The sequence below is a fragment of the Erythrobacter longus genome (assembly GCF_000715015.1).
In the GTDB taxonomy this organism is placed as follows: Bacteria; Pseudomonadota; Alphaproteobacteria; order Sphingomonadales; family Sphingomonadaceae; genus Erythrobacter; species Erythrobacter longus.
On sequence record NZ_JMIW01000002.1, the window covers coordinates 113,103 to 169,924 of the forward strand.

General features: G+C 57.6%; 57 protein-coding genes (2 of these 57 cut by a window edge). 34 read left to right on the forward strand and 23 right to left on the reverse strand.

From position 1 onward, the window contains the following. From EH31_RS06490 to coxB, 10 genes are all read right to left on the reverse strand, one after another. On the reverse strand, positions 1-748 hold the 5' portion of the coding sequence (locus EH31_RS06490) for a class I SAM-dependent methyltransferase (protein ID WP_034959268.1). Its footprint begins 161 nt before the window's first position; the window shows 748 of its 909 coding nt (coding positions 1-748); it begins with the start codon at positions 746-748; its stop codon lies off the left edge, out of view. Then, the gene (gene thrC, locus EH31_RS06495) at positions 748-2,163 is read right to left on the reverse strand and encodes a threonine synthase (protein ID WP_034959270.1); all 1,416 of its coding nucleotides are present in this window, start codon (positions 2,161-2,163) and stop codon (positions 748-750) included. The genes EH31_RS06490 and thrC overlap by 1 nt, the downstream gene beginning before the upstream one ends. 143 nt (positions 2,164-2,306) lie before the next feature. Continuing rightward, the gene (locus EH31_RS06500) at positions 2,307-2,879 is read right to left on the reverse strand and encodes an SURF1 family cytochrome oxidase biogenesis protein (protein ID WP_034959271.1); all 573 of its coding nucleotides are present in this window, start codon (positions 2,877-2,879) and stop codon (positions 2,307-2,309) included. Continuing rightward, the gene (locus EH31_RS06505) at positions 2,876-3,256 is read right to left on the reverse strand and encodes a DUF983 domain-containing protein (RefSeq protein WP_081853269.1); all 381 of its coding nucleotides are present in this window, start codon (positions 3,254-3,256) and stop codon (positions 2,876-2,878) included. Before EH31_RS06505 ends, EH31_RS06500 begins: the two co-directional genes overlap by 4 nt. Then, complete coding sequence (locus EH31_RS06510) at positions 3,256-4,137, reverse strand: cytochrome c oxidase subunit 3 (RefSeq protein ID WP_034959272.1); 882 nt, start codon at positions 4,135-4,137, stop codon at positions 3,256-3,258. Before EH31_RS06510 ends, EH31_RS06505 begins: the two co-directional genes overlap by 1 nt. A 30-nt stretch (positions 4,138-4,167) precedes the next feature. Then, on the reverse strand, positions 4,168-4,734 hold the full coding sequence (locus EH31_RS06515; protein ID WP_051699050.1) for a cytochrome c oxidase assembly protein: 567 nt from the start codon (positions 4,732-4,734) through the stop codon (positions 4,168-4,170). A gap of 61 nt (positions 4,735-4,795) precedes the next feature. Continuing rightward, positions 4,796-4,921, reverse strand: coding sequence for a hypothetical protein (locus tag EH31_RS18055; RefSeq protein WP_034959275.1), 126 nt, complete (start codon positions 4,919-4,921; stop codon positions 4,796-4,798). Beyond that, positions 4,918-5,871 carry a heme o synthase gene (locus EH31_RS06525; protein WP_034959276.1) on the reverse strand — a complete coding sequence of 318 codons (954 nt, stop codon included), beginning with the start codon at positions 5,869-5,871 and terminating at the stop codon, positions 4,918-4,920. The genes EH31_RS18055 and EH31_RS06525 overlap by 4 nt, the downstream gene beginning before the upstream one ends. Before the next feature lie 131 nt (positions 5,872-6,002). Further along, the gene (gene ctaD, locus EH31_RS06530) at positions 6,003-7,718 is read right to left on the reverse strand and encodes a cytochrome c oxidase subunit I (protein ID WP_034959277.1); all 1,716 of its coding nucleotides are present in this window, start codon (positions 7,716-7,718) and stop codon (positions 6,003-6,005) included. Between the two features lie 51 nt (positions 7,719-7,769). After that, positions 7,770-8,810 carry a cytochrome c oxidase subunit II gene (gene coxB, locus EH31_RS06535; RefSeq protein WP_051699031.1) on the reverse strand — a complete coding sequence of 347 codons (1,041 nt, stop codon included), beginning with the start codon at positions 8,808-8,810 and terminating at the stop codon, positions 7,770-7,772. Between the two features lie 258 nt (positions 8,811-9,068). Here coxB and pyrE point away from each other — a divergent pair, with 258 nt between their 5' ends. From pyrE to EH31_RS06585, 9 genes are all read left to right on the forward strand, one after another. Continuing rightward, the gene (gene pyrE, locus EH31_RS06540; RefSeq protein ID WP_034959278.1) at positions 9,069-9,674 is read left to right on the forward strand and encodes an orotate phosphoribosyltransferase; all 606 of its coding nucleotides are present in this window, start codon (positions 9,069-9,071) and stop codon (positions 9,672-9,674) included. 8 nt (positions 9,675-9,682) lie between these two features. Next, positions 9,683-10,444: a pyridoxine 5'-phosphate synthase gene (locus tag EH31_RS06545; protein WP_034959280.1), complete on the forward strand. Its 762-nt coding sequence runs from the start codon at positions 9,683-9,685 to the stop codon at positions 10,442-10,444. Between the two features lie 3 nt (positions 10,445-10,447). Next, entirely contained in the window at positions 10,448-10,732 is a 285-nt protein-coding gene (locus tag EH31_RS06550; RefSeq protein ID WP_034959281.1) for a hypothetical protein, read from the forward strand. Between the two features lie 262 nt (positions 10,733-10,994). Beyond that, on the forward strand, positions 10,995-11,417 hold the full coding sequence (gene acpS, locus EH31_RS06560; protein ID WP_034959283.1) for a holo-ACP synthase: 423 nt from the start codon (positions 10,995-10,997) through the stop codon (positions 11,415-11,417). Positions 11,418-11,477: 60 nt separating this feature from the next. Continuing rightward, a complete protein-coding gene (gene lepB / locus EH31_RS06565; RefSeq protein WP_051699032.1) occupies positions 11,478-12,395 on the forward strand; it encodes a signal peptidase I in 918 nt (305 codons plus the stop codon). A 23-nt stretch (positions 12,396-12,418) separates the two neighbouring features. Further along, the gene (locus EH31_RS06570; RefSeq protein WP_034959284.1) at positions 12,419-13,582 is read left to right on the forward strand and encodes a DUF3089 domain-containing protein; all 1,164 of its coding nucleotides are present in this window, start codon (positions 12,419-12,421) and stop codon (positions 13,580-13,582) included. After that, the gene (gene ruvX / locus EH31_RS06575; RefSeq protein WP_034959285.1) at positions 13,579-14,049 is read left to right on the forward strand and encodes a Holliday junction resolvase RuvX; all 471 of its coding nucleotides are present in this window, start codon (positions 13,579-13,581) and stop codon (positions 14,047-14,049) included. Before EH31_RS06570 ends, ruvX begins: the two co-directional genes overlap by 4 nt. A gap of 56 nt (positions 14,050-14,105) precedes the next feature. Beyond that, positions 14,106-14,633, forward strand: coding sequence for a PaaI family thioesterase (locus EH31_RS06580; RefSeq protein WP_051699033.1), 528 nt, complete (start codon positions 14,106-14,108; stop codon positions 14,631-14,633). Then, positions 14,626-15,018, forward strand: a complete 393-nt coding sequence (locus EH31_RS06585; protein ID WP_034959287.1) for a PaaI family thioesterase — start codon at positions 14,626-14,628, stop codon at positions 15,016-15,018. The genes EH31_RS06580 and EH31_RS06585 overlap by 8 nt, the downstream gene beginning before the upstream one ends. A gap of 19 nt (positions 15,019-15,037) precedes the next feature. Here the strand turns inward: EH31_RS06585 and EH31_RS06590 are convergent, their stop codons facing one another. Genes EH31_RS06590 through EH31_RS06605 form a run of 4 tightly spaced genes read right to left on the reverse strand, consistent with a single transcriptional unit; the run spans position 15,038 to position 19,460 of the window. Then, a complete protein-coding gene (locus tag EH31_RS06590; RefSeq protein ID WP_034959289.1) occupies positions 15,038-17,185 on the reverse strand; it encodes a transglycosylase domain-containing protein in 2,148 nt (715 codons plus the stop codon). Positions 17,186-17,236: 51 nt separating this feature from the next. Then, positions 17,237-17,734, reverse strand: a complete 498-nt coding sequence (locus EH31_RS06595; protein ID WP_034959290.1) for a hypothetical protein — start codon at positions 17,732-17,734, stop codon at positions 17,237-17,239. A 5-nt stretch (positions 17,735-17,739) separates the two neighbouring features. Beyond that, positions 17,740-18,729, reverse strand: coding sequence for a cobaltochelatase subunit CobS (gene cobS, locus EH31_RS06600; protein WP_034959291.1), 990 nt, complete (start codon positions 18,727-18,729; stop codon positions 17,740-17,742). A gap of 47 nt (positions 18,730-18,776) precedes the next feature. Beyond that, the gene (locus EH31_RS06605; RefSeq protein WP_034959293.1) at positions 18,777-19,460 is read right to left on the reverse strand and encodes a cupin domain-containing protein; all 684 of its coding nucleotides are present in this window, start codon (positions 19,458-19,460) and stop codon (positions 18,777-18,779) included. 95 nt (positions 19,461-19,555) lie between these two features. On the opposite strand from EH31_RS06605, the gene EH31_RS06610 reads away from it, so the two are divergent. Continuing rightward, a complete protein-coding gene (locus EH31_RS06610; protein ID WP_034959294.1) occupies positions 19,556-20,416 on the forward strand; it encodes an oxygenase MpaB family protein in 861 nt (286 codons plus the stop codon). Next, positions 20,417-20,785 carry a DUF1428 domain-containing protein gene (locus EH31_RS06615; RefSeq protein ID WP_034959295.1) on the forward strand — a complete coding sequence of 123 codons (369 nt, stop codon included), beginning with the start codon at positions 20,417-20,419 and terminating at the stop codon, positions 20,783-20,785. Here the strand turns inward: EH31_RS06615 and EH31_RS06620 are convergent. Then, positions 20,782-21,363: a DUF998 domain-containing protein gene (locus tag EH31_RS06620; RefSeq protein ID WP_152553491.1), complete on the reverse strand. Its 582-nt coding sequence runs from the start codon at positions 21,361-21,363 to the stop codon at positions 20,782-20,784. The two genes, EH31_RS06615 and EH31_RS06620, sit on opposite strands and share 4 nt — an antisense overlap. 54 nt (positions 21,364-21,417) lie before the next feature. Beyond that, entirely contained in the window at positions 21,418-22,011 is a 594-nt protein-coding gene (locus tag EH31_RS06625) for a J domain-containing protein (protein WP_034959482.1), read from the reverse strand. A gap of 75 nt (positions 22,012-22,086) precedes the next feature. On the opposite strand from EH31_RS06625, the gene EH31_RS06630 reads away from it, so the two are divergent. The 4 genes from EH31_RS06630 to EH31_RS06645 all read left to right on the forward strand — a co-directional run bounded on the left by EH31_RS06630 (position 22,087) and on the right by EH31_RS06645 (position 24,848). Then, positions 22,087-22,359: a BolA family protein gene (locus EH31_RS06630; RefSeq protein ID WP_034959483.1), complete on the forward strand. Its 273-nt coding sequence runs from the start codon at positions 22,087-22,089 to the stop codon at positions 22,357-22,359. 10 nt (positions 22,360-22,369) lie between these two features. Then, complete coding sequence (locus EH31_RS06635) at positions 22,370-22,819, forward strand: NUDIX hydrolase (RefSeq protein WP_034959296.1); 450 nt, start codon at positions 22,370-22,372, stop codon at positions 22,817-22,819. Between the two features lie 305 nt (positions 22,820-23,124). Further along, on the forward strand, positions 23,125-23,955 hold the full coding sequence (locus tag EH31_RS06640; RefSeq protein WP_034959298.1) for an SDR family NAD(P)-dependent oxidoreductase: 831 nt from the start codon (positions 23,125-23,127) through the stop codon (positions 23,953-23,955). Continuing rightward, positions 23,952-24,848, forward strand: coding sequence for an alpha/beta fold hydrolase (locus EH31_RS06645; RefSeq protein ID WP_422110920.1), 897 nt, complete (start codon positions 23,952-23,954; stop codon positions 24,846-24,848). The genes EH31_RS06640 and EH31_RS06645 overlap by 4 nt, the downstream gene beginning before the upstream one ends. A 191-nt stretch (positions 24,849-25,039) precedes the next feature. On the opposite strand, the gene EH31_RS06650 is transcribed toward EH31_RS06645, so the two are convergent. Beyond that, positions 25,040-26,149, reverse strand: a complete 1,110-nt coding sequence (locus tag EH31_RS06650; protein ID WP_152553493.1) for a DUF2332 domain-containing protein — start codon at positions 26,147-26,149, stop codon at positions 25,040-25,042. A 77-nt stretch (positions 26,150-26,226) separates the two neighbouring features. Between EH31_RS06650 and hisG the strand changes: the two genes are divergently transcribed. The 9 genes from hisG to EH31_RS06695 all read left to right on the forward strand — a co-directional run bounded on the left by hisG (position 26,227) and on the right by EH31_RS06695 (position 37,475). Beyond that, complete coding sequence (gene hisG / locus EH31_RS06655; RefSeq protein ID WP_241765849.1) at positions 26,227-26,919, forward strand: ATP phosphoribosyltransferase; 693 nt, start codon at positions 26,227-26,229, stop codon at positions 26,917-26,919. Beyond that, positions 26,919-28,211, forward strand: coding sequence for a histidinol dehydrogenase (hisD, locus tag EH31_RS06660; RefSeq protein ID WP_034959301.1), 1,293 nt, complete (start codon positions 26,919-26,921; stop codon positions 28,209-28,211). The genes hisG and hisD overlap by 1 nt, the downstream gene beginning before the upstream one ends. Continuing rightward, complete coding sequence (nusB, locus tag EH31_RS06665) at positions 28,208-28,678, forward strand: transcription antitermination factor NusB (RefSeq protein ID WP_034959302.1); 471 nt, start codon at positions 28,208-28,210, stop codon at positions 28,676-28,678. Before hisD ends, nusB begins: the two co-directional genes overlap by 4 nt. Positions 28,679-28,780: 102 nt before the next feature. Next, entirely contained in the window at positions 28,781-29,638 is an 858-nt protein-coding gene (gene thiL, locus EH31_RS06670; protein WP_034959303.1) for a thiamine-phosphate kinase, read from the forward strand. Positions 29,639-29,806: 168 nt separating this feature from the next. After that, a complete protein-coding gene (locus EH31_RS06675) occupies positions 29,807-31,915 on the forward strand; it encodes a sodium-translocating pyrophosphatase (RefSeq protein ID WP_034959304.1) in 2,109 nt (702 codons plus the stop codon). Positions 31,916-32,166: 251 nt separating this feature from the next. Next, positions 32,167-34,224: an alpha/beta hydrolase family protein gene (locus EH31_RS06680; protein WP_034959305.1), complete on the forward strand. Its 2,058-nt coding sequence runs from the start codon at positions 32,167-32,169 to the stop codon at positions 34,222-34,224. A 224-nt stretch (positions 34,225-34,448) separates the two neighbouring features. Further along, positions 34,449-35,606: a GNAT family N-acetyltransferase gene (locus tag EH31_RS06685; protein WP_081853271.1), complete on the forward strand. Its 1,158-nt coding sequence runs from the start codon at positions 34,449-34,451 to the stop codon at positions 35,604-35,606. A gap of 3 nt (positions 35,607-35,609) precedes the next feature. Continuing rightward, on the forward strand, positions 35,610-36,506 hold the full coding sequence (locus EH31_RS06690) for a cupin-like domain-containing protein (RefSeq protein WP_034959306.1): 897 nt from the start codon (positions 35,610-35,612) through the stop codon (positions 36,504-36,506). 33 nt (positions 36,507-36,539) lie between these two features. Continuing rightward, positions 36,540-37,475: an acyl-CoA thioesterase gene (locus EH31_RS06695; RefSeq protein ID WP_034959307.1), complete on the forward strand. Its 936-nt coding sequence runs from the start codon at positions 36,540-36,542 to the stop codon at positions 37,473-37,475. Positions 37,476-37,528: 53 nt separating this feature from the next. Here the strand turns inward: EH31_RS06695 and EH31_RS06700 are convergent, their stop codons facing one another. Both EH31_RS06700 and EH31_RS06705 read right to left on the reverse strand, forming a co-directional pair. After that, on the reverse strand, positions 37,529-38,347 hold the full coding sequence (locus EH31_RS06700; protein ID WP_034959309.1) for a universal stress protein: 819 nt from the start codon (positions 38,345-38,347) through the stop codon (positions 37,529-37,531). Between the two features lie 89 nt (positions 38,348-38,436). Next, a complete protein-coding gene (locus tag EH31_RS06705) occupies positions 38,437-39,120 on the reverse strand; it encodes a DUF1190 domain-containing protein (RefSeq protein ID WP_081853272.1) in 684 nt (227 codons plus the stop codon). 107 nt (positions 39,121-39,227) lie between these two features. On the opposite strand from EH31_RS06705, the gene EH31_RS06710 reads away from it, so the two are divergent. Together EH31_RS06710 and EH31_RS06715 are read left to right on the forward strand one after the other, a co-directional pair. Further along, entirely contained in the window at positions 39,228-40,394 is a 1,167-nt protein-coding gene (locus tag EH31_RS06710) for a glutathionylspermidine synthase family protein (RefSeq protein WP_034959311.1), read from the forward strand. Between the two features lie 42 nt (positions 40,395-40,436). Beyond that, on the forward strand, positions 40,437-41,930 hold the full coding sequence (locus EH31_RS06715; protein ID WP_034959313.1) for a carotenoid oxygenase family protein: 1,494 nt from the start codon (positions 40,437-40,439) through the stop codon (positions 41,928-41,930). Positions 41,931-41,937: 7 nt separating this feature from the next. On the opposite strand, the gene EH31_RS06720 is transcribed toward EH31_RS06715, so the two are convergent. Next, positions 41,938-42,219 (reverse strand): S24/S26 family peptidase, encoded by a 282-nt coding sequence (locus EH31_RS06720; RefSeq protein WP_034959314.1) that lies wholly within the window; start codon positions 42,217-42,219, stop codon positions 41,938-41,940. Between the two features lie 190 nt (positions 42,220-42,409). Here EH31_RS06720 and EH31_RS06725 point away from each other — a divergent pair, with 190 nt between their 5' ends. After that, complete coding sequence (locus EH31_RS06725) at positions 42,410-43,021, forward strand: superoxide dismutase (RefSeq protein ID WP_034959315.1); 612 nt, start codon at positions 42,410-42,412, stop codon at positions 43,019-43,021. A 199-nt stretch (positions 43,022-43,220) separates the two neighbouring features. Continuing rightward, the gene (locus EH31_RS06730; RefSeq protein ID WP_034959487.1) at positions 43,221-44,777 is read left to right on the forward strand and encodes a spinster family MFS transporter; all 1,557 of its coding nucleotides are present in this window, start codon (positions 43,221-43,223) and stop codon (positions 44,775-44,777) included. Between the two features lie 16 nt (positions 44,778-44,793). Here EH31_RS06730 and uvrC read toward each other — a convergent pair whose 3' ends face one another. After that, a complete protein-coding gene (gene uvrC, locus EH31_RS06735; protein WP_034959316.1) occupies positions 44,794-46,749 on the reverse strand; it encodes an excinuclease ABC subunit UvrC in 1,956 nt (651 codons plus the stop codon). A 14-nt stretch (positions 46,750-46,763) separates the two neighbouring features. Between uvrC and EH31_RS06740 the strand changes: the two genes are divergently transcribed. Further along, positions 46,764-48,008: a BaiN/RdsA family NAD(P)/FAD-dependent oxidoreductase gene (locus tag EH31_RS06740; protein WP_422110921.1), complete on the forward strand. Its 1,245-nt coding sequence runs from the start codon at positions 46,764-46,766 to the stop codon at positions 48,006-48,008. Here EH31_RS06740 and EH31_RS06745 read toward each other — a convergent pair. Next, the gene (locus tag EH31_RS06745) at positions 48,005-49,141 is read right to left on the reverse strand and encodes a hypothetical protein (RefSeq protein ID WP_152553494.1); all 1,137 of its coding nucleotides are present in this window, start codon (positions 49,139-49,141) and stop codon (positions 48,005-48,007) included. The genes EH31_RS06740 and EH31_RS06745 overlap by 4 nt on opposite strands. Positions 49,142-49,406: 265 nt before the next feature. On the opposite strand from EH31_RS06745, the gene EH31_RS06750 reads away from it, so the two are divergent. Both EH31_RS06750 and EH31_RS06755 read left to right on the forward strand, forming a co-directional pair. Then, a complete protein-coding gene (locus tag EH31_RS06750) occupies positions 49,407-51,050 on the forward strand; it encodes a WS/DGAT/MGAT family O-acyltransferase (protein ID WP_051699035.1) in 1,644 nt (547 codons plus the stop codon). Beyond that, complete coding sequence (locus EH31_RS06755) at positions 51,050-51,913, forward strand: alpha/beta fold hydrolase (protein WP_241765850.1); 864 nt, start codon at positions 51,050-51,052, stop codon at positions 51,911-51,913. The genes EH31_RS06750 and EH31_RS06755 overlap by 1 nt, the downstream gene beginning before the upstream one ends. Before the next feature lie 10 nt (positions 51,914-51,923). Here the strand turns inward: EH31_RS06755 and EH31_RS06760 are convergent, their stop codons facing one another. After that, entirely contained in the window at positions 51,924-55,088 is a 3,165-nt protein-coding gene (locus tag EH31_RS06760) for a TonB-dependent receptor (protein WP_034959317.1), read from the reverse strand. Between the two features lie 299 nt (positions 55,089-55,387). Between EH31_RS06760 and infA the strand changes: the two genes are divergently transcribed. The 3 genes from infA to EH31_RS06780 form a co-directional block, all read left to right on the forward strand. After that, positions 55,388-55,633, forward strand: a complete 246-nt coding sequence (gene infA / locus EH31_RS06770) for a translation initiation factor IF-1 (RefSeq protein ID WP_007163491.1) — start codon at positions 55,388-55,390, stop codon at positions 55,631-55,633. A 96-nt stretch (positions 55,634-55,729) separates the two neighbouring features. Continuing rightward, entirely contained in the window at positions 55,730-56,233 is a 504-nt protein-coding gene (locus EH31_RS06775) for a Maf family protein (protein WP_338390474.1), read from the forward strand. Beyond that, on the forward strand, positions 56,220-56,822 hold the 5' portion of the coding sequence (locus EH31_RS06780; protein ID WP_241765851.1) for an Rne/Rng family ribonuclease. The gene runs 405 nt beyond the window's last position; 603 of the gene's 1,008 nt are visible here — the first part of the coding sequence; its start codon is at positions 56,220-56,222; its stop codon lies off the right edge, out of view. Before EH31_RS06775 ends, EH31_RS06780 begins: the two co-directional genes overlap by 14 nt.

Below are 56,822 nucleotides of genomic sequence, written 5' to 3' on the forward strand. Positions count from 1 at the left end.
CAAGGCTGCTCATACGCACTGCGTAAACGGTGAGGAAGAGAAAGGCGCTTTTGTCATCGAGCAGCTTTGCGCAATCGCCGATAAGGCCGGGAAGCCCCTCTTCAATGCGCCATGTTTCCTGCTTTGGACCGCGCCCGAATTTTGGGGGGTCAAGGATGATGCCATCATAGCGGCGCTCTCTGCGGACCTCGCGGGCGGTGAATTTCGCCGCATCATCGACCAGCCAACGGATCGGGCGATCCTCCATCCCGGAAAGCGCGGCGTTCTCGCGGGCCTGTGCGACGGATTTCTTGGACGCATCCACATGGGTGACGCGGCCGTGGTCGGAAAGCGCCAAGGTACCAAGCCCGGTGTATCCGAACATATTGAGCGTTTCTGCGTCTTTGCGAGCGCCCAGTTGGTCGCGCATCCAATCCCACACGGGCGCCATATCAGGAAAGAATTGGAGGTGGCGAAACGGCGTCGGCTGCGCGGTAAAGCGCACGTCATTCCATTGGAGCTCCCATCCGTCGGGAACTTCGGGCGACAAATTCCAGCGCCCCCCGCCATCCTCGTCCGAGCCCGGCACAAATTCGCCCGCCGCATCCCAGTTGGGAAGGCGTGGTTGCCACATGGCCTGGGGTTCGGGGCGGATAAAGGCGTATGGGCCAAACGCCTCAAACTTGCGCCCTGCCCCGCTGTCGAGGAGCCTGTAGGCGTCCCAGCCAGTGCATTCCATCACCAGCGGTTGCTGGATGAGGGTAGCCATCAGGCAGACGCGCTGGCGTTGGAGAGGACGAAGTCGCGGGCCGCTTCATAGTCGCCGCCGATTTCGACCATCGCTTCCTCGCGGCCAAAGAGGTCTCCGACACGGGCTGGCAATGCCGGGCGAACGCCGGTCGCACGCTCAACCGCGTCAGGGAATTTCGCCGGGTGTGCGGTCGCAAGCGTGACGATAGGAACATCGGCTCCAATATCAGCGTTTTGCGCTGCGTGAAGGCCAACGCCTGTGTGCGGGTCGATCACTTGCCCGCAATTGCGATAAGCCCATTGCAGAGCGCGGGTTGTCTCTTCCTGATCGGCGCGGCCGCTGGTGAACAGGGCAGACGCTCCTTCGCGCTGGCTATTGGTGAGCTGCATCGCCCTGGATTTTTCAAAGGCGCGCATTTGCTCTGCCATCGCGTGACCGTCGCGCCCGCCCACATCGAACAGGAGCCGCTCGAAATTGGAGCTGACCTGAATGTCCATCGACGGGGTGATTGTCGGCGTGGTGGTGCCGGTGGAGTAATCGCCATCTTTCAGGGCGCGGTGGAGGATGTCGTTGACGTTCGTCGCGACGATCAATTGCTCAATGGGAAGGCCCATTTTGCTTGCGACATAGCCTGCGAAGATATCGCCGAAATTGCCCGTCGGTACGCTGTAGGCGGCTGCACGGTCCGGTGCGCCCAGCTGGAGCCCGGCGTAGAAATAGTACACAACCTGCGCCATCAACCGCGCCCAGTTGATCGAATTGACCGCGCCAAGGTTGAGCGTTTTGGTGACGCTTGCATCAGCAAACATCGCCTTCACATGGGCCTGTGCATCGTCGAAGCTGCCCTCAATCGCGAGATTGTGCACATTGGGCGCGCGCACGGTGGTCATCTGGCGGCGCTGTACGTCGGAGACTTTGCCGCGCGGGTGGAGCATGAAAATCTCAACTCGCTCAAGCCCTGCGACCGCGCGGATTGCGGCAGAGCCTGTGTCACCACTGGTCGCGCCAACGATGGTGAGGTGCTCGCCGCGCCGTTCAAGAAACGTCTCAAACAAGCGGCCCAGCATTTGCAGCGCCACATCTTTGAATGCCAGCGTGGGCCCATGGAAGAGTTCAAGCAGCCAGTGCTGTTCATTCAATTGCACCAGAGGCGTGACCGCCGCATGACCAAAATCGCCGTAAACCTCTTGGCACAGCTGACCCAGCTCATCATCGGTCAGCGAGCCTGCGACAAAGGGCGCCATAATCCGCGCGGCGAGCTCCGGATAGGGAAGCCCTCGCATGGCGCGAATGTCGTCTTCGCTGAAACGCGGCCACTGCGCAGGGAGGTACAAGCCGCCATCGCTGGCGAGCCCTGCGAGCGTTGCGCCTTCAAAATCGAGCGCCATGTTTTTGTCTTGGGGCGCGGAGCCTCTGGTGGATATGTATTGCATATTGCAGGTGCGGTTAGCGCTGGCAGCGCCTTGGGGCAAGCGCCTAGCGACCACCTTGCCCACCTCGGCTAGCGACTAAGCCTCACCTATCGGTTCGGCAAGTCTCGCTCCCCTCCCGCTTGCGGGAGGGGTTGGGGGTGGGCCTAATCCCGCCGCTTCAGCTTCGAACGCACCGCAAAGAAATAGATCACCAGCGCCGTCAGCGCGAAGAAGAACCATTGGCCAGCATAAGCGAGGTGGTTGTTGGGCAGATCACCCGGATTGGGCTTTGCAAGCGGGTAAAGGTCAGCAACCGGCGGATCGGCCACAAGGCGTGGCCCCGGAGCGATAACGCCTTCGACCATTCCGCCTTCCCATTCAAACGCGTTCAGGTCGCGGGTGAAGCCCAAATCAACCATGACGCCCGCATCATCGCCCTCGCTCTTGGCCTTGCACACAACGCGCATGGCCCAGCCCTTTGCCCCGTTTGCGGCGGTTCCAGACACCGGATCGCGGCTGACTATCTCGGTGCAATCAACCGAGCTGCGGCGAAACCACACGTCCTCACCCGTCCCGGCATCGGGAAATTCAGCCGACTGGGTGCCTGCTTGGGAGTACCGCTCAATCAGCTCTGCCTTCTCCTCGGCCCTACCCAACTGCCAGAACCCCAGCCACACCATCACACCGGCTGCTGCGACCACAAGGATCGTTGGAATAACGGGCAATTGGCGGATCATTCGGATGTGTCCTTGGCATTTTCAAAAGCGGCATAAAGCAGCACGGTCTTAAACAGACGAAGGCTGTAAATCACCGCGCCCACCGTCACCGGAGCCCAAAAGGCAGCCTGCAACCACAGGGGCGGGCGAAAAGCGCTCTCAATCGCGACGGCGATCATGATAAGTATGATTGCGATCACCACAGTGAACAATCCGCTCACCCGTCCGCCGCGCTCATACTTGCCGAAAGCGAGCCCGCATCCCGAACACTCTATCGCCACGCGAGCGGGCGCTTCGAACAAGGTTGGCTCGCTGCATTTGGGGCATAAACCCAAAAGGGCAGCCCGGAAGAGACCGGACTGCCCTTTGGTGTTTTCAGGGCCGGTGGGCCCACTCATCAGTGGTATTGGGCGCCCCAACCGCCCCATACATAGACGGCGATAAAGAGGAACAGCCACACCACGTCGACGAAGTGCCAATACCATGCAGCGGCTTCAAAGCCGAAGTGCTGGCGCGAAGTAAAGTGGCCGATGTAGGCGCGGTACAAGCACACTGCGAGGAAGATCGTCCCGATCAAAACGTGGAAACCGTGGAAGCCGGTCGCCATGTAGAAGGCGCTGGAATAGGTGTTTCCGCCAAAGCCAAATGGGGCAACGCCGTACTCATACGCCTGGACGCCGCTGAACAGGGCGCCAAGGGCGATCGTCGCCCAAAGACCTTGCTTCAGACCTTCGCGGTCACCGTGGATCAGCGAGTGGTGCGCCCATGTCACCGTGGTGCCAGAGCATAGCAGGATAAGCGTGTTGAGAAGCGGGAGGCTGAACGGATCGAGCACTTCCATGCCTTGCGGGATGAATTCACCCTTTGGCATCTCAGTGCCGCCAACCAGCGTATTGAGCGCGGTGGTCGTCCCTGCCGCTGCGTCATATGCGAGCGGATCGGGGAACAGCGCAAAGTCGAAGAAGCTCCAGAACCACCCAACAAAGAACATCACCTCAGAGGCGATAAACAGGATCATGCCGTAGCGCATATGCAGTTGAACCACTGGTGTGTGGTCGCCTGCTTGCGCTTCCATGGTGACATTGCGGAACCAGAAGAAGAACGTTGCGATAAGACCGGCAAGACCTGCCCAGATCACAATGTTGGAGGCCGCACCAAATTGCTCAGGGTAGAAGCTGAGCACCATGCCGCTGGTGAAAGTCAACGCCGAAAACGAGCCGACGAGCGGCCAGATATCGGGCTCCAGAATGTGATAGTCGTGGTTTACATTGCCAGCCATGGTATTGTCCCTGTCCTCTTGGCCCGTCCCTTAGGATGCTTGGTCTGATGATGATTTTTGGCGATCTGGAGCTGTTTCTACAGGCTCCTTCGCGCGGTGAAAAGTGTAGGAAAGCGTGATTTGCTCAACATCGGCGATGGTGTCGTCTTCGAGGATCGCCGGGTCGATAAAATAGAGCACCGGCATGGTCACTTCCTCGCCGGGCTGCAAGGTCTGCTCGGTAAAGCAAAAGCATTGGATTTTGTTGAAGTACGCGCCTGCCTGCCACGGCTCGACGTTGAAAGTCGCAGTGCCGGTGATCGGCTTGTCCGTGTTGTTCTTAGCCACATAGGTCGCGATGTCGCGCTGCCCGATGCGCACTATGTCCGTGCTTTGGGTCGGGCGAAAGTCCCACGGCATATCGCGCGCCAATGAGGCGTCGAACCGGATCGAGATGTCGCGCGTTGTGCCAATAGCGGTTGCCGCTGCATTCGCCTCAGCCTCGGTTGCAACCTGCGTGGTGCCCGCAAAACCCGTAACCCGGCAAAACAGATCGTAAAGCGGAACGGCGGCATACCCCAAACCCAGCATCGCAAGCGCGCCCAGAATGGCGATCATGCCGGTCTGAGCGTTCCTGCGCGCGGTTTCCTGGTCGAGGATCGTGGTCGCACTCACCGGGTCAGTCTCCGATCCGGACGATGGTGATGGCGTAGAACAACACCGCAAAGAACAGGAGCGTACCGCCCACTACCCAATTGCGCGCATTCTGACGGCGCTTGAATTCGTCTTTATCATCAGGTGTCATGCAAAAATGCCTCCACCAAACAAACCGGTCCCGATGATCCCTTGGGCATAAAGCACGCGGTCAGCGACCAATGCGGCAAACAGGACAAAGAGGTAGGCGATGCTGAATTTGAACAGGAGAATTTCCTGTTTCATCGGATCGCTTTCGGCGCGGGTGCGAAGACCAACGGGCCATGCAAGCGCAAAGAAAAGCACCGACAACGCAACGGAAACCGAGCCATAAACCCAGCTAGTCCCACCGATCAGCCACGGTGCAACCGCCACAGGTGCGAGAAGCACAGTGTAGGCAAGGATTTGGTGGCGGGTCGATTTCTCACCGCGCACAACCGGCATCATCGGAATGCCGACATTGGCGTAATCGGTCTTCACAAACAGAGCCAGCGCCCAGAAATGCGGCGGCGTCCACATGAAGATGATCGCGAAAAGCAAGATCGGCATCGCGGTCAGTTCACCGGTGACAGCGACCCAGCCAATCAGCGGAGGAAACGCGCCAGCACCGCCACCAATGACAATGTTCTGAGGCGTGCGCGGCTTTAGCCACATGGTGTAGATGACGGCGTAATAAATGATCGCTGCAAACAGCAGGCCTGCTGCGAGCCAGCCAATCGCAACCCCCATCAACATGACCGATACGCCCGAGAGGAACATTCCGAAATCGCGCGCATCCTCGCGGCGCATACGGCCACCGGGAAGGGGGCGATCCTTGGTCCGCTTCATCCCGGCATCAAGGTCCGCTTCCCACCACTGGTTGATAACGGCAGAACCCCCTGCCCCCATCGCAATCGCGAGCACAGCAGTAAAGCCGAGGACCGGGTGAATAGAGCCAGGCGCCGCCAGAAGACCACAGATCGCGGTAAACACCACAAGCGTCATAACGCGCGGCTTCGTAAGCGCGAAGAAATCGCGCCACTCTGTCGGCATCATCGCAGTTGGAGTTGTCGTTGCGGTCATGTCTTGTTGCACGCGGCCAATCGGCCCTTTCTCTTGTGTGCGAAGAGGGCGCTCCGCATTGGTGCGCCCTCCCCCTTGTCTGGTTTTGCCGCTCCGGCTCTCACCAAAGCGCCCTTATCAGGCCCCTGATCTTAGGCCGTTGCCGGACGGTGATCGTGGTAATCGTGATGATCTTCGATCACTGGCAGCGTTTCGAACTGGTGGAACGGCGGAGGCGAGGTCAAAGTCCACTCAAGCGTCGTTGCACCTTCGCCCCATGGGTTGTTCGCCGCCTTCTTCCCAGCGAGGAACGCATAGGCAATGTTGACGAAGAAGATCAGCATGGAGGCCGCCATAATCATGTAGCCGATAGAGCTGATGTAGTTCCAGAATGCGAAGGCCTCTGGATAATCAGGATAGCGGCGCGGCATGCCGTTCATGCCGAGGAAGTGCTGCGGGAAGAAGATCACGTTCACTCCGATGAAGAACACCCAGAAGTGCAGGTGCGAAAGGAGTTCGGAGTGCATCTTGCCGCTCATCTTTGGGAACCAGTAATAGAACCCGGCGAACAGCGAGAACACAGCGCCCATCGACAACACATAGTGGAAGTGAGCAACCACATAGTATGTGTCGTGGAGGTTATCGTCGATCCCGCCGTTTGCGAGGACCACACCGGTCACACCGCCCACGGTGAAGAGGAAGATAAAGCCAAGCGCCCAAACCATCGGTGACTTAAGCTCCATCGAGCCGCCCCACATGGTCGCGATCCAGCTAAAGATTTTGACACCCGTAGGAACTGCGATGACCATGGTCGCCGCCGTGAAGTACATCTTCGTGTTCACGTCGAGGCCGACCGTATACATGTGGTGAGCCCACACGATGAAGCCGACAACACCGATCGCAACCATCGCATACGCCATGCCGAGGTAGCCAAACACTGGCTTGCGGCTGAAGGTTGCGATGATTTGAGAGATCATGCCGAAGCCCGGCAGGATCATGATGTAAACTTCCGGGTGACCAAAGAACCAGAACAAGTGCTGGTACAAAACCGGGTCACCGCCGCCCGCTGGGTCGAAGAAGGTGGTGCCAAAGTTACGGTCGGTCAAAAGCATGGTGATAGCCGCTGCAAGCACTGGAAGCGCGAGCAGAAGCAGGAACGCTGTGACAAGCACCGACCATACAAACAGCGGCATTTTGTGCAGGGTCATGCCCGGTGCACGCATGTTGAAAATAGTGGTGATGAAGTTGGTCGCACCAAGAATCGAGCCTGCGCCCGCCAAGTGCAATGAGAAGATCGCAAAGTCGACCGCTGGCCCCGGCGCGCCCGTCGTTGAAAGCGGCGCATAGACCGTCCAGCCAACGCCTGCGCCATTGCCGATCGAGTTACCCGGCACAAACAGCGAGAACAGGAGCGAGAGGAAACCCACAACCGTCAGCCAGAAGCTGATGTTGTTCATGCGGGGGAACGCCATATCCGGCGCACCGATCATAAGCGGTACGAACCAGTTCCCAAAGCCACCAATCATCGCCGGCATCACCATGAAGAAGACCATGATAAGACCGTGGCCCGTGATGAACACGTTCCACATATGGCCAGCGGCCGAAATGTCTTCAGGCGAGGACCCGGCGAACCACCAAAGGTATTGGATACCCGGCTCCATCAGCTCCATGCGCATAACGCCGGACATCGCGCCGCCAATGATACCCGCAACGATTGCGAACATCAGGTAAAGCGAACCGATATCCTTGTGGTTGGTCGACATGAACCAACGGGCAAAGAAGCTCGGCTTGTGATCGTGATGATCGTCAACAGGTCCCCCTGTTTGAGCCGCTGGTGCTGGTACGAAGTTGTCTGCGGTGGTTGCCATAGTTTTTAGCTCTCTCGCGTGTATTCTATTCTTATCGGGCTCTACTGCGAGTTACGCAGCGGCCGCCTCTTCGGTTGCTTCTGCTTCGGTGTCCGCTGCGACTTCTGCGCCGGGGATCGTGCCGCCTTGCTCGACAACCCATGCCTCAAACTCTTCCATCGGAAGCGCTTCGACAGTGATTGGCATAAAGCCATGCAGCGCGCCGCAAAGCTCTGAACACTGGCCGTAATATACGCCCGGCTCATCAATAACGAGCATACGCTCGTTCAGACGGCCAGGGACCGCATCCTGTTTGAACCATAGCGACGGGATAGCAAATGCGTGGATCACGTCCGCTGCCGTGGTCTGCAAACGGATGGGAACGCCGGCAGGAACAACCATGCGGTTATCGACAGCCATCTGATACTGATCACCCTCACCCGAAGCGATAGCCTGCTCTTTGGTGAGCATGTTGGAGATGATTTCAACATCGTGGTCGGGATATTCATAGCCCCAATACCACTGATAACCCACAGCTTTGACCGTGATCGCATCTTCTGGCGGCTCTTCATATTGGCGCGCAAGCAGAGTGATCGACGGAACAGCGATAATCACGAGGATAATCACCGGAACAACCGTCCACACAACTTCGATCATGGTGTTGTGCGTGGTGCGCGATGGGTTGGGGTTCGACCGCCGGTTGAACTTGAATATCACATAGAAAAGCAGGCCAAGAACGAACAGGCTGATCGCGGTGATCACAGGAAGCAGAATGTAATCGTGCATCCAAAGCGCATAAAGGCCGTCTTGCGAATACTGATCCTGGAAGGTCATGCTTGCAAGCGCATCGTCCTCATATGAGGTCGGCATGCCTTTGCCCGGCGTTGGCGCCATTGGCACATAACCGCCGGTTGCTTCCGTTGCGCCTGCAGCCGCATTGGCCCCTTCTGCGGGCGTACCAGGGGTAAGCGCCTCAATCTCTTGGGCGGCCTCAGTCAGAACTTCATCACGGGACAGCTCTTGCGCTGCAACCACTTGCGGTAGAGCAAGCGTAAACAGCACAGCGACGAGTGCCAGAAATCCCAGGTGAAAGCGGTCAATTGCAAGACGCATAGCTTTAAAGCCTAATCAGTTTTTAAATTTTATCCCATCGTTCGAGCTACGAAGCGGCCCGCGAAAGGGCTGCATCTCACTCGATCTCTTGCGACATTGCTGCCACAATCTCAGACCCCTTAGCCGCGCTTGCTCACTGCCTCAAGCGCTTCTAGGGAGAAAAATATGCAAGTGGCCATGTTACCGGCGCAATTCACGAGCAACTGGCCTATTAGAATTCATATTTCTGCTCCTGATTACAACGGATTATTACCTAAAATGACCTCACCTACATCCATCCCCAAGACCGTTGATGATGTCCTCGCCGAGTTTCGCGACAGCGGCGCGCTGCTAGAAGGGCATTTCAAGCTTTCCTCGGGGAAACACTCGGGCCATTACCTTCAGTGCGCGCGGGTTTTGATGTCGCCTGCACGGGCAAACCGGCTTGCCCAAGGGGTTGTAAACGGCATTCCGGACGAGATTCTCTCCAGAGTGGATGTGGTTGTGTCCCCTGCGATGGGGGGAATCATTATCGGACAGGAAGTTGCGCGAGTTTTGAACAAGGATGCGATGTTCCTTGAACGCCCCGATGGCGTCTTTCACCTGCGCCGCGGATTCGCATTGGAGCCCGGTGCCAAAGTGTTGATGGTCGAAGATGTGGTCACGACCGGCCTTTCCAGCAGAGAGGCAATTGCAGCGGTGGCAAAAGAAGGCGGCGAGGTGATTGCGGAATGCTCGCTCATCGACCGTTCTATGGGGACGGTCGATCTGGGCGTGCCTTTCTTCCCTTTGGCGGCTTTTGATTTCCCGACCTATGATGAAGATAACATCCCGCCCGAGCTTGCAGCCGTAGCTGTGACCAAGCCCGGAAGCCGCAAAGAGTAAGCTTTTCAATGACACCTGATAAATTTCGACCAGATAGATTGCGATTGGGCGTCAACATCGATCACGTTGCCACTATCCGCAACGCTCGCGGCGGGGACCATCCCGATCCGGTGCGCGCGGCGCAAATTGTGGCGGCTGTTGGCGGGGACGGGATCACCGCTCACCTTCGCGAAGATCGCCGTCATATCCGCGATGAGGACTTGCAACGCATTCAGGATGCGACCGATTTGCCGCTCAACCTTGAAATGGCCGCGACGCAGGAAATGCTCGACATCGCGCTGCGCCATAAGCCCCACGCCGCCTGTATCGTGCCGGAAAAGCGCGAGGAGCGCACAACCGAAGGCGGATTGGATGCAACGGGCTTGCACAACACTTTGGTGCCGATTGTCGATCAATTGCACGAGGCTGGCATCCGCGTCTCGCTCTTTATCGAGGCAAATGAGGCGCAATTGGACGCAGCCCTTCGACTTGGCGCGCCGGTGGTTGAGTTTCACACCGGTGAATACGCGCACGCGATCCTTGATGGGGATAGCGAGCGAGTGGCGAGCGAGCTTAAACGCATCTCTGATATGTGCGCGCTTGCCGCCAAAAACGGGATTGAACCGCACGCTGGCCATGGGCTGACCTTTGACAATGTCCAACCCATCGCCGCGATACCGCAGGTCGCCGAGCTTAACATCGGGCACTATCTTATCGGTGAGGCGATCTTCTCCGGCCTGGAGCCCGCGATCCGCCGGATGCGCGATCTGATGGATGAGGCACGGGGTTAAGCCGTGGCGTCCAAAGACCTGCCAGCATTGGAGCCTGCCCAGAAACGCTGGGCATTGGCGGCCGCTTGCTTGTTCCTTGTGGGCATAGGTTTCCTCGGCTTTTCGCTCAACACCGGCATCATGCGGCCCTTTGCCATCGGCTGGGTGGCGTTGCAGATTTTCGGCTATGTCGGCGCAATCCGCATGGCCAAGGGCGATTTTGCACACCAGCTGTTTAAATCGCAGATCATGCTGCACGTAATGGCGGTTCTGCTGTTGGTGGTGGTTATGGTGAGGGCGTTTCAGTGAGGATCGGCGGCAGTCTCGACAGATTCCGCAGATTTCTCGATTGGTCTTGGAAGGCTGAGAAGGTATTCATTCTTGCGATCTTTCCGGCCGCACTCCTGTTTATTACTTTCACCAACATCCAGAGCGGCCAGGACCCGTGGGAAGTTGCCACACACGCCGCGATTATGTTCGGATTATCTATCGTTTGTCTTGGAATCTTTAGGCTGTTTCATTTTTTCCTGCACGGGGTTTTGGATTTCATTGAGGTGATAGGACGCAAGCAATGATCATCGGCACCGGTTCTGACCTTTGCAATATCGAGCGCATTCAAAACTCGCTCGATCGTTTCGGGGAACGCTTTGAAAACCGCGTGTTCACCGAAACCGAGCGCGCAAAGGCGCGGCGGCGGCCCTTCACTATCGCAGGAACCTACGCCAAACGTTTTGCCGCGAAAGAGGCGTTTAGCAAGGCTGTGGGCACCGGATTTCGGCGCGGCGTTTTTATGAAAGACATCGGGGTTTCGAACAAACCCTCGGGCGCGCCGACCCTTGTGCTCACAGGCGGAGCGGCGAAGCGGCTTGAAGAAATGATCCCGGCGGGCCATGAGGCCCATATTCATCTAACACTCACCGACGATCACCCATGGGCGCAAGCCTTTGTCATTATCGAAGCGATACCCAATATGGGCCCTGCTGAGTTGATCTGACCCGAACCGACCAAGAAACGAACACAAACATTGAGCCAGACAAATACGCCTCGTCCCGTAATGGACCCTAACGAGCCGCACCCGCACGATGAACTGCGCAAGCAGCTCAAGAAAGATGAGGGCGAGGAAGAGAAGATCAATTGGTTCGCGGAAATTCGCGGCCTTGCTTTGATGCTGCTTGCGGTTCTTGTGTTCCATAGCCTGGTGGCAAAGCCGTTCTACATCCCCTCCACCTCGATGATGCCGGGCCTTCATGTCGGCGATCGCCTTGTGGTGAGCAAATATCCATACGGCTGGTCGTGGGCCTCGGCGAGCTTCCACCTTCTGCCGCGCGGCGAATGGCGCGTTTTTGGCTCGACGCCGGAATATGGCGACGTGGTGATCCCGGTCCACCCAACGCGCGATGAAGATTATATCAAGCGCGTCGTGGGCCTGCCCGGTGACACCATCGAAGTGGATCAGGGCCGCCTTATCCTGAACGGCACGCCGGTAAAACGCGAAGTCGTGCCCCCTGTGCGCATTCCGTTTGAACCAGAGCTTTTGTGCAATGGCAGCCCCTGTCTTTCCAGCTTTGACCCTTACCGCGTGCGCGAGGCCGATGGCTCGGTCTTTTTCGAACCGCCCACGTTCCGCGAAACACTGCCCAATGGCGCAAGCTATCTGATTATCGACCACCGCACACAGCGGTCGGACAATTTTGGCCCTTACATCGTCAAAGAAGGTCATGTCTTCGTCATGGGCGACAACCGCGATGAAAGCGCTGACAGCCGGGCACCTGCCGAGGCAAGCGGTCTTGGTGGCGGCATTCCGCTTGAAAATATCGGTGGGCGCGCCGAATTCATCACCTTCAGCCTTGATGGTTCGGCGACATGGAACCCGCTGTCATGGTTTTCTGCGATGCGCGGCGACCGGGCGTGGACCACTCTGCGCCCTGCCCTGTCAGAAGACGAAACAGCGTCAGAAGAAGCGGCTGAATAATCGCTCACAGGAAGACATCTTAGATGGCTCGTAAATTTCTCTATCTCATAGCGATTTCGATCGTTCTGGTGTTTGCAGCATTGATTGTCCTGCGGGTCTGGTCAAAAGAGCTGACCGCGTTTGCGTTTGTGCCCGATGTCGAATTTGTCGAGCAGGAGCCATTGGCGGCAAGCGCGTATCAAGACCCGGCCATGTGGTATTCGCGCCCCGGTATTGGGGTCAAAGACCCCGCCCGCTGGCAACCTGCCTATGCCGCTGACACCGCCAGGCCGCAGGGCACAGCGACCGGCGATGTGCCGGACTACGCCGTCTTTTTCATCCACCCGACAAGCCACCGCGACACCGACAGCTGGAACGCGCCGATCGGGCATGAAGAGGCAGAACGGATCGCGCGCATTTACATTCGCGGCATGGCCAGCCCGTTTAACACTGCGCAGGAAATCTGGGCTCCGCGTTATCGTCAGGCGACATTGGGCGCATTTCTGACCGATGCGCAAGAAGCAGAGCAAGCCATCGATGCAGCCTATCTCGACGTGCTCGAAGCGTTCCGGTTCTTCGTTGATTCGCTTGACGAGGACACACCGATAGTCCTTGCCGGACACTCGCAAGGATCGCTCCATTTGCTGCGCTTGCTTCGCGAAGAGGTTCAGGAAAAAGGCCTGTCGAACCGCGTGGTCGCCTCTTACGCGATTGGTTGGCCGATTTCGGTTGAGCATGATTTGCCCGCGCTGGGTGTGCCCGCTTGTGCCACCGCCTCGCAAACCGGCTGTATCTTGTCATGGTCAAGCTATGCCGAGCCTGCTGACCCGTCTGCTGTGATCGAAACCTACGCGGCCTCTATCGGCTTTGATGGAACGGCGCGCGGGACAAGCCAGATCCTTTGCACCAACCCGCTGCTTGGCACCTTTGGCGGCAGCGCTGATGCGGCTGCGAACCTTGGCACTCTGGTCCCTGATAACACCATGTCGGACGGCGAGCTTGTGCCCGGCGCGGTCCCTGCGACGTGTGATGATCGCGGGCTTTTGATGATCGGCGCGCCGCCGGAAATGGGCTCTTTCGTGCTGCCGGGGAACAATTACCACGTCTATGACATCCCCCTGTTCTGGGCGAACACGAAGGCCGATGTTTCGCGCCGTGTCTCGGCCTTTGCGGGCGCTGCTTCGGGCGGCGTGGAAACCGCAAACTGATCACCGAATTCGCCCCTGACTTTGGCGCAGCGCTTCCCGATGGCGGCGTTCTCCTTGGGCTCGACCTTGGAACCAAGACCGTGGGCACGGCGACGTGCGATGCGGGCTGGCGCTTTGCCACCAATGGCACCGTGATCGTCCGCAGCAAATGGGGCAAGGATCGCGGCAAGTTTGAAAGCGTGATCAAAGAGCGCAGCGTCAAAGGCCTCGTGCTTGGCCTGCCGCGCAATATGGACGGCAGCGAGGGGCCGCGCGCACAGGCAAGCCGCGCCTATGCCCGCAATCTTGATGAAGCCTTTGGACTGCCCATCCTTTTATGGGACGAACGCTGGTCCACGCAGGCCGCAGAAGCCGCGATGATCGGACAGGACATGAGCCGGGCCAAACGCGCCAAGGCCATCGACGCGCACGCCGCCGCCGTTATCCTTCAAGGCGCAATCGACCGGATGGCTGGCGGGATATTATAATCAGGGTCTTTTAGGCGTTGTCATGCGGGCCTGCCCGCTGCAATGGGGTGTTCACGATGAGCAACGATCCACCCTCCCCCATTCAGAAATTCGACCCTGCACAGGTCAGCCAGATGTTTATGGCGCGCGCCCATCCCGGCTGGCTTGGGCTTGAATATTCCGCGCATGGCGAAAACTGGGTCGAGCTTAAGCTTCCCTGGAATGAAAAATTGCTGGGCGAACCTGACCGCCCGGTGCTTGCCTCTGGTCCCATCGTCAGCCTGCTGGATATGGCCAGCGGGATGTCGATCTGGTGTGCGCGGGGCAGCTTTATGCCGGTTGCGACGCTGGATTTGCGGGTGGATTACCAACGCCCTGCCAAAGACCGCAGCGCCGTTTGGGGCCGGGTTGAATGCTATCGCATCACCAAATCCGCCGCCTTTGTGCGCGGCACCGCCCATGATGGCGATCCCGAAGATACGGTGGCGACCATGGCGGGCGTGTTCATGACGCTTAGCGCCGATCCCAAGGCAATCGGGCGACAGGTGAAGGCGCAGGCCGAAGCCAAGGCGCAAGAGAAAAAGGGGGAGAGCGGCAATGACTGACACCGTAAACCTGCCCGCATACGCCCAGGCTCTAGGGATTGCCTTGCATGAGATGGAGGATGGACTGCCCATCCTGACGGTCGATTTCAGCTCCGATGTCGAGGGGCGGCCCGGCCATTACCACGGCGGCGCAATCGCAGGTCTGCTCGAAAACGCAGCCTATGCCGCCTTGCGCAGCGTGCTGTCCGCCGAAGGGCGCGAGACCAAACTCAAGCCTGTGAACATCACGGTGCAGTACCTTTCGGCGGGCAAACCGCTCACCAGCTACGCCAAAGCGCGTATCACCCGCAAAGGGCGGCGCAATGCCAATATCAACATCGAGGCGTGGCAAACAGACCGCAGTAAACCGATCGCCAGCGCGGTGATGAATATCCTGATGGCGTGAAGCGCGCTTTCGCGAAGCGCTATCTGGGGTCGATTTCTTCGAGCGCAATCCCCTCTTCGGTGACCCGCAATTCCACCGGCACACCGTCTTGGGAAAGCACAACGCCATCCTCTTCAAACCGCAAACTCGTGCCATCTTCACCAAGCGGGATTTCCTCGCCCTGTTCGATGTCGATATCAAGCGGTTCCACCGGCCCTTGCGGATCGGGTGAGGCCTTTGACTTGGGCGCTGGCAGGTCGAGAGCTCCGCGCATGAAGTCTTTCCAGATGCGCGCCGGAAGCCCGCCGCCGGTCACACCGCCAAGCGACGAATTGTCGTCATTGCCAACCCATACGCCCACCACCAGATCGCCGGCATAGCCCACGAACAAAGCATCGCGGTTGTTCTGCGTCGTGCCGGTCTTGCCAAAGTTTGCAATCGGCAGTTCCGCCGCCCCGCCGGTCCCGCGATTGATCGCTGCGCGCAGCATTTGCTCCATGTCACTATGAACGCGCTCACTGGCGGAATCTTCGGAGGAAAAGAGCCATTCCCACCAGCTTTCCTCTTCTTGCGGGAAAGCATAGGGGCGCACCGGATATTGATTGGCCGCCACCCCCGCATACGCCGATGTGAGTTCAAGCAAGGTCATGCTCGATGAACCCAAGGCAAGGCTGGGGTCGCCTTCGGGAAGCGGCGAGGACACGCCCAATGAACGCGCCATGCGGATTACATTCTCGCTGCCCACCTCGTTGAACAGGCGCACGCTCGCGACATTGCTGGAGGTGGCAAAGGCGTCCTCCAATGTGATCGTATCGGAATACCGCTCACGCGAATTTTTGGGGCGATAGCTGCCCTGCTCAATCGGCTGGTTCGAGATGGTGTCTTCGGGGTCCCAGCCCGCCTCAAGCGCGGCGAGATAGACGAACAATTTGAAGGTTGAGCCCGGTTGCCTGCGCGCCTGTGTCACGCGGTTGAACGGGCTGTCTGCATAGGATTTGCCGCCTACCATGGCGACAACTTCGCCGGTGGGACGCATCGCGACAAGGCCCACTTGCGCATCGCCAAGGCCAGCCCTGCTGACAACCCGGTTGGCCAATGCCTGAAGCTGCGCATCAAGGGTCGTTTGCACCACCTGGCGTTGATACCCCCGCTCCATATCTTCGCGTGCCAAGGGAAGCGCCCAATCGGCAAAATAGGTGCCCGTGGGCAAATCATTACGGGTGCGCACGTCCAGCCTTGGCGCGGGCAATGCGTCGGCCTCAGCCTGGCTCATATACCCCACATCCACCATCGCCCCGACGACCAGATCCATCCGGGCCTTGGCCCGGTCGTAATGCTCGGTCGGATTGTAGCGCGAGGGTGCCTGCAACAGCCCGGCAAGCATCGCTGCTTGCTCAGGCTTCAAATTTTCAGGATTGCGATAGAAATAGTGCAAGGATGCAGCGCGCAGCCCATATTGATTGTCACCGAAATAGGCGTTGGAAAGGTAGCGCTCTAATATCTCATCCTTGGTCAGCCACCCCTCAAGCCAGAACGCAATCATCGCCTCGCGCGCCTTGCGCGACAGGCTTTGCTCCGGGGTCAGAAAGGTGAATTTCGCCAGCTGCTGCGTGATGGTAGAGCCGCCGCCGCGCCCGGTCCATGCCGCCCGCGCAATCCCGCGCGGGTCAACGCCCCAGTGCGAATAAAACCGCCGGTCTTCAATCGCCAGAAAGGGCTGGATCACATGGGGCGGCAAGTCAGCGATTTTCACAGGCTCTGCGACCATCGCCCCGCTTCGCGCAATAGGTGTGCCATCGCTCGCCAGAAGCGTCACCTGCGGCGCGGCAATCGGCTCCAGACTTTTGGACAAAGGCGCGGTGATCGCAAGCCATGCAAACAGCGCGATAAACAGCAGGATGAGAGCGGCAATGATGCGAACCGCCCACCACCTTTTGCGGCGGCTAAGCCAGAACGCGCGCTTCCAGAAAGGCCCCCGGTTCTCTGGTACAAGGGCTGCAGAACTATCAAGCTGCGACAGCCCAGCATCCCAGCGCGAGAAATCGGTCGAGCCTGCAGGGCGGTAACTTGATGTGCGTTCATCCGGATCAAGCGGGCGCTGCGAATCATAGAGCGCGTAATACCCGCCCTCGCCGACACGGCTGTCATCACGCGCCGAGCGTTTCCAGAATCGTTCAAACAACGCCATATGCAAGGTGTGTTAGCAGGATAACACGGTGAGTGGCAAGAAATTGAGTTTTCACTGATCAACAAGCTTCTTCATGATAGCCTCATGAAGCTTTTCTCGCTCTCCTTTCAGCGATTGCACTTCTTTGTGATAACGCCTTTTTTCCGTCTCAGCCTCAAGTAGAAGCCTCTTCAACTTGTTAGCTTCAACCCTTCGGCTGCTATTTTCCTTTTCGGCATTTTTTAGTGCAGTTGAAAGCGCTCCAACCCGCGATTGCACCGTCGCGAGCGTCTTCTGAACCTCTTTCAGTTCAATGGATTGGTCGTTCAACCTTTCGACTAGTTTCTCGTTCTTCGACCGTATCCGCGTAACGTCTTTGGCGAACTCCTCTGAGATTTCGACAAGTTCTTTATCGTCTACAGCGAGAAGATTCTTCGCATTGATCCCTAGTTGTGCAATCGCCCTTTTGAAGTCTTCTCGCGTGTAAAACTGACCAGCATCAATTTCACCCTTAAGGAAATTATCGATCCTCTTTTGGACGATATCTTCAAGAAGACTGGGGAGACCCAAAAAAGTTATCCTCCCTTAACCGCGCTTTCAGGCAAATCCTCACCAAAAACGCGCTGGTAATATTCGCTTACCAATGTGCGTTCTGCTTCGTCGCATTTGTTGAGGAATGACAGGCGGAAAGCAAACCCGACCGAGTTGAAGATCGCCGCATTTTGCGCCCATGTGATGACGGTGCGCGGGCTCATCACGGTGGAAATATCGCCGTTCATAAAGCCTTGTCGCGTAAGTTCGGCGACCTTGACCATATCCGCGATCATCGCAGGGTCGGCGTCCGGCGTTTTCGACAGGACAATCTGCTCTTCAACCTCTGGCGCGAGATAGTTCAGCGCAACAACCACGTTCCACCGATCCATCTGCGCCTGGTTGATTGCCTGCGTCCCGTGATAGAGCCCGCTGGTATCGCCAAGGCCGACCGTATTCGTGGTCGCGAACAGGCGGAAATAGGGGTTGGGCGTAATTACGCGGTTTTGATCGAGCAGCGTCAGGCGGCCATCAAATTCCAGGATCCGCTGGATCACGAACATCACATCGGGGCGGCCTGCGTCATATTCGTCAAAGGTCAATGCCACCGGATGCTGAAGCGCCCATGGCAGGATGCCCTCTTTGAATTCAGTAACTTGCAACCCGTCTTTAAGAACGATTGCATCGCGACCCACAAGGTCGATCCGGCTGATATGCGCATCAAGGTTCACGCGGATGCTGGGCCAGTTAAGGCGCGCGGCGACCTGTTCGATGTGGGTCGATTTACCCGTGCCGTGGTACCCTTGCACCATAACGCGGCGGTTGTGGGCAAAGCCAGCAAGGATCGCCAGCGTCGTGTCCGCATCGAACACATAAGCCTCGTCCATTTCAGGCACGTGCTCTGACGGCGTGCTGAAAGCGGGAACCTTCCAGTCGATATCGATGCCGAATGTCTCGCGCACGTCGACGGTTGTGTCGGGCTGGGTTGGGATGGCGCTTGCGCCTGCGAATTCTTCTGAAGAGTGCGTGTTCATTTCGTGTCGACCGTTAATCGTGTCCGCGCGCCGGGGCAAGGGTTGCTTTAGGCAACCTGTCCGGGAATCCGGATTTCCCGCAAATGTCCGCGCTTGATCCAGAGGCGTGCGCCGTCTTTGCGAGCGGTCATTGTGGCCGCTTCATCCGCTGGAATTCGCAGCCAGTCCTGCTCGCGATATGTAACGCCGTCCAGCGTCAATGCCCCATCCAGAACAAGGATTTCCAGTCCGCCGCTGTGAATGAGTGGCAGGCTCGTCCCTCCCTCCCAAACCTCAAGCGAGACATGCTCATAATCGCGTTTCGCCAACACGTGCCTGCTAACGCCAGGGTTGGCGGGGTCGCGGGTTAGGGCAGCGGTGTTCAAATCAATCGCAAACTGCTCCTGATCATCGGGGTCAAACTGCCACAGCTTTACAAAAATGGTGCAGCCGGGATCAGAGCGCGGGATGTGATGGGTGCCCACGGGGTTGCGGACATAAGTGCCCGCCGGATAATCGCCGTGCTCGTCCTGAAACACGCCTTCGAGAACGATAAATTCCTCGCCGCCCGAATGCGTGTGCTGGGAAAAAGCGCTTTGCGGCGCATAGCGTACGATTGATGTCGCACGCGCCACTTCGCCGCCCACCCGGTCCAGCATGCGGCGATCAACGCCGGCCATGGGTGATGGGACCCATTTGATCGTATTGGTGTGAACAAGTGCGCGGGCTTTGAAGTCTGCGTTGATTTCCATGACACACGATATGGGCCGCAAACGCTGCAAATGAAGGCCCAAATGAAGGACAGCGCTTCTTAAAATGACCGATCTGTGAGACTATATTGCCTGACATGCCCTCCCCGCTCTCCTCTCCTGTCGAAGCCCTGCGGTTAAAACTGGTCGATCAGGTGCGCGCCACCTTCAATGACCAGTCGCGCGGGCAAAAGCCTGTGCCACCGTCGGATGATGCTCTGTTTGAGAAAGACACGCCGATCCGCCTTGTCCATGCAGACCTTGTGGGGATGATGACAGGCGGGGTGCGCGCGCTTCTTTTACAGATGCTCCACCCCCATGCGCTTCAAGGGGTGCTCGACCACTCCAATTTTCGCGAGGATATGCACGGGCGTTTGCAGCGCACAGCGCGGTTTATTGCGGTCACCACCTTCGGCCACCGGGACGAGGCGATGAAGGCGATAGATCGGGTCAATCGCATCCACGCAAAAGTGGGCGGGACCCTGCCCGATGGGACACCCTATGAGGCGACCAATCCACGCACGCTTGCCTGGGTTCATGTGACCGAGGCGCAAAGCTTTCTTGCCGGATATTTGCGCCACGTCAGGCCCAATATGCCCGGCTATGAGCAGGATGAATACTACGCCCAAATTGCGGTGATTGCGCGCGCGCTTGGCGCTGATCCTGTGCCGACAAACCGGCGCGAGGCAGAGGCATTGTTCCGCGAAATGCGCAGCGATCTTCGCCCGTCTGCCGAAGCGCGCGAGATCGCACAATTGGTCCTCAGCCAGCGGCCCAAAGGCACACCAGTGGCCCTGCAATCCGTCATCGGCGCTGAGGCGGTTGCGATGTTGCCACCGTTCGCGCGCTCCATGCTCAACCTACAGCGTCCGGTGCTCACCGCCCTTCCCGCAAGGGCTGCGACGTGGGGTGTGGGCAAGACTTTACGCTGGGCATTCAAGCAGAACGGGAGAAGCTAGATGTATCTTGCAATTGCGATCCTTTCGGTGAAGCCGGAGAACAAGGCAGACTATCACAAAGCCGCCGAATTCATGGCTGATTGGTCGATGAAATATGGTGCGCTTGAGGTGATGGAAGCGTGGGAAGACACTGTCCCCACCGGCAATGTCACCGATATGCGCATGGCTGTAAATGCGCCTGATGATGAGAGAATTGTAGCGGGATGGGTGATCTGGCCTGACAAAGAAACCCTCGACCGGGCCAAGGAAGCCATGGGCAAAGGCGAAGGGTTCGAAGGATACCCCGAAGGCGACCCGCCCTTCGATGGTTCACGTCTGATCTTTGGCGAGTTCGAGCCTTTGCTCACACGCGGGCGCAAAGAAGACTAAACCTTCGCGAATGCTGTATCTTTTTTCATAGATTGATAGGCGAACACCAGCGGCCACAAGAAATTAATCGACCCGAAAATGCGCTGGGTAAGGCCGGTGTATCCTTCGGGGTCCAGCCCCACTAGAATAACCCAAAGGTACAGAACGCCCATCAGGCTGCAAAAGACGGTGAACCCGATCATGCGCTTGCGCAGCGCCTCCCTATCGCATTCCAGCAGCGTGAGCGCTGGCCCGAGGATATTGATGATGCCAATCGCATAAAGGCCGTGCATCGGGCTGCCCATGGGCCAGATGCCGTTGGCGATCATCGAAATGCCAAAGATGATCCAGCAAAACGCGCCGCCCGATACGATCCGCCCGCTCGCGCCCCATGTGCCCACACCAAATACAATCAGGGCAGCGCCAGAGATTATCGCTGCACTATTGGTAATCCAAAGGCTCCACCCCTCTCCAAGTGTCATTACACTGGCGTGCGATTCAATCGCGCTGTAACCGGGCGTCATAAACCCTGCGACAGTGACGAAAATCAACCACACGGGAAGCGGGAGAAAGCCTGCTGAGATGAGCGGTCTAGTCAAAATAGGGGGTTGCTCCGCAGCCTTGTGACCACACAATCATGGCCGTCGCCGCAGTTAAGCAATCGCCTTGCACTTGCGCAACAACTGATAGGCATCGACCACCTTGCCAAGCCGCGCCTCATAGCTGCGGTCGCCTCCATTCCTGTCGGGGTGATAGCGCCGCACAAGCTCGGAATACCGCCGCCTGAGGCGCTGTTTATTGGTGTCAGAGCCAAGGCCCATCGTCTCGAGCGCTTCTGCCTCATCCTTGGAAAACTGCCCCGACATTTGCATCTGCGCCTCGCGCCGGGCGCGGCTTTTGATGCCATTGGCGCGCGCTGAGATCGCGTCCAGCGGATCGTTGAAGTCGTTCCAGCGCGGCATTCCATCGACGGCAGCCCTTGGGCTGAAAGCGGGGCTTTCCGTGCGCCAACCCGCGACCGGGCTTTGCGCATTAAGCACTTCTTCCGCGCTCATCCCTTCGAACCAGTTGTAGCCGTCGTTGAACTCGCGCACGTGCTGAAGGCAGAACCAGCGATATTCCCCCGGCCCATCAAATCCGCTTGGCCGATATCCGGGCGCACGAAATTCGCCCGCCTCGCGGCAAGTGGGATGTTCGCACACCCTTCCCTCGCCTTCATAGCGGCCATGAAATCGTGAATTTGCCATAAAGTGCTTGAGAATGGCGATTGATACGCCAAATTCCAAGGCATCAAATCACCCAAATCAAAGGTTATGACGAAAATGAGCGGAACTGTTGCCCAGGAAATCGAAGCTCTTCTGACACAAGCCTTTGCCCCGACCAACCTTGAGATCATCAACGACAGCGCCAAGCATTCCGGCCATTCGGGCGATGATGGGTCGGGCGAATCCCACTTCACCGTGGTGATCGAAGCGCCCGCCTTTGCCGAGATGAGCCGCCTTGCAAGGCAACGCGCAGTGATTGCTGCGCTGGGCGATATCGTGGGTGAGCGGGTCCATGCCGTCGCGATCAAGGCCAGCGCTCCTGCCAACTAGGCAAAGTTTCGTGAACGAGTTCGGCAATTCCAAACGTATCCGGCGCGCGGCTCGGATCATCGTGCTCGACCCGCAAGGGCGCGTGCTGCTGTTCCGGTTTGATGTGTCAGATCGCCCGCCCTTCTGGGTGACGGCGGGTGGCGAGTGCGAGCCAGAGGAAAGCTTTGAAGAGGCCGCGCGGCGTGAGCTTCTCGAAGAAACCGGCATTCGCGCGGACCCCGGCCCTCAAATCGCGCGCACCACGCCTGAATTCATCACCGTCGAAGGCGAGCCTATTCAGGCCGATGAACGATATTATCTCGTGCGCGTGACCGAGGCAGCAATCGACACTGCTGGCCATACCGAACTTGAACAACGGGTCATGACGCAGCACCGCTGGTTCACCATCAGTGAGCTTTCCCAATGGCACGAGGCGATCTTCCCTGAAAATCTGGGCGCGATTATCGCGGGCGCGGCATAAGCCCCCCGCCCCCGCCAGCTTTCCTACATCGCGTGTCGCCGTTAAGCCTGCCTGAGGCGCGGTAACGGTTTTGTCCGGTCACAAATTCTGCCGCCAAAGTGTCTCATAGGATTACTCATACAATTGCTTGTATTTCATTGTCTTAAGCCGATCTTCCAACATCCCTATGAGACACATGTGTCTCATAGGGTTAACGGCAAAACGGACAGGACCAGCGTCATCTTTGCGCTTGGAAAATAAATTTGCGTAAGGCCAATGGCTAAGCTTATCAGCTTGGGAAATACCGCAAGCAAGGGAGAGACAAGATGGACTACGCAGGCTTGGATTACGGGGACAAAGTCGCATGGATCACTGGGGCCTCTTCGGGAATTGGCGCCGCACTTTGCCGCGATCTCGCCAGCCGGGGTGCGCATCTGGTCCTATCAGGCAGAGACGAGGCCCGCCTTGGACAAGTGGCGGCGGATTGTGGTGAGACGTTGATCCTGCCCTTTGATGTGCGCGATGAGGCAGCCCTGGCAGACGCCACCGCCAAGGCTATCGCATGGAAAGGCGGCGTCGATCTGGCGGTTGCCAATGCCGGCGTGTCACAGCGGTCCCGCGCGCTTAAAACCGATATGCAGGTCTACCGCGATATCATCGACATCGACCTCACGGCGCAGATCGCCTTTAGCCAAGGATTGATCGCCCACATGGTAGAACGCGGTAGCGGCGCCTTGGCCTTTATCTCGTCCATCGCTGGGAAAGTCGGCGTGCCGATGCGCACCGCTTACTCCGCTGTGAAATTCGGGCTTGCGGGATATGGCGATGCGCTGCGCGGGGAGTTGTCGCAAACAGGGGTCAGCGTCCACATGATCTACCCCGGCTCGGTCGCAACCGATGTCTCGCGCAATGCCCTCACCGCTGACGGGTCAAAACGCGGCGTCTCTGACAAGGTGATCGACGAAGGCATCCCTGCGCCAGACGCGGCCAAGACCATGCTCGACGGCATCGCAGCGGGCGAGCGGGAGATTATAGTGGCGCAAGGTATGGAGCTGCAAATGGGCGAGTTGCGCCGCACGCCCGATGCCCTCTTCGATCAGGTCGCGGCCATGGTGGCCAGCGGTTATATGGAGCGGATGGAAGAGAAAGCCTCGTGATCCAGCTCGATCAAAAACGCGTGAAGCTCGCCAACGGGATTGAGCTTGATGTGGTGGACGAAGGGCCGCGTGACGGCGAGGCGCTGATCTTCCTGCACGGCTTTCCCGAAAACCACCGCACATGGCGTCACCAGATCGCGCATTTTTCGGATCGATTTCGCTGTATTGCGCCCGATCAACGCGGCTATCGCGGGTCATCCAAGCCGCAAGAGGTCGAGGCCTACACGCCTGACAAAATCATCGGGGACGTGTTTCTGCTTGCTGATGCGTTGGGAATCGGGACATTCACCGTCGTTGGCCACGATTGGGGAGGCGCGATTGCCTGGGGGGTGGCGCTGGGCGGACAACATGCAAGGGTGACCCGCGCGGTCATCGCCAATGCGCCCCACCCTGCGATCTTTCCAAAGCTGCTTTACACCAACCGGCATCAACGCGAGGCATCGCAATATATGAGGGCGTTTCGCGACCGCGCGAATGACGCATTTATTCGCGAGCACGGGCTTGGCGCATTTCTTGAGAAAGAGGCAAAGTGGGACAACCCTTCAACCTCTGACCCCGAAGAGCGCGCGATCCTTGAGAAGGATTACGAGAACCGCGAGGCGGCCTTCGGGATGCTCAATTACTACCGCGCGACGCCGATGGCCGTGCCAGCGATGGATGAACCGTTCGAATTGCCAGCCGATTTTGCCGCGCCCGAGGTGCCAAAGCTCACCATTCCCACACTGGTGATCTGGGCAATGGATGACCTTGCCCTGCCGCCTGAGAATTTGGACGGATTGGATGAGGTGATCGACCCGCTGACTCTGGTGAAGGTGCCCGATTGCGGACATTTCGTCCCATGGGAAGCACCGCAAGCGGTAATCGCGGCGATGGAGGCGTTTCTGGAAGGATAAGCGTGGGTCCAGCTATCATTGACAACATCGCAAAAATGACTTAAGTCATTAAAAGATAAGGAGTTTTAATATGGTATATCATATCCCCGCTGACTGTTGCGACTGTGATTGTGCAAAGTGCCAACAAGGCGCCGAATGCTCAAACTGCGATTGTTGCTAACATTGGTTGCGAGTGGTTAGGGCCCAGAGCTTTAAAGGCCCAACCACTCCACCCAAGCACCATGGGGATGCGCATGGCCAAGAGTATAAGTCTTGCCGTCATCCTCTGATCCGTTCCACAATCGCACCTTCAATTCATGGCGGAAGGTTGCTGGATCGGTTTCAAGCGCGACCCATGCAAGCGGAGCATCAGGCGTCGCCCGTTTTCCCGCTGCGTTGAACCTTTCGGTGATCGCATCCTGAGTGTTTTTGGGCATGTATTGCCACATGATGGAATGGAACATCGCCTTGGTAGTGCCGGGTTTTTGGGGCGCGTTGAGGCATTGTTCGACAAAGTCACCGGCATCCATTTGCACGACTGAAGGCGGGCTTTCGTTCGCAAGGGCAACCGCTGCATCAATCCGCGCCATGCGCCCGGGTGCATCGGGCCAGACATAGGATTTGAGCTTTAACGCAGGTGCCTCGTCGGTAAGATCAATCGGCGCGACATCGCAGGCGCGTACCGAAAGGATCTCGAAATCAGCAGTGGGTGCAGGCGGTGAACCCCTTGCCCCTCGCCATTCAGGAGCGATGCGCATCGGTGAATTTGCGGGGCCCACCTGCGTCTCGCCAAGTTGGAAGTGATAGCGCCCCAGCATCGTGTTGACCCCGGCACTTGCGCCAAGTTCGAAGAGGTCAAATCGCGGGGCCACTCTCCTGGCCAGCCACAAAAGCCCCGCCATAATGCTAGCCGAACGCCCCGCCTCATTGGTTTGCGGGGGACCATCAAACCAGGGGAGAAGAGTGTGGTCGTAGGTTTCAATGACCGAGCAAACAAGCCGGTCAACCTGCCCCTGATCGGTGATCTGGCCTGAATACACCCTCGACAGCCGATCATCAACACCGGTCAGCAGGAGACTGTGCAACCCGCCAGCGATCCGAAGCGGCATGGCATCTTTCAAGGTGAGCCCCTGCCACGACGCCATCCGCCGGGCACAAGCGGTCTCTCCCTCAACGACCTTGATCAGGGCACGGATAATGCGAGCGGTGCACGGTGCCTGATTAATCTCGGCGTGATCGGCCTGCCATTCGATCGCTGCTGCAAAATCGTCGGTGTCCATAATCACATCAACACCGCCCCTACTCACTTCATTCCCGCTCATCTTTCCTACTCATCCCTTCTTGTCTATGCTGCTTCTTGTTGCCCTTTCACGGCCTACACCTTAAGTGCGCGCCCAAGATGACACGTGACCAATCCCCCTCAATCCAAAGCCTGCTCACCTTCGCGGTGCCCAAGGGCCGTATCCTAGACGAAGCGCTTCCCCTGATGGAGCGCGCTGGAATCGTTCCAGAAGACGGCTTTCATGATCCGAAAAACCGTTCTTTGTCCTTTGATACATCGCGCAGCGATATGCGTCTAATCCGGGTGCGCGCTTTTGATGTCGCGACTTTCGTGGCACACGGCGCGGCTCAGATCGGCATTGTTGGTTCGGACGTGATTGAGGAGTTTAACTACGACGATCTGTACGCGCCCGTTGACCTCGACATTGGCCATTGCCGTTTGTCGGTTGCGCGCATGGCAGGGGATACGCAGGATGATGCAGGCGCAAGCCACATTCGCGTGGCAACCAAATATCCGGGGCTGACCGCAAGGCATTTTGAAGCGCGCGGGATTCAGGCGGAATGCGTGAAGCTTAATGGCGCGATGGAATTGGCCCCGTCGCTTGGCCTTGCACGGCAGATTGTTGACCTTGTGTCTTCGGGGGCAACGCTCAAACAGAACGGCCTTGTCGAAACGCAGCAAATTATCGACATCACAGCCCGCCTGATCGTCAACCGTGCGGCATTCAAGACCGACCCACGGGTTGCAGCGTTAGTCGACGCTTTCCGCAAGGATGCCGAGACCCGCGCCCAAAAGCAGGACGCAGCGTGATGCAACAACTTGATACAACCCAGCCCAATTTCGCCCGCGACTTCACCCGCGTGGTCGAAGAGCGGCGCGACGCAGACAGCGATGTTGCCGGCGTTGTGCAAGATATCCTGCGCACCGTTCGCACAGGCAAAGACGATGCGCTTGTCAAATACACACAGCGTTTCGATGGCTATTCGCTTATCGATGATGCTGATTGGGTGATCACTGCTGAACGCTGCAAGGAAGCGTTTGACGCGCTCGACGCCGAACAACGCGACGCACTTCAACTCGCCGCGAACCGCATCCGGTCCTATCACGAAGCGCAGCTGCCAAAGAACCGCGATTACACAGATGCGATTGGTGCAAGGCTTGGCGCGATCTGGCGGCCGGTTGATGCAGCGGGGCTCTATGTCCCCGGTGGCCGCGCAGCTTACCCCTCGTCGCTGCTGATGAATGCGATCCCTGCCCGTGTTGCCGGGGTTGAGCGACTTGTGGTCGTGACCCCGACACCCAAAGGCAACTCCAACCCTCTGGTTCTGGCCGCAGCGCACATTGCGGGCGTCGATGAAATCTGGCGCGTTGGCGGGGCGCAGGCTGTGGGCGCGCTCGCCTATGGCACCGATCGGATCAAGCCGGTGGATGTCGTTGTGGGTCCGGGCAATGCCTATGTCGCCGAGGCAAAGCGTCAGCTTTATGGCGTGATCGGCATCGACATGGTCGCAGGGCCAAGCGAAATTCTGGTCGTGGCCGATGGCAAGAATGACCCTGACTGGATCGCAGCCGACCTTTTGAGTCAGGCCGAGCATGACCCCACCTCGCAATCGATCCTTATCACCGATGATGCAGGCTTTGCCGCACTTGTCGCAGACCGCGTCGATGTTCAGATCAGCCAGCTTGCAACGCAGAAAACCGCGAGACAAAGCTGGGATGATCACGGCGTTATCATTGTGGTGAATGATATGGAGGCCGAAGCGCCTGACCTTATCAATGCGCTTGCCGCTGAACACCTTGAGCTTGCGATTGATGACCCCGAAGCGATGATGGGCAAAGTACGCCACGCCGGAAGCATCTTCCTTGGCCGTATGACGCCAGAGGCCGTGGGCGATTATGTCGCCGGGCCCAACCACGTTCTGCCCACCGGGCGGCGCGCGCGGTTCTCTTCGGGCCTGTCGGTCCTCGACTTTATGAAACGCACCAGCTTTATCCAGTTGGATGAGGCGAGCTTTGGCGCGATTGGCCCGGCCGCCGCCACTCTTGCCCATGCAGAAGGGCTGCCTGCCCATGCCAAATCAGTAGAATTGCGCCTCAAATGAACACACCTGCCAAATCTAAAGCCCGCTCCACCGCTCGCTTGGCGGCCGTTCAAGCGCTGTATCAGCGCCAGATGGAGGGCACGAAGGTCGACGAATTGCTGGTCGAGTTTCACCGTCACCGCCTCGGCGAACGCCTTGATGACGAGGATAGCGAAAGCGGCGAACAGCTTGCAGCGGTTGAAGTTGATTTCTTCAATGACCTTGTGCGCGGTGTCGATGCGCGGCGCGACGAGATCGATGCAGCGGTAAGTGCGCGGCTTTCCGAAGGATGGACGTTGACCCGTTTGGACAAGACCATGGTGCAGATCCTTCGTGCAGGCGCGTATGAGCTGATCGCAAGGGCTGATGTACCAACGGCAGCCGCAATCAATGAATATGTCGAGGTCGCAAAAGCGTTCTTCGACGACCGCGAAGCAAAGTTCGTGAACGGCATTCTTGATGCTTTGGCTAAAGAGGTTCGGAGCTAGTCAGGATAATCTTCCTGGACCTGATCCGGGATCCAGCTTCTTTCCTACGCACTCATTTCGAAGTAAGCGGGGCCCCGGATCAGGTCCGGGGAGACGAGGTAAGTGAACGAAGCCGATTTCATCGCCGCCCTGACACGTCTCTCGCTCCACCCTGGCGCACGCGGGTTTGAAGATGATTGCGCGGTTTTGGAGTTTGGCGGCGAGACGCTGATACTCACTCACGATGCGATGGCTGAGGGAACGCATTTTCGCGCCGATGCCGATATAGCGGATGTCGCGTGGAAGCTGGTCGCGAGCAATCTTTCCGATCTGGCTGCAAAAGGAGCACAGCCGGTTGGCGTGCTACTTGGTTATTGCCTTGGCAGCGATGATCAAAGCTTTCTTCAAGGCCTGTCGCAAGCACTCGAGGCGTTCGACACCCCGTTGCTGGGCGGCGACACGATCAAGGCGGATGGACAACGGGTTTTTGGACTGACCGCGATCGGAAAGGCGAGCGCCAACCCGGTACCATCGCGCGGCGGGGCCAAGGTCGGCGATGGGATTTATGTTACTGGAACGCTGGGCCGCGCAATGTTGGGTTATGAAGGGGACGAGGATCACCTTGAAGCCTTTAATCGCCCCTCACCGCGTCTTTCCGAAGGTCAAGCGCTTGCTCCTCATGTGAGCGCGATGATGGATATCTCGGACGGACTGCTGCTCGATGCCTACCGCTTGGCAAAGGCGAGCAAGGTTACTCTTGCTATCGATAGTGAGGCGGTGCCTGTTGCTCAGCCAGGCCGCCGCGACGATGCCTTGCGCTGGGGCGATGATTACGAACTCCTGTTCACCCTGCCCGAAGACACAAATCCTCCGATTGATGCGACCCGGATCGGGCAAGTTGAACCGCTTGGGTTTGCGCCTTTGCTGCTCGACGATAATCCAATTCTGAACGCTCAAGGCCTTGGCTATGAGCACTCGTAATGGCCCCCGAAACACGACCAATTTCCAAATCTGGCACATCTTCCCCGCCTAAATCGCTTTCCCGCTTGCGCCCTTGACGCCAGTCCGTATGGTCAGCGGCCTCAAGTCAATGGTGGACACGGGAAAAACCCGGCCGCCTCTTTCCACGCTTTGAGAGGGGATACTTCCGTGGATTTAATACTCATATCAATTGGGCTCGGGCTGCTTGCCATCGTGTATGGCATCGTCACCAGCCGCCAGGTGCTGAGTGCCAGCGCTGGTAATGCAAGAATGCAAGAGATTGCAGGCGCCATTCAAGAGGGCGCGCAAGCGTACCTCAACCGTCAATACACCACGATCGGTATCGTTGGTGTGGTCGCGGCGGTGATCGTAGGTCTGGCCTTGGGCGTTGTGCCTGCGGTCGGTTTCGTCATCGGTGCGGTTTTGTCGGGGGTTGCGGGCTATATCGGGATGAACATCTCGGTTCGCTCAAACGTGCGCACGGCTGCTGCGGCTGAGAAAGGCCTTCAAGAAGGCCTGACGATCGCTTTTCGCGCTGGCGCGATCACCGGTATGCTGGTGGCTGGGCTTGCTCTGCTTGCAATCGCGGTGTTCTTCTACGTGTTGGTTGGACCGATGCAGCTTGCGCCTAACGACCGGATCGTCATTGACGGTCTTGTTGGTCTGGCCTTTGGCGCGTCGCTGATTTCGATCTTTGCGCGTCTTGGCGGCGGTATCTTTACCAAGGCCGCGGACGTTGGCGCTGACCTTGTGGGTAAGGTCGAGGCCTCCATTCCAGAGGACGACCCCCGCAACCCGGCGACAATCGCGGATAACGTGGGCGACAACGTGGGCGATTGTGCTGGTATGGCCGCCGACTTGTTCGAGACTTACGTTGTGACCGTTGGTGCAACGATGGTTCTGACCGCCCTGCTTTTCTCTGAGCAACTCGGCGATCTGCTCCTTCCAATGATGGCTCTGCCACTTCTGATCGGCGGTGCGTGTATCGTGACCTCGATCATCGGCACCTATTTTGTCCGTCTCGGTAATGGCACCAATGTCATGGGTGCGATGTACAAAGGCTTCATCGTGACAGCCGTTCTGGCGATCCCGTTGATTTACTTCGCGATCCAATATGCGCTTGGCGATATGAACACGGTTCTGAACCCGGGTGATGTTGTGGAGTTCCACGGGCGTGACTTGTTCTACTGTTCGCTCATCGGCTTGGCCCTTACCGGCATCATAATCTGGATCACTGAGTATTACACCGGCACGAACTATCGTCCGGTGCGCTCAATCGCCAAGGCATCGGAAACGGGCCACGGCACCAATGTGATCCAGGGTCTGGCAATCAGCCTTGAATCGACCGCTCTTCCCACAATCGTCATCATCGCAGCCATCATCGGCGCGTACCAACTCGCAGGCCTTATCGGCCTCGCCTTTGGTGCAACCGCGATGCTTGCGCTTGCTGGCATGGTTGTGGCGCTCGATGCCTATGGTCCGGTGACCGACAACGCTGGCGGTATCGCCGAGATGGCCGAGCTTGACGCGAGCGTTCGTGAAAAGACCGACCTTCTCGATGCCGTTGGCAACACCACCAAGGCTGTGACCAAAGGCTATGCCATTGGTTCAGCAGGTCTTGCAGCGCTCGTGCTGTTTGCCGCTTACACCGCTGACCTTCGCCTCTTCTTCCCAGAAGCGAACGTCAACTTCAGCCTTGAAAACCCATATGTCATCGTCGGGCTTTTGCTCGGCGCGCTGCTCCCGTACCTCTTTGGTGCGATGGGCATGACCGCTGTGGGCCGGGCAGCGGGCGATGTGGTTGTCGATGTGCGTGACCAGTTCGCAAACGATCCGGGCATTATGGCTGGGACCAGCCGTCCTGATTATGCGCGCACAGTGGACCTTGTGACCAAGGCTGCGATCAAGGAAATGATCGTGCCCTCGCTGCTTCCAGTGCTGGCGCCGATTGTGACCTACTTCGTTATCCTGTGGATCGCTGGCCAGGACAACGCCTTTGCAGCGCTTGGTGCTCTGCTTCTCGGCGTGATCGTGGGCGGCCTGTTCGTCGCGCTTTCCATGACCGCTGGCGGCGGCGCATGGGACAATGCGAAGAAGTACATCGAAGACGGCAATCACGGCGGCAAGGGGTCCGAAGCTCACAAAGCGGCTGTGACCGGCGACACTGTGGGCGACCCTTACAAGGACACTGCAGGCCCTGCTGTGAACCCGATGATCAAGATCACCAACATTGTGGCGCTTCTGCTGCTCGCGGCTCTTGCTGGCGGCGCGCACTAAGCATTCACTGCCATAACAGGCGAAAAATTACGCCGCCCGGTTCACTTCCTTGGGAAAAGGAGTGACCCGGGCGGCTTTTTTTCTTGCGGTCAAAACGATGATGATTAGGCTGCGACTTAAGGGGTTCAAGGGACTGAACCGTTAGCGATATGAAGATCCATGCTCCATTCAGGGCAGAAACCTTATTGTGCTTCCAAAAAGTCTCCTCCCCCGCAGCCAATTTCTAGCTTGAGGAACACCAAGGTCGCACAATGAAAACAACTCTACTTCGTTCAGCCACCAGTATCGCAATCGTCGCAGCCGCCATGGGCATTATGCCTGCCGTATCGCCAATGGCAGCGCAGGCGCAGGACACTGCAGAACTGCAGGAAAAGCGTATTCCTGCCGGTGAATTCGTTAAACAGCCCAATATGCGCACAGTGCGCATTTCTCCCGATGGCAAGCGTCTCGCCTACACCGCGTCAGTCAATGGCGAATCCTATCTGGTCACTCTCAACATGGAGACCAACGAACTCAAACCTGTTCTTGCGTCTAGCGAAGCGCGCGAGGCAGGCGAACGTCAGATGGCTGGCTACCGCTGGATCGGTAACAACCACATCGTCATTACAACGATCAGCCGCGAAAATATCAACGGCCAGCTTGGCGATTTTCGGCGCTTGATTGCCTATGATGTGAACACTGGCGAAGTCATCCCCCAAGCGTGGGATCGCGCGGGCGGCGATGCTGGCATCATCAAATACATTGACCATAAAAAAGGCACCTTCTTGCTCCAACGCGATGCCTTGCAAGAAGTGAGATCGCGTTACGGATTGCCGGAAATTGTCGAGGTTGACGTCACGACCGGCAAATTCAAAATGGTTCAGCGTACGAACCCCGAAGTCACTGATTGGAACGTGGATGGCAAAGGCGAAGTCCGCGCCGCATCAAGCTACGACCGGGATAACGGCAAAGTCCGGGTGATGTTCAAGGCCGAGGGTGAGCGCAATCTCAAAACGGTCTTTAACGAGGCCGACGAGACGTTCACCGACAGTGCGCCAAACCCTTCGATGTACATTCCAGGCACCAATCTCGTGTACACTTTATCCAACCACGAGGGGTATAGCGCCGTCTACAAGATGGACATGACGACCCTCGATATCGTTGAAAAGGTTTATGGCACTGAAGGATACGATGTTCAGGGCCTGATCCTCAACGAGGAACGCGACAGAATTCTCGGTTATGAAGTCTTTGATGGCGAGGCGAAAACGGTCTTCGTTGACCCAGATATGAAGACTGTTCGCACGATGCTGAGCGAGGTTTTCGAAGGGGCAGCTCTTCAGATCGTTGACTACACATCAGACCTGAAGAAGTTTGTCGTCTATGTTGGCGGTATCAACAAATTCCCGGGCTACTTCCTGTTCGACACTCAAACGGGCTCTCTCAACCTTCTGAATTGGGAGAAAACCCATCTGAAGGACTTGGAAGCTAACCCTATGAAGGCCGAATGGTACACCGCAAGCGATGGTGTGCGTATTCAAGCAGTTGTGACCTACCCGCGCCACCGAGAAGGACAGAAAAACCTGCCGGTCATTGTGATGCCGCACGGGGGCCCTTTTGGTGTCTCTGACCGAGTGGAAATCGGCTTTTTCCCATGGCATCAGGCTTTGGCCGAACAAGGCTATGTGGTTATTCAACCCAATTATCGCGGCTCTGGCGGTTACGGGAAAGAGTTTGTCAAAATGGGCCGTCAGCCCGGCGGTTACGGCAAACGCATGCAGGACGACCTCAATGACGCTGTAACGGCTTTCGCGGAAAAAGGCGTGATCGACGCCAACCGCGCTTGCATCATGGGTTGGTCATATGGCGGCTATGCAGCAGCGCGCGGCGCTCAACGTGATGGTGATCTGTGGAAATGCGCTGTTGCTGGTGCTGGCGTGTATGACATGCCGCTTATGAACGACTGGGATGCGCGTAACCTTGGCCGTTTCAGCAGCGGCTTCCAAGCCACCTCAGAGGACCCTGAAGGCATTTCGCCAGCTCGCAATCCTGAAGGCAAGTGGTCACCGATCCTGATTGTCGCCGCAGAACGCGATGCACGTATCCCGATGGAGCAGGCCGAAACCCTCGTCTCGGCCTTGCGCGGTGCGGGCAAGGTGGAGGGCGAGGACTTCCGCTACGTGATTCAGGAACAAGGCACGCACAACCTGCCCTATGACGATGTTCATATGGAGTGGATCAACGAAGCCAACGCATGGATGCAAAAATACAATCCTGCGTATATCGACACCGATGGTGACAGCCCTCCGGCAACTGTCGCGTTTAACAATTGATCCTAGCTGATCCATTTTAATCAATCGGGGCGCGGGCTTTTGTGAGTCTGCGCCCCTTTTGCATCTGCGCTGTTTGTATTTGGAACGCGGACTGTCCCGTTGTGGACCACCAAAAACGGGTCCCAAGAGAAACATAGCGTTAACGATGGTTAGCTGCCTACAATCCTTACATCGCCTGAAAAGCCTGCGCGAAGAGCCCGCGCGAATGCAGAGGATGGGACACGATGGATCTTGCAAGAACACCTGCATTAACTGGTGGCGCTAAGCCGGTCAGCGTCCGGGCTCCCATGCGCGGCGTGCTGCATCTGCTTGATACGCAAACAGTCGATTCAAAGGCCTTCCGTCAGGATTGGAGGTCGCTGGCGCTCCGGGCTGCTGAACCAAACCCTTTCTTTGAATCATGGTTCACGCTTCCCTCATTTGAACAATTCGCAGACAGTCAGGACTTCAAGCTTGCCGCCTATTGGATCGGCGGCCGGCTTGCTGGCATAATGCCGCTCAGGCAGTCGAGCAGCTACTACGGGCACAGCCTGCCCCATGTCAGCACTTGGCTGCACAATCACTCATTCTGCGGCGCGCCTCTGGTGGCAAACGGTTGTGAGAAAGATTTCTGGAAAGCTCTGCTTGCATACCTCGATAGGGCACCGGGCCCGGCATTGTTCATGCATCTGCCTGCACTACCCGAAAATGGGCCACTCGATCAGGCGCTCACTGCGGTTCTGCAAGAGAGCGGCCGGGCAAACGCTCTTGTTGACCGGCATGAGCGCGCAATGCTTTCCTCCGACCTGAGCGCTGAGGATTACCTTGCACAGGCGATGAGCGCCAAGAAACGCAAAGAGCTTCGCCGCCAACACAAGCGGCTTTGCGAGCTTGGCAATCTGACGTTTGAACGGTTGGACGCCACCGAATGCATCGAGCCTTGGATTGAACAATATCTCACTCTGGAAGCTGCCGGCTGGAAGGGTGATGCTGGCTCTGCGCTCAAATCCGACCCGGCTTCCTATACCTTTTTCGCCGACGCGATTTACGCGTGTGCGCACGAAGGGAGGCTTGAGCGCTTGGCATTAAGGCTTGATGGGAAGCTGATCGCAATGCTCGCCAACTTCGTGACGGCCCCTGGCGCATACAGCTTCAAGACCGCCTTTGACGAAGACTATGCGCGCTTTTCGCCCGGCCTTTTGTTGCAGCTTGAAAACCTCAAAATCCTAAACCGTGCAGGCATCGCATGGACGGATAGCTGCGCAATTGAGGGCCATTCGATGATTGAGCGTATCTGGCGCGAGAAACGCAAGTTCATCAGCCGGAACATCGCAATCGGTGGATCGCTTCGCCGCCTGACTGCACGGGCGCTGATGGCCTATGAAACACGGGAACGGGGCTGAGGTATGAACGCCAGATCGCCAAACTTTGATCAGGCATTTGATCATGGATCAGCAAAGCTCGAAGCCTTCGATAACGAAGCGCGGCAGACCTTTGCCAAGCATTATCCAGAAACCCCTCACAGCCTGTCGCACCATCTTGGGATGCACCCCCTGCTTGAACTGGACGCGCTTGCCGAATTGGCCGAGCAGCTGCCCGATAGCAGCATTGAATACAATCGCGGCGATCTGCCCATTGGCGTGGATGGGAAGCCTGATCCAAATGGGCTTTCAATCGGGGACACGATCCGCAAAATCGCCCAGAGCAACAGCTGGGCGGTGCTCAAAAATATTGAGCAAGCGGGTGCATACAAGGCGCTTTTGTCCGACCTTCTGGATGAAATCCGAGCCGAAATCGAAGCGAAGACCGGCAAACTCCTGACCCCGCAAGGCTATATCTTCATATCCAGCCCCAATGCGGTCACGCCTTACCATTTTGACCCAGAGCACAACATCCTGCTGCAATTGCGCGGCACAAAAGTGATGACGCAATTTCCTGCAGGCGAGGCGCGCTTTGCGGCGGACCACGTCCATGAAAGCTATCACACCGGAGGCCCGCGCGAGCTTCAATGGGATGACAGCTTTATGGATGCCGCTACGCAGTTTGCGCTTGGTCCGGGCGATGCCGTTTATGTGCCCGTCATGGCCCCGCATTTTGTGCGCAATGGCCCGCAATCCAGCGTCTCTTTGTCCATCACCTGGCGTTCCGAATGGAGCTATAGCGAAAGCGAAGCGCGCGCCTTCAACGGGGTGTTGCGCAAAATGGGCCTGCGGCCCAAGGCTCCCGGACGCTGGCCACACACCAACCGGGCGAAATCGCTTGGCTACAAGGCCTTGCGCAAGATCGGCCTTACTCAAGCTTGACCTAAACGGGCGCTTGTGGCCATGGGATGCCGCATGAGTGACACACCCAACCACGCCCAACCTGACTATCGGCGCCTCGTTGATGAGCTGGTTGAGCTTCTCACCGTCCAAAGAGCCGCCACCGACATCTACATCGGCTCCCCGCAAAAAGGCGGTGTTGGCCGCGTCTTTGGCGGGCAGGTGATCGCCCAAGGCCTGCAAGCGGCCCAAGCAAGCGTTCCTGAAACCAAGGTCGCACACTCCCTCCACGCCTATTTCCTGCGCGGCGGGCGCGAGGGTGTGCCGATCGAATACCGGATTGAACGCGACTTTGACGGTCGCAGCTTCTCCAATCGCCGGGTTGTCGCCTCACAAGAAAATGAGGACGGCACGGCAACGCCCATCCTCAACCTCACCGCAAGCTTTCAAACCCCGGAAGAAGGGCTTGAGCATCTGGATGCGGCCATGCCTGAGGTCGAGGACCCTGAAAGCCTCAAGACCGATATGGAAACAAGGCGGGCCATGATCGATATGATGGGTGACAAAATCTCAGATGCACAGCGTGCCATCGCGCTTCGCCCACGCCCGATTGAGATGCGCACAACCGATAAGCTGCATTGGATGAATGCTGAACCCAAGGCCCCGCGCGCGCACAGCTGGTTCAAAGCGGCAAGCGCGCTTCCCGATGATCCCGCCCTGCACCGCGCTGTGATCGCTTTTGCCAGCGACTACACGCTGCTTGGCACGTCTGCGCTCCCGCATGGTCTGTCATGGATGCGCGGAGAATTGGTCGGGGCAAGTCTTGATCACACCTTATGGTTCCACAAAGAGGCCAAAGCTGACGAGTGGCTGCTGTATGCAACCGACAGCCCATGGTCAGCGGGAGGACGCGGGTTTAACCGGGGACGCATCTTCAACCGCGACGGCGAACTGATCGCCAGCGCGGCTCAGGAAGGTATGATCAGAAAACGGGTCAAGAAGCCCAGTTAAACCAATGAAATGCAAGCGTGCTGGAGGGATAACTCCAACACGCCCGCATAGTATTAGTGGGCCAAAAGCACCGGCAATTTGGGATTGGTGAGAATCCTGCGGGTCACGCCGCCCATCAGCATTTCGGCAAGGCGTGAGTGGCCATAGGCGCCCATCACCATCACACCGCATTCGCGCATTTCAGCAGCGCTCAGAAGTGTGTCGGCGATGCTGGCTTTGCCACGAGGCAGCTCCACCACTTCGGCAGAAATTCCATGCCGGTCCAGATACATGGCCGCTTCTGACACAGGAAATTCAAACCGCTGTTGTTCGCCCGGTTCTGAGACCGTGGCAAGGAACACCTGGCTCGAATGCGCAAGCAAAGGAACGCTGGCCCGCAATGCGACACACGCCTCAGCCGAACCATTCCATGCAACCAAAGCGGGAGCATTCACATCGAGACGCTTTACGTCGCCCGGAACAACCATCACCGGGGCAGGTGACTTGATTGCAAGCTCGCCGACCATCGAGGATGGAGAACGTGATGCCTCCTCGCCGATGTCATTGGGCCCTACAAGGATGATATCGTGCAGCGCTGATTGCTCGAGCAGCCGGGTTTCAGCCATGCCATATTGGAAACGCCACTCCCATGAGACATCCTCATTGGAAAGGTCTTCCTCAATCTTTGCGCGCAATTCAGCTGCCGCCTCTTTAATCCGAGGCATGGCCGCGGCCATAGCGTTCCCGTAAAAATCGCCGGGTGCAAAAACTTCGTAGCTTACCGCTTGAAGACAGGTGATATGGCCGTTTCCGGCCCGAGCCAGATCGAGCGCCACCTGCATGCGCGCCTCGAATGCTTGATCTCCATCAACATGCAACAGAATGCTTTTCATCGCTTGTCTCCCTTGATTGAGAGACAATTAGACACGCAAAATGCGGTGTTACATTGACCAAGATCAAATCTTGCGTTTTTGGGGCAGGATTAGCCGCCCTTGCTGCCGCCAGCAGACTTGCCGCCGGCAAACACGCCGCCGCTTGCCTTGTTGCGGCCAAAGTTGGAATCCTTCGCGCCATACCCAGGTTTCCCAAAGCCAGCAGCGCGTGCCATTTGCGAGGCAGGTTTTACCTTCGGTACGCTTTTGGCGCGCTCCAATGCGCGGCCTGCTGCCATATATTTGCCAGGTTGGCCGCCATATCCAAGGCGCGAGCCATTGGCGGTCTGATATCCGCCTGCGGTGCTTTTATAGAGCGGGCCTGTTCTGCCGTCTTTCTTGGATGAGAACCAAGCGACGATGAAGCCTGAATAGTGCGAACGGCGTCCAGAGGTCTGCTCTTCCTCGGCCGGAGTATCCTGTACGCATTGACCCGGGCCATAGACTGCTTCGCAATCTTCTTTAGCCTCGAAGCGCGGAGCATCTTTCGCAGCAATTTTTTGCGCGTCGGCGCGCATTGCTTCGCATTCTTTTGTGGTTTTGCCGGTGGCTTTGGCGCAGGCAAAGACGTTCTCGTACACTTCTACTTCGACATCTTTAGGGCCTTCTGAACCGGCCGCCTGAGCCGCTGGCGCTGGATCGCCCCCACATGCGCTGAGCATCACGCCGGAACTCAATGCCGCCATAGTTGTCAGGCGTACTGACGACGAGCGCTTTGAACGGTTTGCAGCCATTTTTTACCACTTTCCCCTGCGAGTTTTGTCTCGAGTATTCCCCCCTAAGCCAAAAAGGTTATCGTAAGGTGGATATGGGGTAAATTGATGGGAAAGAGGGCTCTCTAATGCTGCGTAAGGTGCTTCCGGAAAGACCGAACTGGCAGGAAATCGCAGCGGCCAATGGCTTTATTTTTCATCATGTTGATGGTGATTTGTACTGGGATGAGCGCGCCTGTTGGCAATTCACTCTCGAAGAGGTCGAAGACGAGATCGAAGACCCCACGACCGAGCTTTATGCGATGTGTTTGGGGCTTGTTGACGATGCGTGCCACGATCAACAGATGATGGAACGGCTCGCAATCCCACGCGATATGTGGGACCCGATTGCCAATTCCTGGAAGCGCGGGGATGCCTCCCTTTATGGCCGGTTTGACTTTGCCTACACAGGCGATGGCCCTGCCAAAATGCTGGAGTTTAACGCCGATACGCCCACATCCGTTTATGAAACCGCATTCTTCCAGTGGAAGTGGCTCGAAGATATGATCGAGCTGGGCGAGCTTCCTGACACCACCGACCAGTTCAACCGCCTTCACGAGGCATTGGTTGAACGCTTTGCGCAAATCCTTACGCCGGGCAGCTTATGCCATTTCTCTGCGGTCGAGGCCCATGTCGAGGACCGCGCCACAGTTGCTTACTTCGAAGACGTGGCGGGCCAAGCGGGACTTGAGACGCGGTTCGTCGATATTGCAAAGATCGCGGTCGACGACGAAGGTGAGTTTATGGACACAGAAGGATACCGGATCGGTGCTTTGTTCAAGCTCTACCCTTGGGAAGACATGATGGTCGAGGAAAGCGCCGCGCAACTGGCCGGTTCGTCATGCAACTTTATCGAACCTTTATGGAAGGCGATCCTTTCCAACAAAGCGATCCTCCCGCTTCTTTGGGAAAAACATCAGGGCCATCGCAATCTGGTGCCCGCCTTCTTCGCCGGGACCGAGGGCGCGCGCGAATTGGAAGCACAGCCCCATGTCACAAAACCCTTCTTCAGCCGCGAAGGCGCAGACATTGCCCTATTCGATGGAGAGGCAAGCCATGTCGGCCCATCGGAAGGCTACGGCGCGGAAGGGCACATTGTGCAAGGTTATGCGCCAATTGCACGCTCGGGCGACAACCATGCGGTGATCGGCAGCTGGGTTGTCGGCGATGACCCCGCGGGCATGTCGATCCGCGAAGATGCAAGCCCCATAACCCGCGATCTTGCGCGGTTCTTGCCGCATATCATTATGGGTTAACTTTCCGCGCATCGATGACTACGTTGGTGGCAGGAGATTCCAATGCAGATCATGCGTCAGCCGCCGGTAAAGACCACGCTTCAGCCATCAAACCACCCCTATTTGTCTGGGCCATGGACACCGGTTCATGAAGAGGTGGATGTTGAAGAGCTTGAGATGATCGAGGGCGAGATTCCCGCTGACATCGACGGCATCTATCTGCGCAACACGGAAAACCCCGTGCATCAACCGCTTGGCCGGCACCACCCGTTTGATGGCGATGGCATGGTCCACCAGGTCAACATCTCAGGCGGCAAGGCGAGTTACCGCAACCGCTTTATCCGAACGCACTGCTTTGATCAGGAACAAATCGCAGGCGGAGCGCTTTGGGGTGGACTTATGGACCCCCATGGCACGTCGAAGCGCCCCGGCTTTGGCGCGCATGAGGGGCTTAAAGACACCGGCTCCACCGACATTATCGTCCACGCAGGGGTGGCTCTGGCAACACTCTATCAGTGCGGGGAAGCGTGGCAGATGGACCCTGTGACATTGGAGAATCTGGGCAAAGCGTCGTGGGGGCCGTTGGACGGCGTTTCTGCGCATCCAAAGGTCGATGAAGAAACCGGCGAGCTGATGTTCTTCAACTACTCCAAATATGCGCCTTACATGCATTACGGCGTGGTCGACCGGTCGGGGAAACTCGCGCATTATGTGCCCATCCCCCTCCCCGGCCCGCGCCTGCCGCATGATATGGCGATCACCAAAAACTGGTCGATCCTCAACGATATGCCGTTGTTCTGGGACGAGAAACTGCTGGACCGCAAAATCCACGCTGCGCGCATTCATGACGGGGTGCCGACGCGATTCGCTCTAATCCCCCGCTATGGTCAGCCAGAGGATATCCGCTGGTTTGAAGCATCTCCCACCTATGTCCTTCATTGGACCAATGCCTATGAGGAAGGTGATGAGGTCGTCCTCGAAGGATACTATCAGGATAAACCTATGCCCGACCCGCTCGAAGAAGCGGGCGAATACAGTCATATGATGGCCTATGTGGACGAACACTCGTTCCAGTCGCGTCTCCACCGCTGGCGCTTTAACCTGAAGACGGGCGAGACACGCGAAGAGCGTTTATGTGATAGAATCGTCGAGTTTGGGATGATCAATCCGGCGTACCTCATGAAGAAGAGCCGATACATCTGGTCCACCACAACGCGGCCCGGATGGTTTTTGTTCAACGGCTATGTGCGCCACGACACTCAGACCGGCGAAGAGCAGGTTTTTGAGCTACCCGAGGGTGTTTACGCCAGCGAAAGCCCGATGGTGCCAAGGAAAGGCGCGACTTCGGAAGACGATGGCTATCTCGTTACATTCCTGATCGACGAGAATTCTGGTGAGTCCCAGCTTGCGATCCTCGATGCAAGCGATGTGACCAAGGGGCCCATTGCCCGCGCACGTCTGCCCCACAAGATTTCAAGCGGCGTCCACACCGCATGGGTAGAGCATTCGCAGCTAAAAAGGGATGCGCAATTCCGCGCGGAGCAAGCCGCAGCCTAGCCCCAGGTTAGACCAACCGGCGCACCATCACGCCAAGCACATCTGCCGGCTCTACACGGCCCACGGATTGCGCCTCATCGCCGCGCTTGCATTCCGCACTGAGGTGCACGCCCCCCTTGCGACCAACAGCGGTGACCCTTTGCACAACTTTGCCGATTTCAGGATGAAGCGCCAAAACGGTATCACCCCGTTTCGGTCGAACTTTGGACTTGAACAGGACCAGACTACCTTTGGGCAGCCGAGGTTCCATGCTCTTATCTCGAATCATTGCGATCTTGTATCCGATCATGAGTTAACTTCGTAAGCTAACAATCAGATTCGCGCCAATCCCCAAAATCGATTTTTCGCGATTGGCGGCCCCGTTCTGAATAGCTGTCACGATTTGACACAAAGAATTGCAACTTTCCCCGCGCGAAAGCATTAGCTATTGGAACGCCCAATTCTTTTATTGGCAATTCCAACGCAGGAGATATGCAAACATGGCTTTCGACCTCATCGACCTTCCTTATGCCGACGACGCCCTCGCCCCGGCGATCTCGTCAGAAACTCTTTCTTTCCACCACGGCAAGCACCACAAGGCTTACGTCGACAAAATGAACGCCGCCATCGAGGGCACCGCGCATGATGATGCTACCCTCGAAGCGGTTGTGGCTGCTGCACGCGGGGCCAACGCTGGTCTGTTCAACAACGCTGCACAAACGTGGAACCACGCGTTCTATTGGCACTCACTCACCGGCGAAGCGACTGCTCCATCGGCTGATCTTGCCGCCAAGATCGATGAAGCTTTCGGTTCGATGGATGAGCTTAAAAGCCAACTTAAAGCACGCGGCGCAGGCCACTTTGCCAGCGGTTGGGTTTGGCTTGCAGAAAAAGACGGCAAGCTTTCGATCGAAGAAACCCACGATGGTGACACTTTGGCAGACAGCGGCTTCAACCCACTTTTGACCATCGATGTGTGGGAGCACGCCTATTACATCGACCACCGCAATGCGCGCCCTGCGTATCTTGACGCGGTTGTCGACGGCAAGCTCAACTGGGCCTTTGCGAGCGAGAACCTCGCGCGCGGCAGCGCCTGGGTTTATCCCAACTAAGCCAAACGGCATTGGCAAAATTAGAGGCCCGGTTCGCAGCTCGCGAACCGGGCCTTTGTTTTTGCTGCAAAGTTTCTGGCATTCCCATCTCAATCGACCAACGCACTTTACCTCCCTTGCGAATTGGTGAAGGTTGGCGCCAGAGAAGAGATCAGCGCTTAAAAAAGCGTGGCCCGCAAGGGTTCAGGGAGAGAAAATTTTGACACAAACTCCAGCGGCTCAAGCGTCAGCGGCGCAGGCTTCGGCGACCACTGCCCCCGCTTTCCACGCAAGTGCCCCCAACACTGGCTTTGGAACGCCCGGCTACCGCGCTTATGTGCTCGGCGCGCTTTTGACGGTCTATATTTTCAATTTCATCGACCGCACCATCGTCAATATCCTGACCGAACCGATCAAGCTCTCCTTTGGACTTGAGGATTGGCAAATGGGCCTACTTGGCGGGCCAGCCTTTGCCGTGCTCTACACCTTCCTTGGCATTCCCATCGCGCGCGCCGCTGAACGCTATAACCGCGTTCTCATTATCGCAGGCGCAGTCATCATCTGGAGCCTTTTCACAGCGCTCTGCGGATTTGCTGCAAGCTTCCTGATGTTGTTCCTGTTCCGTGTCGGCGTCAGCATTGGTGAAGCTGGCTGCACACCGCCAGCGCAATCGCTGATTGCCGACTATTTCCAACCTTCGCGCAGAGCGACAGCCGTTTCGATCTATGCCCTTGGCGTCCCTTTGGGAGGCATGTTTGCGTCGGTTTTTGGCGGCCAACTTGCAGGACTGGATAGCGCGGTTTTCGGCGCATGGCTTGGGTCTATTGGCCTTGGCGCGTTGTTTGGTGATCTCGATTGGTCACAGGTTGAAGGCTGGCGCATCGCCTTTGTAGTGGTCGGCCTGCCAGGTGTCTTGCTTGGCCTTCTGGTATGGCGTTCGATTAAAGAACCGCCGCGCGGTTACACCGACCCTGCCGCGCTTCAAGGGCTTGCAAAGGTCAGCTTTGGCGATGCCTTGCGCGTCCTGATGAAAAAGCCCGCCTATCGCCATGTGGTCTTTGGCGCGATGCTTGCCTCGTTTGTGGGATATGGCGTCAACCAGTTCACGACCTCTTTCCTCATCCGCACCCACGGCCTCACCATTCAGCAGGCCTCGCTCCTTTTCGGGATCATCCTTGGCGTGATGGCAGCAATTGGGGTCTTTTCCTCAGGCTGGCTCTCTGACCGCCTATCAAAACGCTATCCCACTGCGCTTTCCTGGCTTCCCGCCCTTGGCATGGGCGCATCGGTGCCGCTTTATGCCTTTGGCTTTATCTCAGAAAGCCTGTGGTATGCGATGCCCGCGCTGATGATCGCGGCGATGATCCATTATTTCTACCTCGGCCCAATGTATGCGGTGTCTGGCGGCGTTGTGGATAGCCGTATGCGCGCAACCTCGGTTGCGATCACTCTGTTTGTGGTGAACCTGCTTGGATACGGTCTGGGTCCGCTGTTGATCGGTATCTTGTCGACTTACCTCAAGACGGTGTTCCTCGAAGACTATGGCCTAGGCTTGACGCTTGAGGCGTGTCAGCCGCTGATCGCGATGGCGCCTGAGGCACAGGCCGCATTGACGGGAAGCCAAGCTGCAAACCTTGCTGCTTGCTCCGATTCCAATGCCGAAGGTCTGCAATGGTCGATTGTGATCTTCTCTTGCGGCTATGGATGGGCGGCATTGCACTACCTTCTGGCAGGTCGCACCTTGCAACAGGATATGGTGGCGCAGGCGCAAGACTGAAGCGCGTACGAGAGGCTCACCCTCCCGCGTGGTAAAAGTCATAGATGGTGCGAGCGACCGCCTCGCTGACGCCGGGCGCGCGTTGCAAGTCCTGAAGCGAGGCGGCGCGTACTTTGCTGGCAGTGCCAAAATGCAGGAGGAGCGCGCGTTTACGGGCTGGACCAATGCCGGGGATCTCGTCCAAGGGTGATGCCGTAATCGCCTTGGACCGCTTCGCCCTGTGTGCGCCGATGACATAGCGGTGGACTTCATCGCGAAGGTTCTGAGCGTAGAACAGCACAGGTGAGTTGGTCGGCAGCATTTTCTCGCGCCCGTCTGGGAAATGGAACACCTCGCGCCCCTCGCGGCCATGATGCGGGCCTTTGGCGATACCGATCACGGGCAGGTCTTCGATGCCAAGCTCGCCCAGAACCTCCATCACGCTCGACAGATGCCCTTTGCCGCCATCGACCAGCACAAGGTCAGGCCAGATGCCTTCGCGCTCGCGGTCAGGGTCGTCCTTCATCGCGCGGGTAAAGCGGCGCTCCATCACCTCGCGCATCATTGCAAAGTCGTCATTGGTTTGCGCGGACTTGATGTTGAATTTGCGATATTGTGACTTTTCAAAGCCTTCGGGGGATGCAACCACCATAGCGCCAACCGCCTTTGCGCCTTGGATGTGGCTGTTGTCGTACACCTCGATCCTCTTGGGCGGCTCGCCCAGCTCCAAAAATTCGGCAAGCTCGCGCTGAACCTTGGCCTTGGTGCCACTTTCAGCAAGACGGCGCTCCAGCGCCTCAACCGCGTTACGTTCCGCCTGCGCCATGAGTTTGCGGCGATCACCGCGCTGGGGAATGGAGAGGACGACTTTCTTGTCTGCCAGCTCGGAAAGCGCAGCTTCGATCAATTCGGCTTCAGGTAAGTCGCGGTCGACGAGGACGGTGGGCGGCGGCGGCACTTCTTCGTAAAATTGCAGCATGACATTGGCCAGCACCTGAGCCTCTTCCACGTCCTTGATGTGGCTGGGGAAGAACGCGCGGTGCCCCCAATTCTGCCCACCTCTGATAAAGAACGACTGCACACACATTTGCCCGCCTTTGGACGCAATCGCGAAGACATCGGCATCGCCCACGGACTTCGCATTGATGGCCTGGGAGCCTTGGATAAAGGTCGCTGCTCGCAAACGGTCGCGCAGTATGGCGGCGGTTTCAAAATCCAAATCCTCGGCGGCCTTGGCCATCTGTTTTTCAAGATCAGCCTGAACCTTGCCCGATTTTCCCGCGAGGAAATCCTTCGCTTGAGCGACCAGCGCGGCGTAGTCCGCCTCGCTTATCCGCCCCACGCAAGGCGCAGAGCACCGCTTTATCTGATACAGCAAACATGGCCGGTCGCGATTGTTAAAAAAGCTGTCTGTGCAAGACCTTAGGAGGAACAGTTTCTCCAGCGCATTAAGCGTTGTGTTCACGCTGCCCGCACTGGCGAAGGGGCCGTAATAATTGCCCTTGGCCCGCCGCGCACCGCGATGTTTGTGGATGCGCGGGAAATCATGGTCTGCGCGAAGGAGGATGAAAGGAAAGCTCTTATCATCGCGCAACAACACATTGAAAGGCGGGCGATACCTTTTGATCAACTGCGCTTCGAGCAAAAGCGCCTCTGCCTCGGAATTGGTAGTGACAATCTCCATCGCGCGGCATTGCGAGACCATGCGCTGCAAGCGGTTCGTAAGCTGATTGACCTGCGTGTAATTGACGACCCGCGCCTTCAAACTGCGCGCTTTGCCCACGTAAAGAACATCGCCTCTGGCATCCAGCATCCGATAGACGCCAGGAATGGGCTTTAGCGTCGCGACAACCTCGCGAATGGCCGCAACACCGACTTCCAGATTGGGCGTCGCACGCGCAACCGTTGAGGCTGCGTTCGCCTCGTTAAAGCGCGCCGCACCATCGGGATTATGGGGGCTGCCCGTTCCATCTTTGATCGGCGCATTTGGCATGGGGCATAGATAGGATGCGCACCCGCCCATTGGCAATGCGCGGGCGACCCTCTATCGGCGACAAAATGAAGCATTATGACGCGATAATCCTTGGCGGCGGCGCAGCGGGCCTGATGTGCGCGGCGCAGGCTGGCAAACGGGGCCTTCGCGTGGCTGTGCTCGAAAAGGAGGAAAAACCGGGCAAGAAAATCCTGATTTCGGGCGGTGGCCGCTGCAATTTTACCAATGTGGATGCGGGGCCAGCCAATTACCTCTCGGACAATCCCCATTTCGCGAAATCCGCACTTGCACGTTACACGCCGCAGGAGTTTATCGAACTGGTCAATAGCTACGGTATCGCATGGCACGAAAAGACGCTGGGTCAGCTTTTCTGCGATGGGTCCGCCAAACAGATCGTACAGATGCTGCTCGATGAATGCGGGGATAGCGTCGACGTGCTGTGCGACGCCTTTGTTAGCGCGGTCGTGCATGAAGATGGGGCATTCGCGGTCGCGGCCTCGGGTCAGCAATTCACAGCCCCCAAGCTCGTAATTGCAACCGGCGGGCCATCGATCCCGAAGATGGGCGCAACCGGATTTGCCTATGATTTGGCGCGGCAATTTGGCCTCAAGGTGGTCGAGCCGCGCCCTGCCCTTGTTCCGCTAACGCTCGGCGGTGAAGATGTATTGTTTCGCGAGCTTTCCGGCGTCTCTGCCCCGGTGCGCGCGCATGCAGGCACCCAAAAGCGCCCCGGAAATTTTGGGATAAGCTTTGATGAAGCGGCGCTGTTCACGCACAAGGGGCTTTCCGGACCTGCGATCTTGCAAATCTCATCCTATTGGCGCCCGGGCGAAGAGGTTGGGATTACTTTCCTTCCTCAATCCGACGCCGACTGGCTGCTTGACCTCAAACGCGACCGGCCGCGCGCCGGGATTAAAACGGCCTTGCGCGAACATCTTCCAGACCGGCTTGCAGACGCCCTTGCTGAGAGGCTCGGCATCGAAAGCGAGCTCGGCAATGTATCGGACAAGGCGTTGAAATCGGCTGCAGAAAAACTTGCCGACTGGCGTTTTTCTCCCAACGGAACAGAGGGGTTCGCCAAGGCAGAAGTCACCATTGGCGGAATTTCGACCAGCGAACTCTCCAGCAAAACCATGGAGGCCAAGCGCGTGCCCGGCCTCTATGCCATTGGCGAAGCGGTGGACGTCACAGGCTGGCTTGGCGGATACAATTTCCAATGGGCCTGGGCTAGCGGGGTCGCGGCAGGGGAAAGCCTCTAGCTGTCTGGCTCGCCTGCAAACGCCTGGACAACCCACGCGCCAAATTGCGCCTCAAGCCCCACAATATCGGCCGCAAGTCCCAATTCTTCATGGTTTGCGCTGAGCCATGCTTCGAATGACCCATCCGCTTTCACCCCATTGGCGATCTTGGCAAAGACACGCTGATCCTTGGTTGTGTCCAACATAAAGTCGGCAAACAACCGTGCTTGAAGGTAGAATTCCGATGGGTCGCCCCGACTTTCCTTGAGAAATTGCTCGGCTTCCTCGCCTGACAGGACCAATGTCACATTGTCACCCGCCTTGCCGGAGCGTTCACGCAAAGCTTGAGCGGCGCGCAATGATGGGTGCTCCATCTCGAAAAACTCCGCCAGCGCGAAGGGATTGGCAGGCTCACCTTTTTCCAAGCGTTTGCGCGCATTTGCATAGCGTCCCTTGGTCAGATCGTCATTTTCATTGAGGACTGCGGCCAGCTCATCAATCCAGTCCGCAGCCGAGCTTCCGTAGCGTGTAATGCTGTTCGCCGGACGCGCATCCCCGTCATAGAATTCCTTGAACAAGATATGCCCCGCTTCATGCGCCAGAGCCCCCAATTCGAGAGCTGAGGGCGGATGCGGTGCGCCCGCATCCAGATCACCCAACTGAGCCAGAGCCTGCGCCAGAGCTCCTGCCCGCTGCTCCTCGCTCATGCCTTGGGTCTGCGCCCTGACCTGCCGTTCCACTGAGCTGCGGATCAAATCTGCTCTTGAGGTCTCAGTAATCCACGGGAGCGACAAAAACCCGCGTTCTTTCAGAAAGGCTGTGGCCTCAGCAGGCAAAGCCGGCGTGCTGAGAACTGCGACATTGTGGTTTGACGGGGCAAAATAGCGTTCAAAGTCGGTTACAGCCCCATCCAAAGTGAGGGCCAATTGTTCAGCCTGATCGGGCAGCGCCAAGGCAAGGCCGCGGCCTTCAGCGATGCAGACCCATTCGCTTTCAAACCATTCCATTTGCCGCGCCTCTTCGCACAAGTCGGTGGTTTGATTGTCCTTGCGTCTTTCTTCGCTTGCATGGGCAATTGTCGGCACCATGGCTGCGCCCGCTATCGCCGCGGCTATAAACACAGTGAAACGTTTGGTATCGGCTATAACGCGCACGATGGCTCTCCTCTTTCGATCCATCGCCTCTATCAATTACAGTTGTAGTCGTAAAGGTTTCATCTTGAGTTTATCGCGCAAGATGAGGGGATTGGCCTGGTGCAATGGCCTCGGGGCAAGGGAGTGGCAACCGCGCGCATCAGGCTGACGCAGGGGTCAACTTGTCACACTCAGGAAATGTGCGTACCCATATTGGATAAGGGGCTAGCAAAAGCTCTGTAACAATAGTTCAAACAGGAGAGACCTTTTGCAGCAATTGCAGGGTATGGATTCATCATTCGTGGCGATGGAATCGCCCAATTCACCCATGCACATCGGCAATTTGCTGATCTATAATCCTGCAACTGCGCCGGGCGGCTTTGTCCGTTTTAAAGATATCCTCGATTTTTTCCGCAGCCGTTTGCAGCTGTCAAAAACCATGCGGCAACGGCTGGTTCGGGTGCCGTTTGACCTTGATTATCCCTATTGGATTGAGGACCCGGATTTCGATCTCGAATATCACCTGCGCCATGTTGCTCTGCCAAAACCGGGTGATTGGCGGCAGCTGTGCATTCAAACCGCGCGTATTCATGCCCGCCCGCTGGACCTCAACCGTCCACCATGGGAATTCACGGTAGTCGAAGGGCTTGATAATGTGCCGGGCTACCCGCCGGGGTGCTTTGCCTTTGTGACCAAGGTTCACCATGCCGCAATCGACGGGATGAGCGGAATTGACTTGATGGAGGCAATCCACACCCTTGCCCCGCACGCGCCGCCGCCGAACAAGCCAGATGAATGGAAGCCGGAGAAAATACCGGGTCCGATGGAATTGCTGGGCAAGTCTTATATCAATGGTCTGATCAACCCGCTCAAACAGGCAAAGGTCGCAGCGCAAGCTGTGCCTGGCGTCGCCAATGCGATTAAGGGGCTGATCACCAGCGAGTTCAAGGTAACAAGCGATTATGTGCCGCCTCGCACCCGGTTTAACAAATCCATCTCGCCTCACCGCGTCGTTGAAGGGCAACGTTTTCCGCTCAAAGACATCAAGGCGATCCGCGCGCTGGCACCTGACCTCAAAACCAAGGTCAACGATGTCGCGCTCACCATAATCGGCGGGGCGCTGCATAAATACCTGACCGCAAAGAACGATCTTCCCAAGGCCACTATGACCGCCATGGCGCCGATATCGGTGCGCTCTTCGGACGAGAAGAGCGATATGGGCAACCAAGTGTCCGCCATGATTGCGCCTCTCGGCACGCATATCGCAGACCCGGCAGAGCGCCTTGCCTTCGTTTTTGGCCGCACCAGCAATTCCAAGGCGATGACAAACGCGATTGGGGCGCGCACCATGACCGAAGTGTCCAAGGTCAATCCGCTGCTTTACATGGCACTGGGCGCGCAATTGTTTGGCCGGATCAGCATCGCGCACAAGTTTGCCATGCCTTTCAACACTGTCGTGACCAATGTTCCTGGTCCGCCCATCCCGATCTATTCGGCGGGCGCAAAGCTGGAAAGCATGGCCTTGTCGCTGATCTGTCTAACCGATGGCTTGGGGCTTGCTCACGTGGTGCAATCCTATTGCGATGAAGCCTACATCAGCTTCACCGCTTGCCGCGATATTATGCCTGATCCCGAATTCTATTCGCAATGCCTCAAAGAGAGCTTTGAAGAGATGTTGGCAGCAGCCAAGGCTCTGGAGAATGCGCCGGCCCCTGAAAAGAAGCCGGTTGCCAAGAAGCCGGTTGCCAAAAAGCCAGCGGCTCCTAAATCGGTAGCCAAGAAAACAACAAACACTCGCAAAGCAGCCCCCACGAAGGCGGCTGCCAAAACCACTAACGCAACAAAAAAAGCAGTGGCCAGAAAGGGATCTGTGGCCAAACGCAAGCCGACCAAAGCATCGGCCTCGCGCATTGCTGAGGAGAGCAAATAATGGCCAGCCTACCCATCTTTCGCGACTTGCCGCCTATGCCCGGCAGCATTGTGGTTGACGATGAAAAATCGCGCCGCGATGTGCCTGTCGAACCTCGGGCGCCGCATCCGCTTCTGGCTCTTTCTGAGGGCCGCGCCGTGTTTGAATTTGGCGCGTTCTACGCGTCGCGCGCCTATCTTTCGACCTTGCCAAAGGGCGACGGCCACGCCGTTATGGCGCTCCCCGGCTTTATGGCTACGAACAATTCCACGGTTCCCATGCGCCGCCTTTTGAAAAGCCTTGGCTATGACGCGCATGGTTGGGATTCGGGCCGCAATGTGCGGGTAAACGAGGAGCTGGTTTCCAAGCTGGAAGACCAGATCGACCGTTTGTTTGAGGAAAGCGGGCGCAAAATCTCGCTTATCGGTTGGAGCCTTGGCGGGGTCCTTGCACGTGAACTTGCAAAGCTGCGCCCTGAGAAGGTTCGCCTTGTGATGAGCCTTGGTAGCCCGATCACCGATGACCGCTCACACACAAATGCCTCTCGTCTGTTTGAGTTTTTCAATGGCAGTGAGCCTGAAGAAATCCGCGATGGACAATTTCTCGGGCTCGATATTGCCCCGCCTGTGCCCACCACATCGGTGCTGACCAAGACGGACGGCGTCGTCCATTGGCGTGGCAGCGTACAGGACCCTGCCAAAGCAAGCGGCGCGCCAACGGAGAACATCCGCGTATTTGCAAGCCATTGCGGGCTTGGCGTCAATCCAAGTGTGATGATCGCAATTGCAGACCGTCTGGCTCAGACAGAAGGTAATTGGGCACCATTTGAAGCGCCGGTTTATCAAAGATGGATGTTCCCCAAGCTTGATAGCGTTTGGGGCTAGGCTCAGACCCCTAAAACAGTTTGCGAATATCTATCCCGATAAAGCGGCCAACCGGATCAATTAGAAACGGTTGGAAGTTTACCGGTGTATCGCCGTTTTCATCGACAACGCGCAACTGACCATCGAAGATGTTGTCTGCACGCAGCGAGACGCGCACGTTCTTCAGGATAGCGCTGTTACTGCCTGTGAGTTCGTCGATATTTCCAAAGATGCGAAGGTCGAAGGTCGCCAGATTATCAAAGAAGATCGCGCTCGATCCCGGAAGGCCGGAACCATCGAGCCTTGTAGAGCCGGTATAACGCCCCGAAACCCGCACACCGACACCCTTACCAAACAAACCCGCTTCCAGGCGCGAGGTGTGGCGCGGAAGTCCAAAAGCGCTGGTTGCCTGCCCATCAAGCTGATCAAGGGGCGCAAGCCCCGGCGCGATCAGGATCTCGTTATCAAGTTCAATCGTGTGATTGAGCGAGACGAAATAGCGAAAGCCTGAGAAATTGCCGCGAGCAAGCGGGTTGAACCCGCCTGCAGGAGGGCCACCGCTTGACGATGCGCCACTTGATGATCCGCTTTGCGCATCCGCTTCGCCTTCTGCATTGCAGAAGCGGCCTTTCAAGCCGGCGATCCGTTCAGAGGAAAGCTCCCCATCGTCACCGCGAAGACGGTCAATCATAAAGCCCGCCATATTCGGATCAAAGCCGGGGATGGTGTCAGAGACATCCTCGCCCCGCTCAATCCGGGCCACAAGGGCGCGCAATTTCGCTTCGCCATCATCGGCGCAGATCAGCGTGCGGAAAGCAGCAAAGCCTTCGCCCATCGGACCTGCTGGCGGACCACCGGGCGCGCCAGAGGGCCTTGCATTGTTTGCGTCAGTGCTGATGCCTGCTGGTGGGCCACGCATCGCTGACGGGTCCATACTGCAAATCTGCGTTCGCATCTCGGCCAGACGTTCGGGATCGATTTGACCATCCTCGCCCTTAAGCCGTTCGACCATGCCCACAAGGCGCGGCGAGCCGCCGCCCGGGATGATCGCGGACACGTCCTCACCATTGGCAATCGCAGTCGCAAGCCGGGTGAGCACTTCGAGGCCGTCATCGGCGCAAATCCGGGTCCGAAACTCCATAAAGGCCGCGCGCCGATCGCCTGCTGGGCCTGTTTTAGGTCCGGTTCCGCCGGGAGGCCCACCACTGGGCTGCCTGCCGCTTACTCCGGGAGGAGGACCGCCCCTACCACCACCGCTGCTGCCACCGGGCCGACCACCGCGTTCTCCGCCACCGATTGAGCCGCGCAGATTCAGGCTGAAATTAAGCCTGTCCGCGCGTGTTTCGGCAAATGTCACTTGGCGGCGATCAAGCGCGATCAAAGTGCCGCCTGCATCGCGTGTGATCCGGTCCGGGAATGCCGCCTCGATCTCGGGCGTGACCTGCGGAAAGCTGCTGACCACATTATCGGAGCGATTGCGGATGTATTCCACCTGAAAACGCGCGCCGGACCAAAAGGGAAGCTCCCAATTGGCGGCAAATTTCCAATCGCGCTGCGTTTCTGCGGGAAGAGCTGGATTACCGCCTGTCGTGACATCGGCGAGCACGGTTTCCCCGTTGACGAAATCAAACACGGGCAGATTAAAATTGACCACCTGCGGGTCGCCCAAAGCGCTCAACGATGGTGCGACTTCGCGGAAGATATAGGTCGCTGACAGATCAAGATTGTCGAACGGTGCCCATGTGAGGCCTGCGGTGTAATCACCAAGAAGGCCGAAGTCGGACAAATCTTCAAATCCGGCCTGCAAATTCAGAGTGAAGCTGCCCAGCGCGTCGGCAAACCCTTCGCGGCGGCTGGTTATTGGAATGCTCAAATTCGCGCCTGTCGAAAGGCTCCTGCGGGTGAGCTGCGCTGCGATAGTGCTGCGGGTGTCGGAACTTTCAATCCGGTCCCAATCGAGCCCCAGATCAAAGGTCGCAATCAATTCGCCGCCGGGCAAATTGGCCACAGGTCCGCGCAATGTGGTGAGCGAGCCGATGTCGATAGTTCTGCGGTTCGCCTGATCAAACCCGGTTTGAAGGCTTGTGGGGAGAGGCCCATCAATGGCGAGCGCGCCGGTCAGGGCTGCATCGGTCAATTCGCTTGTATCAAAAAGCTGATCAAACCGCGTTTCGCTCTCGCTAAGGTTAGCGTCAAACGTACTCGTCAAACGGAAAGCGTTGACGGGCGTGTTGACTGAACCAGAAGTAGACAAGGTATCCACCGCAATTGTCTGCTCAATCGGAGTTTCCTCTCCGAAAGTCCGAAGCGCGCTGTTACCGCTTGCATCGGTGAGAAGCACCGTATTGAGGCCTTGCAATGCGCGCGCGTCGTTTCTTTGGTAAAAGAGATTGGCAGACACCGCCGTGCCGCTGTCGAGGAAGGCTTTGGCCCAGCTGATATTGCCTTCGAGGTTCCGGCTGTCCGAGATCAGCGAACGGAATGCGGCCTGCGCCGGGTCGCCAACAACATTGGAAACAGAACCCTGCGTCTGGATAATATCGCGCTCATCCTCTGTCAGAAGCGAAGTGTCATTCGCCTCGAAATTAACGTTGATCCGCGCGCCATTGGTGATTTGCAGGAAGCCCAATTCTTGTTCGCGCGTATAATTCCCGCCGCGCGATGGGCCTTCGAATTCGAACTCCACTTCGGCATTGCGATAGTTGTCTTTAAGGATAAGGTTGATAACCCGGCGATCAGGCGGGAAGCCAAAGCGCTGCGCGACTTCTTCAGGAAATACCTCAACCTTCTCAAGTGCTTCGGGCGGGTATTGAAAAAGCTCACGAAATGAACCGGGCCGGATGCCGTTTACGAGGATTACGGGCTGCCCGCCGCCCCCTCGCCCGCGCGAAGAACCCGTCTGAGCGCTGATTTGGGCGACGAGATCGGCGATTGACCCAACCCCTTCAGCCGCGATCTCAGCCTCGCTAAGTTCAAGCAATGGAGCCTGCTCCACGTCAAGTGCCCCGCGAAGCCGCTGGCCGCGAACGACAATGCCGCCAGCGCCAAAGCCTGCCTCTTCTTCGTCGTCTTCAATCACGGGAGTGGGTGACGCAGAATCGGCTTCGTCGTCTTGGGCATAGACGGGCACTGTCATCAGCGCACAGACTGATGCACCCACCAAAAGCGAGGTGCGAGAAAATCGGGAGAGGTTCATTCTGGCCCTTTTGAGCTTGTGCCGCATCTTCACAAGGCAGCGAATTGTATCAGTTTGCATCAGCAAGAACGAAAGCCCCTACCAACCGGACGCACGGTGCGCTCAGCTGAACGCAATCGAGGGCAATAACGCACGAGGCTTCACTTTTGTTCTCAGCATCGCTAAACGGCGCGCCAGAGACGTTGAACGGCACATTTGACATCATGTTGAATGCGGCGCCTGACGCAGCGTTGAATACCATGCAGCAATAAGGCACCCACCGGGCTGCCACTGCACACAAGACAGGACACAGGACTTACATGGCCAAAGAAGAACTTCTCGAAATGCGCGGGCGCGTCGTCGAGCTGCTGCCCAATGCGATGTTCCGGGTAGAGCTTGAGAACGGCCACGAGGTGCTCGGTCACACAGCTGGCAAAATGCGCAAGAACCGCATCCGCGTTCTCGTGGGTGATGAGGTCCTTTGCGAGCTCACGCCTTATGATCTGACCAAAGCGCGCATCACCTATCGCTTTATGCCGGGCCGTGGTGGCCCCGGACCTCAGTGACGCACTCGATAATCTAGGGGGCCTTAGTTGGGCTCGCTTCATCTGACACTGGCATCAGCGTCGCCCCGGCGGCGAGACCTCTTGGCGCGTCTGGGAGTGACGCCTCATGCGGTGATGCCGGCTGATATTGATGAAAGCCCGCTTAAGGATGAACGCCCGCGTGATTATGCCCTTCGGATGGGCCGGGAAAAGGCGTTAGCGGTCGAGGCACCCGGCTTTGTGCTGGCTGGCGACACCGTGGTTGCGGCGGGGCGCAGAATTCTGCCAAAGACAGAAGAAGAGAGCGAGGCGCGCGATTGCCTCAAACTTCTTTCAGGGCGGCGCCATGTGGTTCTGACCAGCGTGGTCCTGCGCGCGAGCGATGGCACACACCGCGAGCGGCTCAACGAAAATGTAGTGCGCTTCAAAAACCTCTCAGCACAGGAAATCGAGGCTTACATCGCCAGCGATGAGTGGCGCGGGAAAGCCGGTGGCTATGCGATCCAAGGACAGGCAGAGGGCCTGATCCAGTGGATCAAAGGCAGCCATTCAGGCATCATGGGTCTGCCGCTTTACGAAACGCGCGCGCTGCTGAAATCTGCGGGATTTGCCGTTGCCTAGCCAAACGCCTGAGTGGTTGATCGAACACGGCATCGGCGAAAAACGCGCTCTTTTAATCGAGAACGGCGACATCCTTGCCGCGAAGATACAGTGGCCCGGTGAACTCACTGCGGGCCAGCAAACATTTGCAAAACTGACATCAAAGCCTGCGGGAAAACGCCGCGGCGTTGCAACCCTGGACAATGGCACGCAAGTTCTTGTAGATCATCTGCCAGCGCAAGCCAACGAGGGCGCGACAATCGCGATCCGCATCTCACGCGCACCGATCACAGAGCGAGGCCGTCTAAAACTGGCGCAAGCCAGATGCCTTGCTGTCGGAAATCGGATGGTCGATCAAGAGATGAACGCCGGCACCACCCAATTGGCCGATCCGTTTACGATAAGCGATGCGGTTCGCAGTTTCGAGGGCGGAGACTGGGAAGAGGTGTGGCACGCCGCTTCATCGGGCAACATCGCCTTTGCAGGCGGCGAAATCTTATGCGCGGTCACGCCCGGCATGACGGTAATCGACATCGACGGCACCGCGCCCCCGCGCGAGCTTGCGCTTGCCGCTGTCCCGGTTATCGCAAAGGCGCTGCGCTGGTTTGAT

Excerpts from the sequence above, each read along its gene's own strand:
- EH31_RS06545 (WP_034959280.1), top strand. The coding sequence starts at position 9,683 with ATGACACCTGATAAATTTCGACCAGATAGATTGCGATTGGGCGTCAAC.
- EH31_RS06720 (WP_034959314.1), bottom strand. The coding sequence starts at position 42,219 with ATGATCGGATACAAGATCGCAATGATTCGAGATAAGAGCATGGAACCT.
- EH31_RS06610 (WP_034959294.1), top strand. The coding sequence starts at position 19,556 with ATGCCCTCCCCGCTCTCCTCTCCTGTCGAAGCCCTGCGGTTAAAACTG.
- EH31_RS06605 (WP_034959293.1), bottom strand. The coding sequence starts at position 19,460 with ATGGAAATCAACGCAGACTTCAAAGCCCGCGCACTTGTTCACACCAAT.
- EH31_RS06760 (WP_034959317.1), bottom strand. The coding sequence starts at position 55,088 with ATGAACCTCTCCCGATTTTCTCGCACCTCGCTTTTGGTGGGTGCATCA.
- lepB (WP_051699032.1), top strand. The coding sequence starts at position 11,478 with ATGGACCCTAACGAGCCGCACCCGCACGATGAACTGCGCAAGCAGCTC.
- hisD (WP_034959301.1), top strand. The coding sequence starts at position 26,919 with ATGCAACAACTTGATACAACCCAGCCCAATTTCGCCCGCGACTTCACC.
- EH31_RS06690 (WP_034959306.1), top strand. The coding sequence starts at position 35,610 with ATGAACGCCAGATCGCCAAACTTTGATCAGGCATTTGATCATGGATCA.
- EH31_RS06695 (WP_034959307.1), top strand. The coding sequence starts at position 36,540 with ATGAGTGACACACCCAACCACGCCCAACCTGACTATCGGCGCCTCGTT.
- thrC (WP_034959270.1), bottom strand. The coding sequence starts at position 2,163 with ATGCAATACATATCCACCAGAGGCTCCGCGCCCCAAGACAAAAACATG.
- nusB (WP_034959302.1), top strand. The coding sequence starts at position 28,208 with ATGAACACACCTGCCAAATCTAAAGCCCGCTCCACCGCTCGCTTGGCG.
- acpS (WP_034959283.1), top strand. The coding sequence starts at position 10,995 with ATGATCATCGGCACCGGTTCTGACCTTTGCAATATCGAGCGCATTCAA.
- EH31_RS06700 (WP_034959309.1), bottom strand. The coding sequence starts at position 38,347 with ATGAAAAGCATTCTGTTGCATGTTGATGGAGATCAAGCATTCGAGGCG.
- EH31_RS06740 (WP_422110921.1), top strand. The coding sequence starts at position 46,764 with ATGCGCACCCGCCCATTGGCAATGCGCGGGCGACCCTCTATCGGCGAC.
- EH31_RS06680 (WP_034959305.1), top strand. The coding sequence starts at position 32,167 with ATGAAAACAACTCTACTTCGTTCAGCCACCAGTATCGCAATCGTCGCA.
- EH31_RS06715 (WP_034959313.1), top strand. The coding sequence starts at position 40,437 with ATGCAGATCATGCGTCAGCCGCCGGTAAAGACCACGCTTCAGCCATCA.
- EH31_RS06585 (WP_034959287.1), top strand. The coding sequence starts at position 14,626 with ATGACTGACACCGTAAACCTGCCCGCATACGCCCAGGCTCTAGGGATT.
- EH31_RS18055 (WP_034959275.1), bottom strand. The coding sequence starts at position 4,921 with ATGACACCTGATGATAAAGACGAATTCAAGCGCCGTCAGAATGCGCGC.
- cobS (WP_034959291.1), bottom strand. The coding sequence starts at position 18,729 with ATGAACACGCACTCTTCAGAAGAATTCGCAGGCGCAAGCGCCATCCCA.
- EH31_RS06750 (WP_051699035.1), top strand. The coding sequence starts at position 49,407 with ATGGATTCATCATTCGTGGCGATGGAATCGCCCAATTCACCCATGCAC.
- ctaD (WP_034959277.1), bottom strand. The coding sequence starts at position 7,718 with ATGGCAACCACCGCAGACAACTTCGTACCAGCACCAGCGGCTCAAACA.
- EH31_RS06505 (WP_081853269.1), bottom strand. The coding sequence starts at position 3,256 with ATGAGTGGGCCCACCGGCCCTGAAAACACCAAAGGGCAGTCCGGTCTC.
- hisG (WP_241765849.1), top strand. The coding sequence starts at position 26,227 with ATGACACGTGACCAATCCCCCTCAATCCAAAGCCTGCTCACCTTCGCG.
- EH31_RS06755 (WP_241765850.1), top strand. The coding sequence starts at position 51,050 with ATGGCCAGCCTACCCATCTTTCGCGACTTGCCGCCTATGCCCGGCAGC.
- EH31_RS06710 (WP_034959311.1), top strand. The coding sequence starts at position 39,228 with ATGCTGCGTAAGGTGCTTCCGGAAAGACCGAACTGGCAGGAAATCGCA.
- EH31_RS06500 (WP_034959271.1), bottom strand. The coding sequence starts at position 2,879 with ATGATCCGCCAATTGCCCGTTATTCCAACGATCCTTGTGGTCGCAGCA.
- EH31_RS06515 (WP_051699050.1), bottom strand. The coding sequence starts at position 4,734 with ATGATCGCCATTCTGGGCGCGCTTGCGATGCTGGGTTTGGGGTATGCC.
- EH31_RS06685 (WP_081853271.1), top strand. The coding sequence starts at position 34,449 with ATGGATCTTGCAAGAACACCTGCATTAACTGGTGGCGCTAAGCCGGTC.
- EH31_RS06630 (WP_034959483.1), top strand. The coding sequence starts at position 22,087 with ATGAGCGGAACTGTTGCCCAGGAAATCGAAGCTCTTCTGACACAAGCC.
- EH31_RS06580 (WP_051699033.1), top strand. The coding sequence starts at position 14,106 with ATGAGCAACGATCCACCCTCCCCCATTCAGAAATTCGACCCTGCACAG.
- EH31_RS06590 (WP_034959289.1), bottom strand. The coding sequence starts at position 17,185 with ATGGCGTTGTTTGAACGATTCTGGAAACGCTCGGCGCGTGATGACAGC.
- EH31_RS06615 (WP_034959295.1), top strand. The coding sequence starts at position 20,417 with ATGTATCTTGCAATTGCGATCCTTTCGGTGAAGCCGGAGAACAAGGCA.
- EH31_RS06640 (WP_034959298.1), top strand. The coding sequence starts at position 23,125 with ATGGACTACGCAGGCTTGGATTACGGGGACAAAGTCGCATGGATCACT.
- infA (WP_007163491.1), top strand. The coding sequence starts at position 55,388 with ATGGCCAAAGAAGAACTTCTCGAAATGCGCGGGCGCGTCGTCGAGCTG.
- EH31_RS06650 (WP_152553493.1), bottom strand. The coding sequence starts at position 26,149 with ATGAGCGGGAATGAAGTGAGTAGGGGCGGTGTTGATGTGATTATGGAC.
- uvrC (WP_034959316.1), bottom strand. The coding sequence starts at position 46,749 with ATGCCAAATGCGCCGATCAAAGATGGAACGGGCAGCCCCCATAATCCC.
- EH31_RS06570 (WP_034959284.1), top strand. The coding sequence starts at position 12,419 with ATGGCTCGTAAATTTCTCTATCTCATAGCGATTTCGATCGTTCTGGTG.
- EH31_RS06705 (WP_081853272.1), bottom strand. The coding sequence starts at position 39,120 with ATGGCTGCAAACCGTTCAAAGCGCTCGTCGTCAGTACGCCTGACAACT.
- EH31_RS06725 (WP_034959315.1), top strand. The coding sequence starts at position 42,410 with ATGGCTTTCGACCTCATCGACCTTCCTTATGCCGACGACGCCCTCGCC.
- EH31_RS06525 (WP_034959276.1), bottom strand. The coding sequence starts at position 5,871 with ATGACCGCAACGACAACTCCAACTGCGATGATGCCGACAGAGTGGCGC.
- EH31_RS06510 (WP_034959272.1), bottom strand. The coding sequence starts at position 4,137 with ATGGCTGGCAATGTAAACCACGACTATCACATTCTGGAGCCCGATATC.
- coxB (WP_051699031.1), bottom strand. The coding sequence starts at position 8,810 with ATGCGTCTTGCAATTGACCGCTTTCACCTGGGATTTCTGGCACTCGTC.
- pyrE (WP_034959278.1), top strand. The coding sequence starts at position 9,069 with ATGACCTCACCTACATCCATCCCCAAGACCGTTGATGATGTCCTCGCC.
- EH31_RS06625 (WP_034959482.1), bottom strand. The coding sequence starts at position 22,011 with ATGGCAAATTCACGATTTCATGGCCGCTATGAAGGCGAGGGAAGGGTG.